56 protein-coding genes and 1 tRNA gene are annotated in these 57,406 nt (G+C 52.7%); 32 read left to right on the forward strand and 25 right to left on the reverse strand.

Going from position 1 to position 57,406, the window contains the following annotated elements; all coding sequences use genetic code 11:
• Nucleotides 1-104: 104 nt before the first annotated feature.
• The 9 genes from AQS70_RS06845 to thrS all read right to left on the reverse strand — a co-directional run bounded on the left by AQS70_RS06845 (nt 105) and on the right by thrS (nt 7,558).
• Nucleotides 105-181 (reverse strand) — tRNA-Pro (locus tag AQS70_RS06845).
• An 89-nt stretch (nt 182-270) separates the two neighbouring features.
• A complete protein-coding gene (locus AQS70_RS06850; RefSeq protein WP_019829202.1) occupies nt 271-627 on the reverse strand; it encodes a MerR family transcriptional regulator in 357 nt (118 codons plus the stop codon).
• Nucleotides 608-910 (reverse strand): integration host factor subunit alpha, encoded by a 303-nt coding sequence (gene ihfA / locus AQS70_RS06855; RefSeq protein WP_002553164.1) that lies wholly within the window; start codon nt 908-910, stop codon nt 608-610. Before ihfA ends, AQS70_RS06850 begins: the two co-directional genes overlap by 20 nt.
• A gap of 3 nt (nt 911-913) precedes the next feature.
• The gene (gene pheT, locus AQS70_RS06860) at nt 914-3,292 is read right to left on the reverse strand and encodes a phenylalanine--tRNA ligase subunit beta (protein WP_055102132.1); all 2,379 of its coding nucleotides are present in this window, start codon (nt 3,290-3,292) and stop codon (nt 914-916) included.
• Nucleotides 3,293-3,318: 26 nt separating this feature from the next.
• The gene (gene pheS / locus AQS70_RS06865; RefSeq protein WP_048369332.1) at nt 3,319-4,335 is read right to left on the reverse strand and encodes a phenylalanine--tRNA ligase subunit alpha; all 1,017 of its coding nucleotides are present in this window, start codon (nt 4,333-4,335) and stop codon (nt 3,319-3,321) included.
• A 108-nt stretch (nt 4,336-4,443) separates the two neighbouring features.
• The gene (gene rplT / locus AQS70_RS06870; protein ID WP_048369333.1) at nt 4,444-4,800 is read right to left on the reverse strand and encodes a 50S ribosomal protein L20; all 357 of its coding nucleotides are present in this window, start codon (nt 4,798-4,800) and stop codon (nt 4,444-4,446) included.
• Between the two features lie 29 nt (nt 4,801-4,829).
• Nucleotides 4,830-5,024, reverse strand: a complete 195-nt coding sequence (rpmI, locus tag AQS70_RS06875) for a 50S ribosomal protein L35 (protein ID WP_002553160.1) — start codon at nt 5,022-5,024, stop codon at nt 4,830-4,832.
• A 60-nt stretch (nt 5,025-5,084) separates the two neighbouring features.
• Nucleotides 5,085-5,636, reverse strand: a complete 552-nt coding sequence (infC, locus tag AQS70_RS06880; RefSeq protein WP_187331786.1) for a translation initiation factor IF-3 — start codon at nt 5,634-5,636, stop codon at nt 5,085-5,087.
• Nucleotides 5,636-7,558, reverse strand: coding sequence for a threonine--tRNA ligase (gene thrS, locus AQS70_RS06885; RefSeq protein ID WP_055102134.1), 1,923 nt, complete (start codon nt 7,556-7,558; stop codon nt 5,636-5,638). The genes infC and thrS overlap by 1 nt, the downstream gene beginning before the upstream one ends.
• Before the next feature lie 356 nt (nt 7,559-7,914).
• Here thrS and AQS70_RS06890 point away from each other — a divergent pair, with 356 nt between their 5' ends.
• On the forward strand, nt 7,915-8,226 hold the full coding sequence (locus AQS70_RS06890; RefSeq protein WP_055102135.1) for a hypothetical protein: 312 nt from the start codon (nt 7,915-7,917) through the stop codon (nt 8,224-8,226).
• A 280-nt stretch (nt 8,227-8,506) separates the two neighbouring features.
• Nucleotides 8,507-8,719 (forward strand): cold-shock protein, encoded by a 213-nt coding sequence (locus AQS70_RS06895; protein ID WP_003179963.1) that lies wholly within the window; start codon nt 8,507-8,509, stop codon nt 8,717-8,719.
• Between the two features lie 70 nt (nt 8,720-8,789).
• Here AQS70_RS06895 and AQS70_RS06900 read toward each other — a convergent pair whose 3' ends face one another.
• Together AQS70_RS06900 and AQS70_RS06905 are read right to left on the reverse strand one after the other, a co-directional pair.
• On the reverse strand, nt 8,790-9,101 hold the full coding sequence (locus AQS70_RS06900; protein ID WP_055102136.1) for an I78 family peptidase inhibitor: 312 nt from the start codon (nt 9,099-9,101) through the stop codon (nt 8,790-8,792).
• 164 nt (nt 9,102-9,265) lie between these two features.
• Nucleotides 9,266-9,571, reverse strand: a complete 306-nt coding sequence (locus AQS70_RS06905; RefSeq protein ID WP_055102137.1) for a hypothetical protein — start codon at nt 9,569-9,571, stop codon at nt 9,266-9,268.
• A 145-nt stretch (nt 9,572-9,716) separates the two neighbouring features.
• On the opposite strand from AQS70_RS06905, the gene AQS70_RS06910 reads away from it, so the two are divergent.
• The 10 genes from AQS70_RS06910 (at nt 9,717) to lpxO (ending at nt 18,667) form a co-directional block, all read left to right on the forward strand.
• On the forward strand, nt 9,717-9,911 hold the full coding sequence (locus tag AQS70_RS06910) for a hypothetical protein (RefSeq protein ID WP_055102138.1): 195 nt from the start codon (nt 9,717-9,719) through the stop codon (nt 9,909-9,911).
• A gap of 429 nt (nt 9,912-10,340) precedes the next feature.
• Entirely contained in the window at nt 10,341-11,438 is a 1,098-nt protein-coding gene (locus AQS70_RS06915; protein WP_055102139.1) for an asparaginase, read from the forward strand.
• Nucleotides 11,439-11,642: 204 nt separating this feature from the next.
• Nucleotides 11,643-11,894 (forward strand): DUF1654 domain-containing protein, encoded by a 252-nt coding sequence (locus AQS70_RS06920; protein ID WP_055102140.1) that lies wholly within the window; start codon nt 11,643-11,645, stop codon nt 11,892-11,894.
• Between the two features lie 4 nt (nt 11,895-11,898).
• The gene (locus AQS70_RS06925; RefSeq protein ID WP_055102141.1) at nt 11,899-12,591 is read left to right on the forward strand and encodes an endonuclease; all 693 of its coding nucleotides are present in this window, start codon (nt 11,899-11,901) and stop codon (nt 12,589-12,591) included.
• A gap of 187 nt (nt 12,592-12,778) precedes the next feature.
• Nucleotides 12,779-13,225, forward strand: coding sequence for an NUDIX hydrolase (locus AQS70_RS06930; RefSeq protein WP_055102142.1), 447 nt, complete (start codon nt 12,779-12,781; stop codon nt 13,223-13,225).
• A gap of 144 nt (nt 13,226-13,369) precedes the next feature.
• Complete coding sequence (locus tag AQS70_RS06935; RefSeq protein WP_055102143.1) at nt 13,370-14,092, forward strand: GntR family transcriptional regulator; 723 nt, start codon at nt 13,370-13,372, stop codon at nt 14,090-14,092.
• Entirely contained in the window at nt 14,079-15,083 is a 1,005-nt protein-coding gene (locus AQS70_RS06940; protein WP_055102144.1) for an ADP-ribosylglycohydrolase family protein, read from the forward strand. The genes AQS70_RS06935 and AQS70_RS06940 overlap by 14 nt, the downstream gene beginning before the upstream one ends.
• 93 nt (nt 15,084-15,176) lie before the next feature.
• Entirely contained in the window at nt 15,177-16,640 is a 1,464-nt protein-coding gene (locus AQS70_RS06945; protein WP_055102145.1) for a purine-cytosine permease family protein, read from the forward strand.
• Nucleotides 16,633-17,559: a PfkB family carbohydrate kinase gene (locus AQS70_RS06950; protein ID WP_055102146.1), complete on the forward strand. Its 927-nt coding sequence runs from the start codon at nt 16,633-16,635 to the stop codon at nt 17,557-17,559. Before AQS70_RS06945 ends, AQS70_RS06950 begins: the two co-directional genes overlap by 8 nt.
• Before the next feature lie 208 nt (nt 17,560-17,767).
• Nucleotides 17,768-18,667, forward strand: a complete 900-nt coding sequence (gene lpxO / locus AQS70_RS06955) for a lipid A hydroxylase LpxO (protein ID WP_055102147.1) — start codon at nt 17,768-17,770, stop codon at nt 18,665-18,667.
• 81 nt (nt 18,668-18,748) lie between these two features.
• Here lpxO and AQS70_RS06960 read toward each other — a convergent pair whose 3' ends face one another.
• From AQS70_RS06960 to AQS70_RS06975, 4 genes are all read right to left on the reverse strand, one after another.
• Entirely contained in the window at nt 18,749-20,119 is a 1,371-nt protein-coding gene (locus tag AQS70_RS06960; RefSeq protein WP_055102148.1) for a GntT/GntP/DsdX family permease, read from the reverse strand.
• A 93-nt stretch (nt 20,120-20,212) separates the two neighbouring features.
• Nucleotides 20,213-21,058 (reverse strand): copper homeostasis membrane protein CopD, encoded by an 846-nt coding sequence (gene copD, locus AQS70_RS06965; protein WP_055102149.1) that lies wholly within the window; start codon nt 21,056-21,058, stop codon nt 20,213-20,215.
• Between the two features lie 4 nt (nt 21,059-21,062).
• Entirely contained in the window at nt 21,063-21,437 is a 375-nt protein-coding gene (copC, locus tag AQS70_RS06970; RefSeq protein WP_055102150.1) for a copper homeostasis periplasmic binding protein CopC, read from the reverse strand.
• Between the two features lie 153 nt (nt 21,438-21,590).
• The gene (locus AQS70_RS06975) at nt 21,591-22,079 is read right to left on the reverse strand and encodes an Lrp/AsnC family transcriptional regulator (protein ID WP_055102151.1); all 489 of its coding nucleotides are present in this window, start codon (nt 22,077-22,079) and stop codon (nt 21,591-21,593) included.
• Nucleotides 22,080-22,282: 203 nt separating this feature from the next.
• Between AQS70_RS06975 and AQS70_RS06980 the strand changes: the two genes are divergently transcribed.
• The 4 genes from AQS70_RS06980 to lpdA are packed head-to-tail and all read left to right on the forward strand — an operon-like array spanning nt 22,283 to nt 27,253.
• The gene (locus AQS70_RS06980; RefSeq protein ID WP_055102152.1) at nt 22,283-23,515 is read left to right on the forward strand and encodes a 3-methyl-2-oxobutanoate dehydrogenase (2-methylpropanoyl-transferring) subunit alpha; all 1,233 of its coding nucleotides are present in this window, start codon (nt 22,283-22,285) and stop codon (nt 23,513-23,515) included.
• Nucleotides 23,516-23,519: 4 nt separating this feature from the next.
• On the forward strand, nt 23,520-24,575 hold the full coding sequence (locus tag AQS70_RS06985; RefSeq protein ID WP_055102153.1) for an alpha-ketoacid dehydrogenase subunit beta: 1,056 nt from the start codon (nt 23,520-23,522) through the stop codon (nt 24,573-24,575).
• Nucleotides 24,576-25,862 (forward strand): dihydrolipoamide acetyltransferase family protein, encoded by a 1,287-nt coding sequence (locus AQS70_RS06990; protein WP_055102154.1) that lies wholly within the window; start codon nt 24,576-24,578, stop codon nt 25,860-25,862.
• Nucleotides 25,863-25,864: 2 nt separating this feature from the next.
• Entirely contained in the window at nt 25,865-27,253 is a 1,389-nt protein-coding gene (lpdA, locus tag AQS70_RS06995; RefSeq protein ID WP_055102155.1) for a dihydrolipoyl dehydrogenase, read from the forward strand.
• A gap of 175 nt (nt 27,254-27,428) precedes the next feature.
• Here lpdA and AQS70_RS07000 read toward each other — a convergent pair whose 3' ends face one another.
• Nucleotides 27,429-29,072: an ABC1 kinase family protein gene (locus AQS70_RS07000; protein ID WP_055102156.1), complete on the reverse strand. Its 1,644-nt coding sequence runs from the start codon at nt 29,070-29,072 to the stop codon at nt 27,429-27,431.
• A gap of 185 nt (nt 29,073-29,257) precedes the next feature.
• Here AQS70_RS07000 and AQS70_RS07005 point away from each other — a divergent pair, with 185 nt between their 5' ends.
• The 4 genes from AQS70_RS07005 to AQS70_RS07020 all read left to right on the forward strand — a co-directional run bounded on the left by AQS70_RS07005 (nt 29,258) and on the right by AQS70_RS07020 (nt 32,041).
• Nucleotides 29,258-30,643 (forward strand): nucleobase:cation symporter-2 family protein, encoded by a 1,386-nt coding sequence (locus AQS70_RS07005; RefSeq protein WP_055102157.1) that lies wholly within the window; start codon nt 29,258-29,260, stop codon nt 30,641-30,643.
• Between the two features lie 153 nt (nt 30,644-30,796).
• On the forward strand, nt 30,797-31,057 hold the full coding sequence (locus AQS70_RS07010; protein WP_055102158.1) for a helix-turn-helix domain-containing protein: 261 nt from the start codon (nt 30,797-30,799) through the stop codon (nt 31,055-31,057).
• A gap of 57 nt (nt 31,058-31,114) precedes the next feature.
• Complete coding sequence (locus AQS70_RS07015; RefSeq protein ID WP_055102159.1) at nt 31,115-31,453, forward strand: DUF6388 family protein; 339 nt, start codon at nt 31,115-31,117, stop codon at nt 31,451-31,453.
• Nucleotides 31,454-31,549: 96 nt separating this feature from the next.
• A complete protein-coding gene (locus AQS70_RS07020; RefSeq protein WP_055102179.1) occupies nt 31,550-32,041 on the forward strand; it encodes a hypothetical protein in 492 nt (163 codons plus the stop codon).
• Here the strand turns inward: AQS70_RS07020 and AQS70_RS23185 are convergent.
• Both AQS70_RS23185 and AQS70_RS07030 read right to left on the reverse strand, forming a co-directional pair.
• On the reverse strand, nt 32,013-32,795 hold the full coding sequence (locus tag AQS70_RS23185) for an HNH endonuclease (protein ID WP_082428051.1): 783 nt from the start codon (nt 32,793-32,795) through the stop codon (nt 32,013-32,015). The two genes, AQS70_RS07020 and AQS70_RS23185, sit on opposite strands and share 29 nt — an antisense overlap.
• A 133-nt stretch (nt 32,796-32,928) precedes the next feature.
• Nucleotides 32,929-34,260, reverse strand: coding sequence for an aminotransferase-like domain-containing protein (locus AQS70_RS07030; RefSeq protein ID WP_055102160.1), 1,332 nt, complete (start codon nt 34,258-34,260; stop codon nt 32,929-32,931).
• A gap of 98 nt (nt 34,261-34,358) precedes the next feature.
• Between AQS70_RS07030 and AQS70_RS07035 the strand changes: the two genes are divergently transcribed.
• From AQS70_RS07035 to cyoD, 6 genes are all read left to right on the forward strand, one after another.
• Nucleotides 34,359-35,255, forward strand: a complete 897-nt coding sequence (locus tag AQS70_RS07035) for a DMT family transporter (RefSeq protein ID WP_055102161.1) — start codon at nt 34,359-34,361, stop codon at nt 35,253-35,255.
• A 250-nt stretch (nt 35,256-35,505) separates the two neighbouring features.
• Nucleotides 35,506-37,779, forward strand: a complete 2,274-nt coding sequence (locus AQS70_RS07040) for an FdhF/YdeP family oxidoreductase (protein WP_055102162.1) — start codon at nt 35,506-35,508, stop codon at nt 37,777-37,779.
• 121 nt (nt 37,780-37,900) lie between these two features.
• Complete coding sequence (locus AQS70_RS07045) at nt 37,901-38,842, forward strand: COX aromatic rich motif-containing protein (RefSeq protein ID WP_055102163.1); 942 nt, start codon at nt 37,901-37,903, stop codon at nt 38,840-38,842.
• Between the two features lie 11 nt (nt 38,843-38,853).
• Nucleotides 38,854-40,965, forward strand: a complete 2,112-nt coding sequence (locus AQS70_RS07050; protein WP_420912340.1) for a cbb3-type cytochrome c oxidase subunit I — start codon at nt 38,854-38,856, stop codon at nt 40,963-40,965.
• Entirely contained in the window at nt 40,962-41,594 is a 633-nt protein-coding gene (locus tag AQS70_RS07055) for a cytochrome c oxidase subunit 3 (RefSeq protein WP_055102164.1), read from the forward strand. Before AQS70_RS07050 ends, AQS70_RS07055 begins: the two co-directional genes overlap by 4 nt.
• Nucleotides 41,591-41,926 carry a cytochrome o ubiquinol oxidase subunit IV gene (cyoD, locus tag AQS70_RS07060; RefSeq protein WP_055102165.1) on the forward strand — a complete coding sequence of 112 codons (336 nt, stop codon included), beginning with the start codon at nt 41,591-41,593 and terminating at the stop codon, nt 41,924-41,926. Before AQS70_RS07055 ends, cyoD begins: the two co-directional genes overlap by 4 nt.
• Nucleotides 41,927-42,378: 452 nt before the next feature.
• Here the strand turns inward: cyoD and AQS70_RS07065 are convergent, their stop codons facing one another.
• A complete protein-coding gene (locus AQS70_RS07065; protein ID WP_055102166.1) occupies nt 42,379-43,455 on the reverse strand; it encodes a YkvI family membrane protein in 1,077 nt (358 codons plus the stop codon).
• 665 nt (nt 43,456-44,120) lie between these two features.
• Between AQS70_RS07065 and AQS70_RS07070 the strand changes: the two genes are divergently transcribed.
• Nucleotides 44,121-46,001 carry a DUF294 nucleotidyltransferase-like domain-containing protein gene (locus AQS70_RS07070; RefSeq protein WP_055102167.1) on the forward strand — a complete coding sequence of 627 codons (1,881 nt, stop codon included), beginning with the start codon at nt 44,121-44,123 and terminating at the stop codon, nt 45,999-46,001.
• A complete protein-coding gene (locus AQS70_RS07075) occupies nt 46,001-46,720 on the forward strand; it encodes a 3'-5' exonuclease (protein ID WP_055102168.1) in 720 nt (239 codons plus the stop codon). Before AQS70_RS07070 ends, AQS70_RS07075 begins: the two co-directional genes overlap by 1 nt.
• 80 nt (nt 46,721-46,800) lie before the next feature.
• On the opposite strand, the gene AQS70_RS07080 is transcribed toward AQS70_RS07075, so the two are convergent.
• Complete coding sequence (locus AQS70_RS07080) at nt 46,801-48,468, reverse strand: BCCT family transporter (protein WP_055102169.1); 1,668 nt, start codon at nt 48,466-48,468, stop codon at nt 46,801-46,803.
• 411 nt (nt 48,469-48,879) lie between these two features.
• Here AQS70_RS07080 and AQS70_RS07085 point away from each other — a divergent pair, with 411 nt between their 5' ends.
• Together AQS70_RS07085 and AQS70_RS07090 are read left to right on the forward strand one after the other, a co-directional pair.
• Nucleotides 48,880-49,323 (forward strand): hypothetical protein, encoded by a 444-nt coding sequence (locus AQS70_RS07085; RefSeq protein ID WP_055102170.1) that lies wholly within the window; start codon nt 48,880-48,882, stop codon nt 49,321-49,323.
• An 82-nt stretch (nt 49,324-49,405) separates the two neighbouring features.
• Nucleotides 49,406-49,888, forward strand: coding sequence for a DUF2867 domain-containing protein (locus AQS70_RS07090; protein ID WP_055102171.1), 483 nt, complete (start codon nt 49,406-49,408; stop codon nt 49,886-49,888).
• Nucleotides 49,889-50,004: 116 nt separating this feature from the next.
• Here AQS70_RS07090 and AQS70_RS07095 read toward each other — a convergent pair whose 3' ends face one another.
• The 5 genes from AQS70_RS07095 to AQS70_RS07115 form a co-directional block, all read right to left on the reverse strand.
• A complete protein-coding gene (locus tag AQS70_RS07095; protein ID WP_055102172.1) occupies nt 50,005-50,889 on the reverse strand; it encodes a homocysteine S-methyltransferase family protein in 885 nt (294 codons plus the stop codon).
• Between the two features lie 143 nt (nt 50,890-51,032).
• On the reverse strand, nt 51,033-51,878 hold the full coding sequence (locus tag AQS70_RS07100) for an amino acid ABC transporter permease (protein WP_055102173.1): 846 nt from the start codon (nt 51,876-51,878) through the stop codon (nt 51,033-51,035).
• Complete coding sequence (locus AQS70_RS07105) at nt 51,875-52,696, reverse strand: ABC transporter substrate-binding protein (protein WP_420912341.1); 822 nt, start codon at nt 52,694-52,696, stop codon at nt 51,875-51,877. The genes AQS70_RS07100 and AQS70_RS07105 overlap by 4 nt, the downstream gene beginning before the upstream one ends.
• Before the next feature lie 475 nt (nt 52,697-53,171).
• Nucleotides 53,172-53,534 (reverse strand): response regulator, encoded by a 363-nt coding sequence (locus tag AQS70_RS07110; protein WP_055102175.1) that lies wholly within the window; start codon nt 53,532-53,534, stop codon nt 53,172-53,174.
• 23 nt (nt 53,535-53,557) lie between these two features.
• Nucleotides 53,558-55,000 (reverse strand): ATPase domain-containing protein, encoded by a 1,443-nt coding sequence (locus AQS70_RS07115; protein ID WP_187331787.1) that lies wholly within the window; start codon nt 54,998-55,000, stop codon nt 53,558-53,560.
• Between the two features lie 314 nt (nt 55,001-55,314).
• On the opposite strand from AQS70_RS07115, the gene AQS70_RS07120 reads away from it, so the two are divergent.
• Together AQS70_RS07120 and AQS70_RS07125 are read left to right on the forward strand one after the other, a co-directional pair.
• The gene (locus AQS70_RS07120) at nt 55,315-56,643 is read left to right on the forward strand and encodes a PAS domain-containing sensor histidine kinase (protein WP_055102176.1); all 1,329 of its coding nucleotides are present in this window, start codon (nt 55,315-55,317) and stop codon (nt 56,641-56,643) included.
• 213 nt (nt 56,644-56,856) lie between these two features.
• Nucleotides 56,857-57,315 carry a GNAT family N-acetyltransferase gene (locus tag AQS70_RS07125; RefSeq protein ID WP_055102177.1) on the forward strand — a complete coding sequence of 153 codons (459 nt, stop codon included), beginning with the start codon at nt 56,857-56,859 and terminating at the stop codon, nt 57,313-57,315.
• The last annotated feature ends 91 nt before the right edge of the window (nt 57,316-57,406 follow it).

Here is a 57,406-nt window from a genome sequence, read left to right on the forward strand (position 1 = left end):
GGGAAAATACCGGTGAGTTTGGCGCGCATTTTGCGCCAGTTTTGCGCAAGGCAGAAACGGGAAAGGGAATCAAAGGTCTAAACCCTTGATTCCCTTACAGAATATGGTCGGGACGGAGTGATTCGAACACTCGACCCCTAGCACCCCATGCTAGTGCGCTACCGGACTGCGCTACGCCCCGACTAGGCGTTACATTTATGTTGCGTCTTGCTAGAACGACGAGAAATATACCTTAAGCTTTTGAAATACGGAAGTATTTTAAAAGCTGGTTTATTTGCGAAGCACAAGCAAAACATCCTCCAACTCGGAGATCGTTTGGCGGATCAGTTGTTTGTATTGCGTGGTGTCATCTTTGGCTTCATCACCCGAAAGTCTCAGGCGAGCACCACCGATAGTGAAACCTTGATCGTAAAGTAGAGCACGTATCTGCCGGATCATCAGCACATCTTGTCGCTGATAATACCGGCGGTTTCCGCGACGCTTCACGGGGTTGAGTTGAGGAAACTCTTGCTCCCAATAGCGCAGCACGTGCGGCTTTACCGCACAGAGCTCGCTAACTTCGCCAATGGCGAAGTAGCGTTTACCTGGGATCGGCGGGAGCTCGTCGTTATGACTTGGTTCCAGCATAGGCCTCTACTCGGGCTTTCAACTTCTGCCCTGGACGAAAGGTGACCACACGGCGAGCCGTGATCGGGATTTCCTCTCCCGTTTTCGGATTGCGGCCAGGCCGCTGTCGCTTGTCACGCAAATCAAAGTTGCCAAAACCTGACAACTTGACCTGTTCATTGTCTTCAAGAGCGTGCCTGATTTCTTCGAAAAACAGCTCAACCAATTCTTTGGCTTCACGTTTATTCAGGCCCAGCTCTTCATAAAGACGTTCCGCCATTTCAGCTTTCGTCAGAGCCCCCATACGTCACTTCCTTAACGTGGCGTTCAACCTGTTTTCGAGCGAGGTGAGGATATTTTGTGTCGTGGTGTTCACCTCATCGTCATTAAGAGTGCGCGATGGATGCTGCCAGGTCAAGCCAACGGCAAGGCTTTTTCTATGCGGATCAATACCTTTACCCTGGTAAACGTCAAATAGCTTGAGGTCTGTCAACCATTCACCTGCATTTTCACGAATCACATTCAGCACATCGCTGGCTGCAACGTCACGATCGGCCAACAATGCCAAGTCACGACGTACTTCGGGGAATCGGGAGAGCTCGTGGAATTTCGGCATTTTACCTGAAGCTACTTCCGCCAGCACTAGTTCGAAAAGGAACACGGAACGGTCAAGACCCAGCGTTTTTGCGAGCTCAGGATGAATCGCACCTACGTACCCGACTTCACGCCCATCACGCTCTATACGAGCAGTCTGGCCTGGGTGCAGAGCAGGATGGCTACCCGCTACAAAGGTGAACGCGTCCAACGCACCGGCAAAACCCAGCACTGCTTCAACGTCAGCCTTGACATCAAAGAAGTCGACCATATCACGACCTTGTGCCCAACCTTCCGACAAGCGAGTCCCGCAAACAACGCCTGCGAGCATTGGCTCTTGCTTCAGCCCTTCCAGTTGACCAACAAAACGCAGACCGCTCTCGAAAAGACGAACGCGATCTTGTTGACGGTTGAGGTTATGCTGCAAAGACTTGACCAAACCCGGCCACAGGGAGGCGCGCATAGCTGCCATGTCATTGGAGATCGGATTGGCTAACAGCAGCGGCTCAACACCTGGGCTGAACAATGCAAACTGTTTAGGATCAATGAAACTGTAAGTAATTGCTTCTTGATAACCGCGAGCAACCAACAGACGACGCAACTCAGGCAGTTCGCTGCGAGCTTCAGCTTTTGCTTGTGGTGCAAGACGCGCTTGTGGGTAACGAACCGGCAAACGGTTGTAGCCATAAAGACGAGCCAACTCCTCGATTAGATCAACCTCAAGGCTGATATCAAAACGATGACTTGGTACGTCCACTCGCCATTGCCCTGCCCCATCAGCAGAGATTGTCAGGCCCAAATCGCTGAGCAGACGCTCAACTTCAACCGGATCCATTTCCAGACCCAGCATCTGAGTGATACGTGCAGCGCGCAAAGTAATCGGTGCGATCGACGGCAGGTATTGCTCGTTAACGGTCTCTACGATTGGACCTGCTTCACCGCCAGTGATGTCAAGCAGTAAACCTGTGGCACGCTCCATGGCTTCGCGCGCCAGTTTCCAATCTACGCCACGTTCGTAACGATGCGACGCATCGGTATGCAAACCGTAAGAACGGGCTTTGCCTGCAACAGCAATCTGATCGAAGAATGCGCTTTCTAGGAAAACATCGCGAGTCGTAGCAGAAACGCCGCTATGTTCGCCGCCCATAACACCAGCGATTGCTAAAGCGCGCGCGTGGTCAGCAATCACCAACGTATCGCTTCGCAGAGAAACTTCCTGACCATCAAGCAATACCAGCTTCTCGCCTTCTTCAGCCAAACGCACGCGAATACCGCCATTGATCTCGGCGAGGTCAAATGCGTGCAACGGTTGACCCAACTCCAGCATCACGTAGTTCGTGATATCGACAGCAGCGTCGATGCTACGAACGTCTGCGCGGCGCAGGCGCTCAACCATCCATAACGGCGTAGGACGAGACAAATCGACGTTGCGGATGACACGACCCAGATAGCGCGGGCAAGCAGAGGGAGCCAGCACTTCAATCGAGCGAACTTCATCGTGTACCGCCGCAACAGCGGCCACCACAGGACGAGTCACTTCTACAGCGTACAGCGCGCCAACCTCACGGGCCAAGCCTGCCAAAGATAAGCAATCGCCACGGTTAGGCGTCAAATCGACTTCAATACTGGCGTCTTCTAGATTCAGATAAACGCGAAAGTCTTCACCAACCGGGGCATCAGCTGGCAATTCCATCAAGCCATCATTGCCTTCGCCAACCTGCAACTCGGCTTGCGAGCACAGCATGCCGTTGGACTCTACGCCACGCAGCTTGGCTTTCTTGATTTTGAAGTCACCCGGCAGTTCGGCACCGATCATGGCGAATGGAATTTTCAGGCCTGGGCGCACGTTTGGTGCACCGCAAACAACCTGAAACGTCTCAGCGCCATTGCTGACTTGGCACACGCGCAACTTATCGGCGTCGGGGTGCTGCTCAGTGCTGAGCACCTCACCCACGACAACACCTTTGAATACACCAGCGGCCGGCGTAACGCTATCGACCTCAAGGCCGGCCATCGACAAACGAGCAACCAACTCGTCGCGATCTACCTGCGGGCTAACCCAACCACGCAGCCATTGTTCACTGAATTTCATTCTGCTCTCCTAAGAATTCGTTACGACTAGCGAAATTGCGCGAGGAACCGCAAGTCGTTATCGAAGAACAGACGCAAGTCGTTCACGCCGTAACGCAGCATTGCCAGACGCTCAACGCCCATGCCGAATGCAAAACCCGAGAATTCTTCTGGGTCAATGCCAGACATGCGCAACACGTTTGGATGCACCATGCCGCAACCCATGACTTCAAGCCAGCCGGTCTGTTTGCAGACACGGCAACCCTTGCCGCTGCACATCACACATTCCATATCCACTTCAGCCGATGGCTCAGTGAACGGGAAGTACGACGGGCGGAAGCGCACGGCCAATTCTTTTTCGAAAAATACCCGCAGGAACTCTTCGATCGTCCCTTTCAGGTCGGCGAAGTTGATATCGCGATCAACCAGCAAGCCTTCAACCTGGTGGAACATCGGCGAGTGAGTAATATCGGAGTCGCTACGGTACACACGGCCTGGGCAGACGATGCGGATCGGCGGCTGCTGCGATTCCATGGTGCGCACCTGTACTGGGGAGGTGTGAGTGCGCAGCAGCATGTTCGCATTGAAATAGAAGGTGTCATGCATCGAACGGGCCGGGTGATGGCCTGGGATGTTGAGCGCCTCAAAGTTGTGATAGTCGTCTTCGACTTCTGGGCCTTCGGCAATGCCGTAGCCGATATGAGTGAAGAACTGTTCGATACGTTCCAGAGTCCGGGTCACCGGATGCAGACCGCCTGAGGTCTGACCACGTCCAGGCAGGGTCACATCAATAGACTCGGCAGACAGTTTGGCAGCCAATTCGGCCTCTTCAAACAGTGCCTTACGCGTATTGAGAACCTCTGTGACACGCTCCTTGGCAACGTTGATCAAAGCGCCCACCTGGGGACGCTCTTCTGCTGGCAAATTTCCCAGGGTCTTCATCACCTGAGTCAACTCGCCTTTCTTGCCAAGGTATTGAACCCGGATTTGCTCCAGGGCATTGATATCTTCAGCGCTTTGCACAGCCTCTAGTGCTTGAGAGACCAGCGCATCCAGGTTTTCCATGTACAGACTCCAGATACAAAATAGGGGAAGAGCTTGAAGGCTCTTCCCCTATTTAAGACGTTTAGCGCTTGGGCTCACAGCTGTGAGCCCAAGAACTGTCGGGGGTACTTAAGCCAAGGTGGCTTTAGCTTTCTCGACAATCGCAGCAAACGCCGCTTTTTCGTTCACTGCCAGATCAGACAGAACCTTACGGTCGATCTCGATGGAAGCTTTTTTCAGGCCAGCGATCAAACGGCTGTAAGACAGACCGTTGATACGAGCACCAGCGTTGATACGAGCGATCCACAGAGCGCGGAACTGACGTTTTTTCTGACGACGGTCACGGTAGGCGTATTGGCCTGCCTTGATTACCGCTTGCTTAGCAACACGGAATACGCGCGAACGTGCACCGTAGTAGCCTTTAGCAAGTTTCAGAATTTTTTTGTGACGTTTACGGGCAATGACGCCACGCTTTACACGAGCCATGAGTTACTTCCTCTATTCTTGATCCAAAATTAACGAAGGCGCAGCATGCGCTCGACTTTTGCCACGTCAGACGGATGCAGCAAGCTGCTACCGCGCAGTTGACGCTTACGCTTGGTCGACATTTTGGTCAGGATGTGGCTCTTGAAAGCGTGTTTGTGCTTGATACCGTTTGCAGTTTTCAGAAACCGCTTAGCAGCACCACTTTTAGTCTTCATCTTTGGCATGTTCGGATACTCCGCATTCAGTTGATAAACATAACCGCAAGGCCTGCCGTGCCCTGGTGGTTACTTCTTCTTTTTCGGGGCGATGACCATAATCAGTTGGCGTCCTTCCATCTTAGGATGCTGTTCGACGGTCCCGTATTCGACTAGGTCAGCTTCAACCCGCTTCAACAGTTCCATACCCAGCTCCTGGTGGGCCATCTCACGACCGCGGAATCTTAACGACACCTTGGCCCTGTCCCCATCACTCAGGAAACGTACCAGGTTGCGCAGTTTTACCTGGTAATCCCCTTCCTCCGTCCCTGGACGAAACTTGATTTCTTTTACTTGAATCTGCTTCTGGTTCTTCTTCGCTGCAGCAACCTGCTTCTTCTTCTCGAAGATCGACTTACCGTAGTCCATCACCCGGCAAACAGGCGGGACTGCGTCCGCTGAGATTTCTACCAGGTCCAATTTGGACTCTTCAGCGATACGAAGCGCTTCATCAATCGAGACGATGCCAATCTGCTCGCCGTCAGCGCCAATTAACCGAACCTCGCGTGCCGAGATATTCTCGTTGATCGGGGCTTTCGGTGCAGCTCGTTTATCTTGTCTCATTTCACGCTTAATAATAATTACTCCGAATCTGGGCGACCACGCCGGGAAACCGCTTGCGCGAGGAACTCAGCGAACTGGGCGACGGGCATCGAGCCCAGGTCAGCACCTTCACGAGTACGCACAGCGACAGTCTGCATCTCGACTTCCCGATCTCCGATAACCAAGAGATAAGGAACCTTGAGCAAAGTATGCTCGCGGATTTTAAAGCCGATCTTTTCATTTCTCAAGTCAGACTTGGCACGAAAACCGCTCTGATTGAGAGTTTTTTCAACTTCAGCGGCAAAATCTGCCTGTTTATCAGTGATATTCATGATCACTGCCTGAGTTGGCGCCAGCCACGCAGGGAACGCACCTTCGTAATGCTCGATTAAGATACCGACAAAACGTTCGAACGACCCTAGGATCGCACGGTGCAGCATAACCGGGTGCTTTCGGCTGTTGTCTTCGGAGACATATTCAGCGCCAAGGCGGATCGGCAGGTTAAAATCGAGCTGTAAGGTACCACACTGCCAGACACGACCGAGACAATCTTTTAGCGAGAACTCGATCTTCGGCCCGTAAAAGGCGCCCTCACCCGGCTGGAGGTCATAAGCCAGACCAGCACTATCGAGCGCAGCAGCTAGCGCACTTTCCGCACGGTCCCACAACTCGTCAGACCCTACGCGCTTCTCAGGGCGGGTCGACAACTTGAGCTCGATGTCTTTAAACCCGAAGTCTGCATACACATCCAAAGTCAGCTTGATGAAAGCCGCTGACTCGGCCTGCATCTGCTCTTCTGTGCAGAAAATATGAGCATCATCTTGAGTAAAAGCACGCACGCGCATAATGCCGTGCAAAGCACCCGACGGCTCGTTACGGTGGCAAGCACCGAACTCAGCCAGACGCATCGGCAGCTCACGATAGCTTTTAAGACCTTGATTGAACACTTGCACGTGGCAAGGGCAGTTCATCGGTTTAATGGCGTAGTCGCGATTTTCCGACTCGGTCGTGAACATGTTTTCTGCGTAGTTAGCCCAGTGACCAGACTTTTCCCACAGACTGCGATCCACAACCTGAGGTGTCTTGATCTCTAGATAACCATTATCACGCTGCACTTTGCGCATGTATTGCTCAAGTACTTGATACAGCGTCCAGCCATTTGGGTGCCAAAACACCATGCCCGGAGCTTCTTCTTGAGTATGAAAAAGCCCCAAGCGCTTACCGATTTTACGGTGATCGCGCTTTTCCGCCTCTTCAATACGCAGAACGTATGCTGCCAACTGCTTTTTATCGGCCCAAGCAGTGCCGTATATACGCTGCAACTGCTCATTTTTGGCGTCGCCGCGCCAATAAGCGCCTGACAGTTTGGTCAACTTGAATGATTTCAGAAAACGAGTATTCGGGACATGAGGCCCGCGACACATGTCTACGTACTCTTCATGAAAGTACAAGCCCATGGCCTGCTCATCAGGCATGTCTTCGATCAGTCGCAGCTTGTAATCTTCGCCGCGCTCAGCAAACAGCTCGATTACTTCAGCTCGCGGAGTCACTTTTTTGATGACGTCGTAATCTTTTTCGATCAGCTGTTGCATGCGCTGTTCGATAGCACCCATGTCATCCGGAGTAAACGGACGCTCATAAGCGATATCGTAGTAAAAACCTTCGTCAATAACAGGACCGATAACCATTTTGGCGGTCGGGTACAACTGCTTAACGGCGTGACCGACCAAGTGGGCACAAGAGTGACGAATAATCTCCAGCCCCTCTTCATCCTTGGGCGTAATGATTTGCAAGGTGGAGTCATGCTCGATCAGATCACAGGCATCAACCAGCATGCCGTTGACCTTGCCAGCAACAGTGGCCTTAGCCAAACCTGCGCCAATTGAAGCGGCCACATCGGCAACTGAGACCGAGTGATCGAATGAACGTTGACTGCCATCGGGAAGAGTAATAGTTGGCATGGCGCCTCCTCTCCTAGTGGTGACCCCTACCAAAGGTCACGTGGGTTGGGATGAGCCAGTACGCGATTCGGTGGTATGCCTGCCTCACAGTGGCAGGAGCCTAAAGGCCAACCGTAAACCGAACCAGAGTGACTGGAATTCAAATCAAAAGTGTATGGCGCTGCCAAGCAACTCCTAGAGCGCTATTACAGAAAACCGCCAAGCGGAGCATGCTAACACAGATGCTTGAACCTCGCCCCCCTCCTCGTTTTGCGCGCAATAAGCCCACGGATTTTGCTAATGGATGAACTTGAGCTTAATTAATGCCTCAGATAATGGGACATCATTTCGGATTCAACGATTACAAGGAGAATCACATGCGCATGACTCAACTATTAGCTCTCGCCGCACCACTGGCACTGTTGCTACCACTGAGTGCTCAGGCAGCTTGGCCTAAAGATCTGAAAGCTCAATACACAGCCCAGTGTGTGCCCGCAGCCGCAAAAACCATCGGTGAAGATGCAGCTAAGGCGCACTGCGAATGTGGCGCCGATAAAATTGAAAAGAACTTCACCACGGCTCAAATCAAAGAATTGATGAGCCCCGAAGGCGCGAAGAACCCTCAGCTCCAACAGGAAGCTCTGAATGCAATTGCGCAATGCAAAGCAAGTCCTCAACCCAAGAAATAGTGTTTAACGAAGAACCAAACAAGGCAAAAACGGCCAAAATGCATTCTTGAGCTAAAAAACATGGCTCATTAACGGCTTTTTTTTAAGACCGTTTTTGCCCTGAAAGCCCCATAAAACGGGGCCCAACGCCTTTTTAAACCTCAGACAAAAGCTAACAATGCTGCAAACTACGGCTCAGGGGGGGTTCCAAACCGCACATTTCGACTATGATAGCCAAGTGTGCCCAGTTGGCCTGAGCAACACAGTACTACTGAAAATATAAGTTTCTTGGAGATACACCATGTCTAATCGCCAAACCGGCACCGTAAAATGGTTCAACGATGAAAAAGGCTTCGGCTTCATCACTCCTCAAGGTGGCGGTGACGACCTGTTCGTACACTTCAAAGCTATCGAAAGCGACGGTTTCAAAAGCCTGAAAGAAGGCCAAACTGTTTCCTTCGTGGCTGAGAAAGGCCAAAAGGGTATGCAAGCTGCACAAGTTCGTCCGGAGTAAGTCTCCCGCGAACAAAAAAACCCCGTCCACGTGACGGGGTTTTTTATGCGTGCACATTTGCTAAAAGTTGTTAACCACAGTTAACACGCGTGATGACCGCATTATCATCGGCATTGAGATTTAGTCGATCAGAACGATACTCAAGGGTAATCATGTCGTGCGGAGACAAGATTCGCGCAGTCTGTGCGCCAGCCTTAACGCGGGCTTGCTCCAACAGACTGGAAGAGGCTTTCTGGCCAATCACAAAGTCGGCAGCTTTGGCATCACAACGAGTTGGCACAGCCTGAGCTGTTGGCTCGTTCACAATTTCTTGCGTATTGCTGCATCCTGACAGCGCTACAACCGCCAACAATGAACCCAATGACGCTAGCTTCCAAGACATGAAGCCTCCTTAAGATTAATAGTCGGAACCTTTGCGACAGCTTTTTCGCACAGAGGTTGCATGTGGCCTGAAAGCAATATCAGCTCAGACCTAAGGGCTTCAGATTCTGCCCGACCAGATTGAGGCTGCCCCATATCTAATCGTGACGAAATATGTACAAGCCATTAATAGACATCAATATAGTCATAAGGTGGATTAGGCCAGTTTTCTTTCAAAGCATTGAAAACCTGCATCACCCACACTTCATCGCTGGCCGCTATTTTTCCGACATACCCAGAACCTGCCGCCCACGTCTCAAGCCTGAAAAGCACCCCATCAATATCGACCCCACCGATTACACCTGACGAAATGTACGCGATACCCGCTTTCGTCACCCGCAATTGGGTGTGCACATCATCACTGGCCGAAGCCAATAATTGACGCACCGCAGCTAGAGTAAAACTATCGGGGCAGCCCAAATCAATTTGCATGCGACCTCCTTTGCGAAAAGTACAAGTGTGTCACGCAGCAGCAGTACACTGCGGCGCGTAATGACGTGAATAATTTCACTCTCTTGATCGCCTTAAGATGACATTTTGCTAAAATCGCGTTTTCGCCCCTCCTCACGAGATACCCATGACAACAGTTTCCATCGTTGCAGACATCAAAGCCAAATGGGTTCAAGGTCAATGCTCCTACAGCCCTGGCAGCCCAGAAGAACTGGCTATCATCGGCATTGATCTTTTAGTCAAAGAGCTCGGCACAGAGGCTGCAAAAGCCTTCGTTAGCCAGATTTTCGAAAAGTACAAACCTGCTGACCTGCTCAAATAAGCCTGAACATAGCCTCGCGTCACAGGTCATCCTCCAAGGTAAGCCTTAGCTCTGAGCGATTACCTTCTTGTGCGCACCCATCCGGCAATAATTGCCATTACACTTTTTGGTGGTGATAGACAATCACTGCGCAAAGTACCCTCACAGCAGCGCGTTTGGAGCTGCTTCAGATTGGGCACCGCCACAAAGTTTGGCAAACAACGAAATAGTCGAATCCCCGAACAAAAAACACTTCCAACGTTCGGAAACCCGTCCCCGCCTTAAAAAAATTCGAAAAAAAATAAAATTTCTCCTTACAAAACAATAATTTAAAACAAATACAAATTGTTACCCGCGCTGGCATGGAGTGTGCTGGTACACGATCAGCACAGGCTTCTTAAACGCCATGCGCTGCGCCATTCTGCGCGCTCACTAATAAGAGAAAAAACAATGAAAACAGCAGTATTGAAAACTATTATTCCTGGCGCTTTGGCTATTCTCCTGACCCTCCCCACGGTGCAAGCACAAGAAGCTGCTCCTAAGGCCGAAGCAGCTGCTAAACCTAATGTCGTTATTCTCGCTACAGGTGGCACCATCGCAGGCGCGGGCGCTAGCGCTGCCAACAGCGCCACTTACACCGCCGCTAAAGTAGGCATTGACCAACTGATCGCCGGCGTTCCAGAGCTGAGCCAGTTGGCAAATGTGCGTGGCGAACAGGTCATGCAAATTGCGTCTGAAAGCATTACTAATGACAACTTGCTGCAATTAGGGCGCCGCGTCGCCGAATTGGCTGACAGCAAGGATGTAGATGGGATTGTTATCACCCACGGCACCGACACCCTAGAAGAAACCGCTTACTTCCTCAACTTGGTCGAAAAAACCGATAAGCCCATCATCGTGGTCGGTTCTATGCGCCCAGGTACTGCAATGTCAGCTGATGGCATGCTCAACCTGTACAACGCTGTAGCCGTTGCCGGTAGCAAAGACGCTCGTGGCAAAGGGGTACTGGTGACCATGAACGATGAAATCCAATCGGGTCGTGATGTCAGCAAAATGATGAACATCAAAACCGAAGCTTTCAAAAGCCCTTGGGGCCCACTGGGCATGGTTGTTGAAGGCAACTCCTACTGGTTCCGCTTGCCAGCCAAGCGTCACACCATGGACTCTGAATTCGACATCAAAGACATCAAATCTCTACCAAACGTCGGCATCGCCTACTCCTATGGCAACGTTGACGACACCGCTTATAAAGCACTGGCAAAAGACGGCGCCAAAGCCATCATTCACGTTGGTACAGGCAACGGCTCGGTATCGTCTCGCGTTGTTCCAGCCCTGCAAGAACTGCGCAAAGATGGCGTGCAGATCATTCGTTCTTCCCACGTAAACAACGGCGGGTTCGTACTGCGCAACGCAGAGCAACCTGACGACAAAAACGATTGGATTGTCGCGCACGACCTCAACCCACAAAAAGCCCGCATCCTGGCCATGGTCGGCCTGACCAAAACCCAAGACAGCAAAGAGCTGCAACGGATGTTCTGGGAATACTAAAACTTGCGCGCCAAACGCCGCCCGGCGTTTGGCACTCCACCACTCATTTGCCCGAATGAGTGGTTTATTGACGTTATCCCCCCCTTGTTTTTGCACTTAATCGAAAAAAAGCAGTCCGATCCCCGCAGCGTGAGATATCCAATAGTTGCCAAATCTCTCGCAGTTAAATACTGTATGCGCATACAGCTAACCAAGGACTGCATCATGGCTAAAAAAGCAGCGAAAGAGCCTACCCCACCAACTCCGTACGAAGTTTTCGGTATGCGCATCCAAAAAATCATCAGCTCGCCTAAAGCCCAAAAAGACAGAATGGCGGTGCTTGAACGGCAAGCAGGTGACAACCCGGAGTTCTGGGAACGCTTGCTGGAAGAAATCTCCGAAAACGATAACGTCACCATCGCTCATCGCGATTGCGGCGGCGTCAATGTTTTCTGGACCGTACAAGAGGAAGACTGAGTCAATGAGGGTTCGTTTACTGGTTTCTGCCAGCCTCTTTTTTACTGCTATAAGCGTACAAGCCGCAGCCCCGCAAACATTTAACGAAGCTAAAAAAGTCGCTTGGAAACTTTATGCACCGCAATCCACAGAATTTTATTGTGGCTGCAAATACACGGGTAACCGCGTTGACCTCAAAGGCTGCGGCTACATTCCACGCAAAAATGCCAACCGTGCGGCGCGCATTGAATGGGAGCACATTGTCCCTGCCTGGCAAATTGGCCACCAACGCCAATGCTGGCAGAACGGCGGACGAAAAAACTGCACACGTCATGATCCCGTTTATAAAGTGGCAGAAGCGGATTTGCATAATCTGGTGCCTAGCATTGGCGAGGTGAACGGGGACCGGAACAATTTCAGTTTTGGTTGGTTGCCCGCTCAGCCCGGTCAATACGGGTCTTGCTTAACGCAAGTCGATTTCAAAGCCAAAAAGGTCATGCCCCGCCCATCCATACGCGGCATGATCGCGCGTACTTATTTCTACATGAGCAAACATTACAACTTGCGTCTTTCCAAGCAAGATCGTCAGTTGTACGAAGCTTGGAACAAGACTTATCCGGTCCAAACTTGGGAGCGCCAACGCAACCAGGCCGTCGCCTGTGTAATGGGCCGTGGTAACGAGTTCGTAGGCCAGGTCAACCTCAAGGCTTGCAGCTAGACAAACGCCACTGCATGCCCTTCACCTATTGCTGGGCATGCCGTGTTGTAGACAGAAGGCGTGGGGGTCACGTCATTAGACACCGTCATATCTGTCAACAGTCATACCACACGACGCCGTCTCCCTTGAGCCTGCTAGCATAATCTACACCCTCCTACTTCCCGTGAAGGCCCCAGTGAGAACAATGATGCGCCAACGCCCTTCGTCTCGATTACTCGTCATAAGCCCTGAACATCGCGTGCTCCTATTCCGTTTTACCCATAAGACTGGCGCACTTAAAGGTCAGGAATATTGGGCCACACCAGGCGGCGGGCTAGAGCCGGGGGAAACTTTCGAACAGGCCGCCATTCGTGAGCTTTATGAGGAGGTCGGGGTAGTAGTTGACGATGTAGGCTCAGAGCTAGCGCAACGATCGTTTGAGATGCAATTGCCAGACGGCGAATGGGTGGTGGCCGATGAGCGATTTTTTTTAGTCCGCGTCAAAAACGAACAAATTACCGACGCTGGCTGGACGGATCAAGAACGCCAAGTCATGAGCCAACACCGCTGGTGGTCGCGCGATGCGCTACAGCACACGAAGGCTATTATTTTTCCAGAGGACCTACTGTCGATACTGGGCTTAAATCTGCGCTAAACCCTTAATTAGGGCCGCGTCATGGCGTGACAGAAATCCGACTCTCAGGCTCAAGATACCTGCCCCCTAAAACTGCCAGCCATCCGAACAATAGATGGAACTAATTTATTGCCGAACTGTATTGCCTGAGCTATTACTCTCAGCATGATAAAACAAGCTCGATTCTCCAAAAAACAACAGGTTGTCAATGAGCTCGTCCGCCAGATCGAAAGCGGGCTCATGGAAGACGGTTATGTCTTGCCGGGTGAACAACAACTCGCCCTAGAACTGGGTGTCAGTCGCGGCACATTGCACAAAGCGTTGATGGAGCTGGAGCGGCGCAAATACATCGCCCGATGCACTGCTGGAGGCTCGGTTGTGACATTTGACGGCATACCTCTCGACCAGAAGCACGGCTGGGCCCAGGCCTTAGCCAGTACTGGTGCACGCATTCATACCGAGCAGCTTGCACTTCAAGCCATTGAACGGCCGGACTTAACCCTTCAGTTCGGCATGAGCCAGTTCATCATGCTTGCCCGGCGTCGCCGCCGCAGTGACGGCACGGCAATATCGCTGGAGCGCTCATTTATTCCCGCTATCGGTGGGCTTGAGGGGTTACCTGGGGTCGGCATGATTGATGACTCACTCACCATCACCTTGGCCGCCTACGGCTTCATTGGCGATCACGGCGACCAATGGTTAGGGGCAGAGCCATTAAATGAAGACGATGCCTACTTGCTCGGGCGTCCAGTAGGGACGGTTTTTCTCAAAACATTACGCACTACCTTTGACCGACACGGACGGTTGATGGAGCATGTCGAAAGCTGGCTAGACCCCACACACTTTCGCATGCACCACTCATTTGGGGCTCCTCATGAAGTCGAATGATCGTGCGCTTGGCGCATTCTATGGCCTGGCACTGGGTGATGCTTTGGGCATGCCAACCCAGTCATTTAGCCGAGCACAAATAATCATCCGCTTTGGTCAAATCACTGAGCTCTTAGACGCCCCCGCCGACCAACCGATCGCCCCCAATATGCCCAAGGGCTCAATTACTGACGACACCGAGCAAGCCATCCTTGTTGCCCAGTTGCTAATAGACAGCAATGGCAGCATCACGCCTACCGACCTTGCACAACGCCTTATCGCCTGGGAGGCGCAGATGCAGGCTAAGGGTTCGCAAGATCTTCTAGGGCCTTCCACGAAGCGAGCTGTCGACATGATTCTTGCAGGCCACAGCCCCGAAGAGTCTGGTCGCTATGGCACTACCAATGGCGCGGCGATGCGCATTACGCCAGTTGGTATAGCCGCCGATATCAACCAGCCCGATCAGTTCATCAAGGCCGTGGTGCAAGCTTGCCAAGTCACTCACAACACCAGTTTGGGTATCGCCAGCGCAGCAGCCGTAGCTGCAGTGATTTCAAGTGGTATTAACGGCAAGAAACTTGAACATGCGCTGAATGCAGGCACTGAAATGGCCTACATCGCCGAACATCATGGCCATTGGGTTGCAGGTGGCCGAATAGGCCCGCGTATTCGCTGGGCGAGACATGCCAGCCATGAGTGCAACCCAGACAACCTCGGTGATTTGTTGTACGACGTAATAGGCACTTCGGTTGCGTCACAGGAATCCGTTGTCGCCGCCTTTGCCCTTGCGCAACGGGTTGCCAGCGGTAACCTCAGTAGTTTCAACGCTTTGTGCATCGCAGCCAGCATTGGCGGTGACACCGACACCATTGCCGGTATTCTCGGCGCAATGCTGGGAGCGTGCACAGGGCTGGAGCAGTGGCCACAGGCATTGATTCAGCAAGTCAGAGGCGTGAATAACCTGCAACTAGAACCCATGGTTGAACAGTTACTGAAGCTGCGTAACGCATAAAAACCGCGAAGGATCGCCCTGCGACCAGTGCCCACAAAGTGCAGCGAGTGATTGTGTCCTAACGGTTGTACTTACAGCATCAGGAGCCCCCTAATGAGCACCCCCAATACCGGACATAGCGCCGGGCAACTGGAAACCCGTGGCATCGAACCCGTTCCCGAAAACGAATGCCGTGGTAATCCATTACAGCTGTTCTGGGTGTGGTTTGCAGCCAACATCAGCATTCTCGGCTTACCGCTCGGTGCCACATTAGTGGCGTTTCATCAACTGGCTATTTGGCAAGTCATTATTGTTGCCCTAATCGGTGCCGCAGGCTCATTCGCCGTGGTCGGCATCATCTCTATCGCTGGGCGTAGAGGCCGTGCCCCCAGCCTTACATTGTCCCGTGCCGTTTTCGGCGTGCGCGGCAATATTGGACCTACGCTGGTTTCTTTGATGTCTCGCTTAGGCTGGGAAACCGTCAACACTACAACCGCAGCTTTTGTGCTGTTGGCGTTGTCCGCCATTGTGTTCGGCTCACCCACCGAAGCGAAACACGCGCCGCTGCTCACTCTGCTTTTTATCGCTATTTTTACCCTCCTAACCTTATCGGTTTCGGGCCTAGGCCATGCCACATTACTGCTCATTCAAAAGTGGGCAACTTATGTGTTTGGAGCGCTTAATTTACTGGTAGCTGGTTTTCTCTGCGCCACCATCGACTGGCAGCTCGTGTTCAATGTTCAATCGGCGCCGCTCAGTGCGGTGATTATCGGTATCGGGATTATGGCTGCTGGCACCGGTATTGGTTGGGCCAATGCCGGTGCTGATATGTCGCGCTATCAGCACCGCAGCGTAAGCGCCAAGCAGTTGGTGGCATCTGCAGCGTGCGGCGCAGGCATTCCATTGGTGCTGCTAATAACCTTGGGCGGCTTACTGTCAGTGGGTAACCACGACCTTGCTTCGGCCACCGACCCCATCGCCGCCATACGCAACATGTTGCCCGCTTGGATGGCCGTGCCCTACCTGCTGAGCGCGTTTGGCGGCTTGCTGCTGTCCAATCACCTGTCCGTTTACTCGGCAGGGCTTACGACATTAACGCTTGGGATCAACATAAAGCGGGTACAGGCTGTCGTTGTCGACATTGTCGCGATATTTGCAGGCTCGACTTACTTCATGCTGTATGCCGATAGCTTTTACGCCCCGTTCATCACCTTCATTTCTCTGACGGCCATTCCGATAACCGCGTGGGTCGCCATCTTTGTCGTCGACTTGATACATCGCCACTATTACAGCCCCACCGATCTAATGAACATCAGCCGCAGCAGCTGCTACTGGTACACAGGCGGTATTGAGTGGCGGGCACTAGGTTGCTGGGCGCTGGCGCTGGTTCTGGGTTTTTGCTTTACCCAAGTCGGCAGTTCAGACACCACTTGGTTCGTTGGACCGCTGGCAGATTCTTGGTTGGGTCATAACGGTCTTGGCTGGGTTGTGACCTTCGTCGTAGCCGGTGGCTTATATGCCCTGCTGGGCGGTGCAAAAGACCGTCGGCCAGGCATCTCGGGGTCTACCCATGTCTAGATTGCTGCACACGGGCCAAGTCATCATCGACTTGGTCATGCGCATAGACGCCCTACCCGGCTCGGGCGCAGATGCGCTGGCCAAAAGCGCCTCCTTTCACGCCGGTGGCGGATTCAATGTCATGGCGGCCGCACAGCGTAACGGCCTACAGACCCTTTACGTGGGGCGACATGGGCAAGGCCAGTTCGGCGACATTGCACGCTTGGCCATGCAGGACGCTGGAATTGAGATCATCCAGCCGATTGACCCGTATAAGGACACCGGGCTCTGCGTCGCACTGACGGAGGCCAACGCCGAGCGCACGTTTATTTCTTACATCGGCGCCGAAGGGGTTCTGTCCACTGAAGACCTCGCAGCGGTTCAGGTCGAGCCCGACGACTACGTGTACCTCAGTGGTTACAGCCTGTTGCAACCGGGCAAGGCAGAGTCCTTACTCAATTGGCTGCAGGCCCTCCCGAAAAAGGCACACATTACATTCGATCCGGGGCCGCTTGGACACACCATTGATCCTGTCTTGATTAAGGCTCTACTGCCGCGCCTGCACCTGTGGACCTGCAATCGTAGCGAGGCGCAGAGTTTCACTTCCTGCACAACGATGTCAGATGCCCTACTCGGCCTAAGGTCGCGCTTGCCCACCGACTGCTTGGTGGTGGTACGTGACGGCCCACTAGGCTGTTGGATCAGCGATGCTCAGGGTGCTCGGTTAGTTGGCGGATTCAAGGTCAACGCCGTTGACAGTAATGGCGCAGGGGATGCTCATACCGGGGTCATGATTGCAGCGCTGAGTTTAGGCCAGAGCGCGTCTAATGCCGCGACACGCGCTAATGCGGCTGCGGCTATCGCCGTGACGCGCTGGGGGCCAGCGACCTCACCAAACGCCGAAGAGATCGAGCGTTTTATCCAAAACGCCAACGGTTAAGCGTAAAGCTCCCCCAAACGTGCAGCTCGACTAAAGACTGTAGGAAAACAGACACATATCTGTCGGCAAAAGCTGGAAAATGCGCAGGCAGCTGTTTTAACCTTACACTTTGGCTCCCCCTTGCTAGATCAGCACCCGGCTACTCCAACAGGATGTCGGGCAAATTGCGTGCAGATCGGGGAGTTTCTCTTACTGTGTGACGATACTTTTGAAACTCATCATTATTGCTGTTTATGTTTTTTCCATCGCCTACGTCCACCTGCGGGGCAAGATTCGCCATAGGTTAGGCCGCCAACTGAGCGACCACTCCAGTTTCTTGGCGCCGATCAATTGCTTTTTGTATCTTTTTTCAAAAGTACCTAGCCAGCCTTACATGAAACAAGCTGACTTCCCTCAGTTGCAGGTACTGCAAGATCACTGGCAAGAAATCCGCGAAGAAGCGCGAAACCTCATGCAAGCGGGTGAGATTAAACGCTCTGAACAACCGAACGACGTGGGTTTCAACTCTTTCTTTAAGAGTGGCTGGAAACGCTTTTATCTCAAGTGGTACGGCGACAACCACCCTTCCGCGGTGGAACTGTGCCCGCGCACCACGCAACTGCTTAATAGCATCGGTACCATCAAGGCGGCGATGTTTGCCGAGTTACCGCCCGGCTCAAAACTGGTTCGCCACCGCGATCCTTATGCAGGGTCGTTGCGTTATCACTTGGGCTTAGACACGCCGAATGATCCGGGCTGCTACATCAACGTTGATGGCCAGGACTACGCCTGGCATGACGGTGAGGCCGTGATATTCGATGAAACCTTTATCCACTACGCCGAAAACACCACCGACAAAAACCGCATCATCCTGTTCTGCGACGTTGAGCGCCCCATGCAATACCGCTGGGCGGCGGCCTTTAATCATTGGTTCAGCCGTAACGTTATGGCGGCAGCCAGTTCACCGAACGATGCCAACGATAAAACCGGCGGCCTAAATAAAGCCTTTACTCGACTATATAAGATTCGTTTGCGTGGAAAAGAGCTCAAAAAACGCAACCGTACGCGCTACTACTTAGAAAAATGGGCGATCTTTGGTGGCTTGCTGGCCGTGTTTCTGCTGATTTAAAGACACCCGGCCCTCTTGAATCGAACGTGCTCGCGATCTTTTAACCCTCAAAAGATTGCGAGCCAAGGCCAATGCCTCTCGCTAAACCAACAAATTCCATAGTAACAACGCGCCCAATAACCCGACCAACGAAACGATGGTCTGCAGCACAGACCACACCATCAACGTCTGTTTGAGTTGCAAGCCGAAGTACTCGCGCACCATCCAGAAGCCAGCGTCGTTGACGTGGCAAAAGAACACCGACCCAGCCCCAATGGCCAGCGCCACTAACGAACCTTGAACGCCCTCAAGGCCGATGATCAAAGGCGCCAAAATGCCCGCAGTGGTGGTAGTTGCCACTGTTGCCGAGCCTGTCGCCTGACGCAAAGCCACGGCAATCAGCCAAGCCAACATCACATAGGACACATGTGCCCCGGTGGCTACTTTACTGATGGTGTCGCTGATTCCGGCTTGCAATAACGTTTCTTTCAATCCACCGCCGGCGCCAATGGTTAGCAGCAACACGGCAATCGGCGCTAGGCTTTTGCGCAGCACCCCGCCTACTTGATCGCGGGCCATGCCAATCGACCAGCCTAAGCAAATCACCGCCGCAAGCACTGCCAGCCCCAGTGCGATCAACGGCTCACCCAAAAACTTTAAAGTAGTGGCCAATCCGCTGTCTGGGGCCATTGCCACTTTAGCCAGGGTGCTACCTAGCATCAGCAGCACGGGCAACAGAATTATCAACAGCGACACCCCAAACGTCGGTTTGCGGCGGGTAGGAACTTTGGCGGAAAAAAGCTCACCCAATTCAGTAGGCTCAGCTACGTGCATGCGTTTAGACAGCCAAATGCCGTACAGCGGCCCGGCCAGAATCACTGCCGGAATCGCCAAGCACAACCCCAGCAACATGGTCAGCCCCAAATCCGCGTGCAAAGCGCTAACCGCGATTAATGGGCCGGGGTGCGGCGGCATTAAAGCGTGTAATGCCGTCATGCCGGCCAGCGCGGGGATAGCGACTTTAAGCAGCGGCTGACCCGACTGGCGAGCAATCACAAAAATAATCGGCACCATCAGCACTAGCCCAACCTCGAAAAACAAGGGCAAGCCAATCACCATCGCCACCAGCGCCATCACCCACGGCAAGGCACGGCCACGCGCATGGCGCAGTAAGGTTGAGGCAATTTGATCGGCCGCCCCAGATTCAGCCATCAAGGCACCCAGCATCGCGCCCAGCGCAATGATGATACCGGCCTCCCCCAAAATGCTGCCTGCCCCTTTGCTGAAAGCCTTGGCGACGATTTCGGGGGACAATCCGGCACCGATCCCCGCGATAAATGTACCGATTAGAATCGACAGAAAGGGCGTGAGCTTACAGACACTGATTAAAACGATGATGGCGACGATTGCCAGCAGGCAGCACACGATCAGTTGGGTGTCGTGAGCCAGCCATAGCGCAGTTGAAAGATCCAACGAAGAACCCTCTCTATGTCTTATTTTGTTACGAGAGAGGTAAATATACCGGACGCCAAAACCGCTCTAGATGAAGATTTAGACAGATGCCTCTCAGTTGACTATGAGCGGTGGCAGGGTTCCGAGCAATGAAACAGCCGCTACAGCCGACAAACCCAACAACCACTCAAGGGCGATACTGCTGCGCAAAACAGTCAAACGGCCAGCTCGGCTCATGAGCAGATTGAACAACGCCAACAGCAGCATCAAGCAGACGATTGACACTTTGATCAACAAGATCAGCGCGAAGCCCTCAAACAACGGTGTCGGCCAGAATGCGCCTGTCAGCACTCGCGTGTTAATCAGCCCCGTCAGAATGATCCCAGCCACCAGCACAAAGCCAACGTTACTAAAGCGCCGCAGCATTAGGTCAGCGTCGTGCCTAACAGGGCGCGATAACAGCCACCACAACACCGGCAGTCCACCTACCCAAGCACCCACACACAGCAAGTGGATCATCTGATTGAGGATCAACAGCTGGCCCTGCCATCCATCAAGCATGGCGCCATGACCAACAGGCGCTAAGGTGGCCAATAGCAATAAGGTCAAAACGCAAATAACGCTATAACGAGTCGTTGCGTAGAGCGCGATCAACAGCAACACGTTTAACAGTAAATGCGCAGCCCAGACCTGACCAAAAAAAGTGCTACCCAGCACCAGTTTCAATGTTGCGGGGTCCAACGCGTCCGCCCAGCTGCCAGCCATTGAATAGGTGGTCAGTAGCAACCACACCCCGCCACTGACCAGCGCCACCCCTGCCAAGCCGCGATATGCGCTGTAGCGCCCAGCTCGTTTGCCTGACTGCGTGCCCAGCAACAAGGGCCTGAAAAGCCAGCCACCAAACAACAGCAGCACCGCACTGAAATGCACAAACCGGCAAACAACCATGGCGCTGAACATCAGATCAGTTGCTCACCGTAAAACGGTATTGGCCGCTACTTTTATGGGTATCCACTGAAACCGCATTCCATTTCACCTCGTACTGCCCTGCAGCCAATGGCTGTTTGGGCGTCACAATCAGTACTTTTTTGTTTTGCGCCTCAGTTTCCACACTACTCAACGCTACAGGGTGGCCGTCATGGCTGACCTTAACTTTAGTGAACGCTTGCTCAACACCTTCGCTGAACTGCAAACGCAACGCCTTAACGTCGCTGGCGCTGCCATCGGCGGCCGGAGTCGCTTGTTCGAGGTGCGCATGAGCGAACGCAGCGCTGGCACCGGTCATCAACGCTACCAAAGCGGTTGCATTAAGGATTTTTTTCAAGAAAACGGCAGACATCGCGAAGTACCTTGAGAGAGAAATACGCGGCAATAATACTCGTCTAATCTCATTTCGGGCGGCGGCCTTGCGTTAACCATGAGATCTCAGTGTTTCTCTCACGTCATTAATTAAGCATCAAAAGACTGCGAGACAGGCTCACTCCCACACGGATTACTCTTCAAGCACTAACCCGCCCGGCGGCAAGGGCAGCGCAGTTTTGTACCTCACTTGCTTGAGGGCAAAGCTGGAACGAATATTCGCCACACCGGGCACTTTGGTCAGAAAGTCCATCATAAAGCGCTCAAGCGCTTGAATACTCGGCACCAGCACCCGGATCAAGTAATCCGGGTCGCCAGCCATCAAGTAGCACTCCATAACTTCCTGACGATCAGAAATGGCCGCCTCAAAGTGCTGCAAGGCTTCTTCGACCTGTTTTTCCAGGCTGACATGAATAAACACATTAACGTGCAGGCCCAGCATATCGGCGTCGAGCAAGGTGACTTGCTCACGAATCAGCCCACGCTCCTCCATGGCTTTAACTCGGTTAAAACAAGGCGTCGGTGACAAATTCACCGAACGTGCAAGGTCCGCATTGGTGATGCGTGCATTCTGCTGGAGGCTGTTAAGAATCCCGATATCCGTTCTATCTAGCTTACGCATGAGACAAAAACACCTGTTTTTTATGTTTATGCAGAATTCTTATCTTTATTGCACCTAAAGCGCAACGAACTACAGATAAATATTCTTCACTGTCAGGAATATGATTGTTGTAGGACGAGATTTAACTTTTAACCGTTAGACCTCGACCTCAACACTAGCTCCCGCGCCTAATAAACACGACAAGATCGAGCGTAGAGAAAGCCATGACCAAATATGCACCACTGCGCCTGCACGTTCCCGAACCTTCCGGCCGCCCAGGCTGCAAGACCGACTTCAGCTACCTTCGCCTGACCGATGCAGGCAAGGTCCGAAAACCCGCTATCGACGTAGATCCCGCCGACACGGCTGATTTGGCCAAAAGCTTGATCCGCGTACTCGATGACCAAGGCCAAGCACTCGGCCCGTGGGCCGAAGGCGTTTCAACAGAGGTGATGCGCGCGGGTATGCGCGCCATGTTAAAGACGCGAATTTTTGACACCCGCATGGTGGTCGCTCAGCGTCAGAAAAAAATGTCGTTCTACATGCAGAGTCTGGGTGAAGAGGCCATTGGCAGCGCTCAAGCCTTGGCGCTCAATCTTGATGACATGTGCTTCCCGACTTACCGCCAGCAAAGCATTTTGATGGCCCGTGATGTACCACTGGTTGATCTGATCTGCCAGCTACTCTCCAACGAGCGCGATCCCCTGAAAGGTAGGCAGTTGCCCATCATGTATTCGGTGCGGGACTACGGCTTTTTTAGCATTTCTGGCAACCTCGCCACTCAATTCGTACAAGCAGTGGGTTGGGGCATGGCCTCGGCTATTAAGGGCGACACCAAAATCGCCTCGGCTTGGATTGGCGATGGCGCCACCGCCGAGTCTGACTTTCACACAGCCCTGACCTTTGCCCACGTGTACCGCGCCCCGGTCATTCTTAACGTGGTGAATAACCAATGGGCGATTTCGACTTTTCAGGCGATTGCCGGGGGTGAATCCACCACTTTCGCCGGGCGTGGCGTTGGCTGCGGGATCGCCTCACTCCGAGTTGATGGCAACGATTTCGTCGCCGTATACGCCGCCTCCGTCTGGGCTGCAGAACGCGCTCGACGTAACCTTGGGCCCACACTGATTGAGTGGGTGACTTACCGCGCAGGCCCGCACTCCACTTCAGACGACCCTTCCAAGTACCGTCCGGCCGACGACTGGAGCCACTTCCCCTTGGGCGACCCGATTGCCCGCCTCAAACAGCACCTGATTGCCACTGGCAACTGGTCGGAAGAAGAGCACGCGGCCGTCAGCGCCGAACTTGAAGCCGAAATCATTGGCGCACAAAAAGAGGCCGAGCGTTTTGGCACCTTGGCGGGCGGACATATGCCTAGCGCCGCAACGATTTTTGAGGATGTCTATAAAGACATCCCCGACCACCTACGTCGGCAACGTCAGGAATTGGGGTTATAACCAGATGAACGACAACAATAAAATTCAGATGGAGAACGCCGTGAGTATCAGCACCATGACGATGATCCAGGCCCTGCGCTCGGCCATGGATGTCATGCTTGAGCGCGATGACAACGTGGTGGTGTTCGGTCAGGACGTCGGCTATTTCGGCGGTGTGTTCCGCTGCACCGAGGGCCTGCAAGCCAAGTACGGTAGCTCGCGGGTGTTTGACGCGCCAATTTCAGAAAGCGGCATTGTTGGCGCAGCTGTCGGCATGGGCGCTTACGGTCTGCGTCCAGTAGCTGAAATCCAATTTGCTGACTACTTCTACCCCGCTTCCGACCAAATCGTTTCCGAAGCAGCACGCTTGCGCTATCGCTCGGCGGGCGAGTTTATTGCCCCCATGACCCTGCGTATGCCCTGCGGCGGCGGTATTTATGGCGGCCAGACCCACAGCCAAAGCCCAGAAGCTATGTTCACCCAAGTTTGCGGCCTACGCACCGTCATGCCATCTAACCCCTATGACGCTAAAGGCTTGCTGATTGCGGCCATCGAAAACGATGACCCAGTGATCTTCCTTGAGCCCAAACGTCTGTACAACGGCCCGTTCGATGGTCATCACGAACGCCCGGTCACCCCGTGGTCCAAACACCCCGCCAGTACTGTACCCGATGGTTACTACACCGTCCCGCTGGATTGCGCCGCCATCGTGCGCCCTGGCACTGAAGTCACCATCCTGACCTACGGCACCACTGTCTACGTGGCCCAAGCCGCTGCCGAAGAAACCGGCATCGACGCTGAAGTCATTGACCTGCGAAGCCTATGGCCGCTGGATCTGGATGCCATTGTTAGCTCCGTGAAAAAAACCCGTCGCTGCGTCGTCGTGCATGAAGCCACCCGTACCTGCGGTTTTGGCGCCGAGCTGATTGCGCTGGTTCAAGAGCACTGCTTCCACTACTTGGAAGCACCGATTGAACGCGTAACAGGTTGGGACACGCCCTACCCGCATGCGCAAGAGTGGGCCTACTTCCCCGGTCCAACGCGAGTGGGTGCGGCTTTGCAACGGGTTATGGAGGTTTGAATGGGTACGCACGTTATTAAGATGCCGGACATTGGCGAAGGCATTGCACAAGTTGAACTGGTGGAGTGGTTTGTCAAAGTCGGCGACATGGTCAGCGAAGATCAAGTAGTGGCCGATGTCATGACCGACAAGGCAACCGTAGACATTCCCTCGCCTGTGGCTGGCCGCGTGCTGGCGCTGGGCGGACAGCCCGGCGAAGTGATGGCGGTGGGCAGTGAGTTGATCCGTATTGAAGTCGAAGGCGCAGGCAATCTGCGCGAAGCTGCTGCGCCTGTTGCCGCCGAACCCGTGGCTGAACTCAAAGCGCCAACCCAAGCACGGGTTGAAGTCGCCACAGTATCGGTAGCTGCCATTAAGCCGGCTCCCAAACCGGCTCCAACCCAGCGCGCAGCACCTGTGGCACGTGAAGCCAATGAGCGACCTCTGGCCTCGCCTGCTGTACGAAAACGCGCGTGGGATGCCGGAATCGAACTCCGTTTTATCCAAGGCAGCGGCCCGGCTGGCCGTGTACTGCATGACGACCTCGACGCTTATCTGGCTCAAGACACCCCCGCCAGCGCAGCGCCCACTGGCGGATATGCCCAACGCAATGACGAACAACAGATCCCGGTGATCGGCCTGCGCCGTAAAATCGCTCAGCGCATGCAAGAGGCTAAACGCCGCGCTGCGCACTTCAGTTACGTTGAAGAAGTCGACGTAACTGCGCTTGAAGAACTGCGCGTTCAACTGAATCAAAAGTGGGGCGACAGTCGCGGCAAACTGACATTACTGCCTTTTTTGATGCGCGCAATGGTCGTGGCTTTGCGCGACTTCCCACAGATCAACGTGCGCTACGACGACGAAGCGCAAGTCATCACCCGCTTTGGTGCTGCCCACATCGGTGTGGCCGCGCAAAGTGATGGCGGCCTGATGGTACCCGTGGTTCGACACGCTGAAAGCTTAACCCTATGGGCCGCAGCCGATGAAATCGCCCGCTTGGCGAATGCCGTGCGTACCGGTAAGGCGACCCGCGAAGAATTGTCTGGTTCAACCATAACCCTCACTAGCCTCGGCGCGCTCGGCGGAATTGCCAGCACTCCGGTGGTCAATTTGCCGGAGGTGGCGATCATTGGTGTCAATCGCATCGTCGAGCGCCCGGTGGTGATTAAAGGTCAGATCGTGATCCGCAAAATGATGAACCTCTCCAGCTCTTTCGACCATCGCGTGGTCGACGGCATGGACGCGGCGCAATTTATTCAGGCCATGCGTGGCTTGCTCGAACAACCTGCCACCCTGTTTCTGGAGTGAACATGCAGCCAACTCAACACACTACGCTGCTCATTATTGGTGGTGGCCCTGGCGGCTATGTGGCAGCAATCCGCGCCGGTCAACTCGGCATCCCAACGGTTTTGATCGAAGGCCAATCGTTGGGCGGTACTTGCCTCAACGTGGGCTGCATTCCGTCCAAGGCGCTGATCCATGTGGCCGAGCAGTTTCACACCACCCAACGCTACAGTACTAGCCAATCGCCACTAGGGATCCAGACGCAAGCTCCCACCTTGGATATTGGCCAAAGCGTGCAATGGAAAAACAGCATTGTTGATCGCTTGACCACGGGCGTTGGTGCGCTGCTGAAAAAGCACGGGGTTAAGGTCATCCACGGCTGGGCAAAAATACTCGATGGCAAGGCGGTAGAGGTCGAAGGGCAGCGCATCGAGTGCGAACACCTGTTGCTCGCCACGGGTTCACACACTATTGACCTACCGATTCTGCCGATTGGCGGCGCTATTATTTCCTCCACTGAAGCACTCAATCCTAGTGCTATTCCGAAACGTCTGACGGTGGTCGGCGCAGGTTACATAGGTCTAGAGCTGGGTATTGCTTACCGCAAACTGGGCGCTGAAGTGACAGTGGTTGAAGCCCGCGAGCGAATTTTGCCGACTTACGATAAAGACCTGACCTTGCCGGTCGCCGAATCACTCAAGGCGCTGGGCATCACCTTGTACCTAGAGCATAGCGTTGAAGGTTTCCAGGCCAGCACTCAAACCCTGTCGATGCGTAATCGTCTAGGTGAAAGTCAAACGCTAGAAACCGACCAAGTATTAGTCGCAGTCGGGCGTCGACCGCGTACTCAAGGTTTTAACCTAGAGACGTTGGCGCTGGCCATGAACGGTTCGGCGATTGCTGTCGACACTCGCTGCCACACCAGCATGCGCAACGTCTGGGCGATTGGCGATCTCACCGGCGAACCGATGCTCGCGCACCGCGCCATGGCTCAAGGCGAAATGGTGGCCGAGATCATCGCTGGCAAACAACGCGAGTTCAGCCCTGCCGCGATTGCTGCCGTGTGCTTCACTGACCCGGAAATGGTGGTAGTGGGTAAAAGCCCAGCTGAGGCTGAAGCGGCTGGATTGGACTTTATCAGCGCCAGCTTTCCATTCAGTGCCAATGGCCGCGCCATGACCCTAGAATCCAAAACCGGGTTCGTGCGAGTGGTTGCGCGGCGGGACAATCACCTGATTGTTGGCTGGCAAGCCGTGGGGGCTGGGGTTTCTGAGCTGTCGACCGCCTTTGCCCAGTCTCTGGAAATGGGCGCTTGCCTTGAAGACATAGCCGGGACTATCCACGCCCATCCAACCCTGGGCGAAGCCGTACAAGAAGCCGCCTTGCGCGCCTTGGGGCATGCGTTGCACCTTTAACATCGCCCATGTTCTCAAGCCCAATGCGCTGGACTGTAGGAGCTGCCGCAGGCTGCGATCCTTTGATCCTTTGAAACAAAAAGATCGCAGCCTTCGACAGCTCCTACGCACAGCGAAGCAGCACCAAGTGAGGCCGCAACCGCAGCAAAAGATGTTTAGTTCGCAACGCAGGCCTTTACGAGCCTCTAAATAAGCTCCATAAAAAGGCCAATAAACCGCCTAGCGTGGCTATCGCAGCTAACCAGCCAACTGCCGACAACCCCAGCCACACCGGCCCCGCTGTAGCGATTTGCGGGCCGAAGGCAATCAACAGCGCGCTGATCAACAACGCCAGCGACAAGCGCGTTGATGCCAGTCGCAACGATCGCTCTAAACGCTCCAACCCCGGCATATCGACCTTGAGGTCGATAACTCCATGTTTCAATCGGTGCAGCATTAAACGGGTCAGCTTAGGTACGTCAGCCAACACCCCACGCCCCAATTGCAAACCCTCAATACCCAAGCGCTTGGCTGCCTTCCACTCAAATTGCTCGCGTAGCATTTTTTCAACTGCTGGCTTGGCCGTTGCCACCAAGTCAAGCTCCGGATCAAGCTGAGTCAACACTCCATCAGCGGTAATCAGTGCTTTAAACAGCACCAGCAAATCCGCGGGAAGCGACAAGCGATACTCGCGAATCAAGCCGAGAAAGTCAGTGATCAACGCGTTCATTTTCAAAGGGCCGCCTGTGTGGCGCGACATATACTCACGGGCCGCTTGTTCGATCAGCGAAAGATCTTGCACCCGCTCGCCACTCCAGTCGATCAAAACGCCGATCAATGTCTCAGTACTGCCCTCAGTCAACGCCCGCATAAAGGTCATGACTTCGATCCGACGTCGCTCATCAAGACGCCCCACCATACCGAAGTCGATAAAACCCACGCGATTTTCACTCATTGCCCGCAAGTTGCCAGGATGCGGGTCGCCATGAAACAGGCCATCTTCCAGCAGCATTTTGATAAACGCCTGCGCACCGCGCTTAGCCAGCAGGCTTGGATCAAGCCCCTGCTCAATCAATGCATCACGGGCCAACGGCGTATAACTTGGCAAAAATGTCTGTACCAATAAGCGCTGACTACTAAATGCCCAATAAATAGACGGAATAACGATGTGCGGAGTCTGCGCGAAGTTCTGGGCTACGCTGTCGCAGTTTTGCCCTTCTTGAGTAAAGTCCAACTCTTCGAGCATCGCCTTAGCCAACTGGCGAACCAACTGGCGCGGTTGGTATGCCGCCAGCGCATCGTTCTGTTCAACTAATTGAGCCAAGCTTTCAAGAAGCTGCAAATCGGCGGTCATTTGTCGGCGTAAGCCTGGCCGCTGCACCTTGACAACCACTGCTTCACCCGTCAGTAAGCGCGCACGGTACACCTGGGCCATCGACGCGGCCGCCATTGGCTGAGTGTCAAATTCGGCAAACACTTGGTCCAGCGCGCAGCCCAAGTCATCTAGCACTTGGTCTTCTAACTCTACCCACGGCAGTGTCGAGGCTTGGCTGTGCAAGGCTTGCAGCTCATCGACCCATTGCGCTGAGAGGATGTCGCTGCGACTGGCCAGTATCTGCCCGCATTTAATAAACGTCGGGCCAAGTGCTTCCAGCGCCATGCGTACCCGCCGCGCAGTACTGGCGGGCAGCGACTCGCCCGGCTTAGCCTCCACCCCGGCCAGCAAACGCCCCAATCCCAGCCGAACTAAAACGTCCTGCGCGCCAAAGCGCACTAGGGTCGCCACAATGTGCTGCAGTCGACGATGATGTTTCACAGCAGTCCAGGTCGGTTCAAGCATGAGGTTAGGTCCTTTTTAAGGTGCTCCCATTTGTCCTTCGAGCCTTTAACTGCGACCGCAGCAAGCCTTAATCATTCGATTGATTTAAGTCAGCGTGGCTCGCGGGTTAAAACCTGTGCAAGCAAACACTGTGCGTGCTGGCCTAACACCAGTAGAATCGCGCTCTTTTTTCTAGGGCGCTCGCCATGACCTCACCCAACCCCCCGCATGAAGCCGAGACCCAGACTAGCGAACTGGTCTTCGGCCTAGAAGACCGCCCCAAGCCGTGGATCGGCTTTCTGGCTGCCCTTCAGCATCTGTTAGCCATCATTGTGCCAATCGTTACCCCAGGCTTGCTGATCTGTCAGGCGCTCGGGGTTTCGAGCCGCGATACCAATCTAATTGTGTCTATGTCGCTGGTGATTTCCGGGATCGCGACCTTTGTTCAGTGCAAGCGCTTTGGTCCTTTTGGTGCTGGGCTATTGATTGTTCAAGGTACGAGTTTCAACTTTGTCGGCCCACTGATCGCAGGCGGTGCGTTGATGGTCAAACAAGGCACGCCGGTTGAAGGGGTGATGGCCGCTATCTTCGGTGTGGTGATCGCCGGATCGTTTGTCGAAATGGGCATCTCACGTGTCTTGCCGTTCGTAAAGCGCATGATCACTCCGTTGGTCACGGGCATCGTGGTGCTGATGATCGGCTTGACCCTGATTAAAGTCGGCCTAATCAGCATGGGCGGCGGCTTCAGCGCTATGGCCAACGGCACCTTTGCCAACGGTGAAAACCTGCTGATGTCAGGGGTGGTACTGGCGATTATTGTGATCCTCAACCGCATCCCGCTAGTGTGGATGCGCAGTTGCGCCATCGTCATTGCGTTGGCTGTAGGCTACGCGCTGGCGGGCTATTTAGGCCGTCTGGACTTCACGGGTATGCATCAGGCCGATGTGTTCCAAGTGCCGGTGCCACTGCATTTCGGTTTGGGCTTCTCGTGGGCTCTATTTATTCCAATGCTAGTGATTTACTTGGTGACTTCGCTCGAAGCGATTGGCGACGTGACCGCCACCAGCAAAGTATCGCGCCAGCCGGTTGAAGGCCCGGTGTGGATGCAGCGCATTAAGGGCGGCGTGCTGGTCAACGGCGCTAACTCGCTGCTAGCTGGGGTGTTCAATACCTTCCCGAGCTCAATCTTTGCTCAAAACAACGGCGTGATTCAGTTGACGGGTATTGCCAGCCGACATATCGGTGTCTGGATTGCTGGCATGTTGATTCTGCTAGGGTTATTCCCAAGCGTAGCCGGTGCGATTCAAGCGGTGCCTGAGCCGGTGCTGGGCGGCGCCGCCATGGTGATGTTCGGTGCGGTCGCGGCTTCTGGCATCAACATTTTGGCCAGTATTCATTTAGACCGCCGCGCACTGCTCATTATTGCCGTGTCGTTGGCCTTGGGCCTAGGTGTGTCTCAAGTACCTGAGTTTCTTGCGCACATGCCCGCAGCCATACGCAACGTTCTGGAATCCGGTGTGGCCACAGGCGGTATTTGTGCGCTGATCCTTAACTGGTTCTTGCCTGAAATCGAACCAAAGCAAAACGTATAACGCCAAAGGCATGTAGGCACGTCACAGCGTCGCCTGCATGCCTTTTAGTAAATGCCCTACACCTTTGTAGGCGTTTTCTTATCACCCCTTTCCCTATTTCACCACTTGAATTACTCTTTTTTGTGACCCCTCTGGTTATCTCGGGCTGCATCTATGAGTACTTACGGATCACGCTTAAAACAAGAACGCCTGCGTCTGAAGCTGACACAAGAAATGTTTGGGGCGGCAGGTGGTGTTGGCCGTTATGCGCAAGGCTGTTATGAACGGGACCTGAGCATTCCGCGCGCGGATTATCTGGCCGCCATTACCTTAATTGGCGTGGATGTGCTGTTCATCATCACCGGGCGTCGCACGGCCTATCAGTCCGAGTTGGCTACTCATCCTTTGAATCATAAGCAGCCCACCGCCCATTAACTGCGATGCAGATGCCTACACTTGGCGCTGATTTATCCATTGCACACGGAGGCTTGTGTGACCGAACCTGGACCTCAACATCAAAAAGCCCTGGATCGTTTTCTTGGCGAACGCCCAGATCTGGCCGCAGAGCTTGAGCAACTAAACCCGCTAGCCGCCCGTGCAGTGGGCCAATCCATGCAGGCGTATCGGCAAGAACGCTTAAATGAAGCCTTTGAAGCCGAGGCTGAGCGACTAGGTGTGTTTGCGTGGGAATTAACGCTGAAATTAACCACTGAAACGGCGCAAGAGTTCGAAGCTCAGCGCCTTGAAGTCCATCGTGAAGTCGCGCAAATGGCCCGCATGCAATGGGCTGAGTATTGTGAGCTGAATGGGCTAGACGCAAAAACGCGTTAAAACGCTCGCGGTTCAAACCTCCTTCTTGGGGCTGTGCTATACCCATAGAGACAAATGTTCGAACGCGGCAAACGGCCGCTACAGACAGAGGTAACCATGTTCAAAGGATTTGCAGGTTCCGCCAAAGAAAAAAACGCGTACGGCATTAACGATCTGCCGTCCAACAATATAGAACTGTTCGACAGCTATACCGGTTTGATCCTGGGCCGCCTTTACCGCAACTTCCCGCAGCCAATCACCCTGACCGCAGAAGAATTCATCGACTACAAAGAACTCGAAGACAGCAACCGCCAGTTATTGAGCCAAGAAGAAAACCTGTTCTTGGCCACGGTCAAGTGGTTGGCAGACGTTGGCTATATCCACTTCGATGGTATGTCCGGGGTTTCGTTTTTTGAATTAATCCTCACAAGTAACGGGCTACTGATCCTGCGTGCCTTTGCTGAAGGCGAAAAAGACCACTCCACCTTAGGAGAAAAACTTTCCCAGTTCACCCAAGGTGAAAGCACGCTCGAGTTGAGAGCGTTAGTGACTCAGGCGTTGAATCTGGGCAGCCAACTCCTTAAGCCGATGACACGGTCGGGGATTTGAACCACGGGCATTGATCGGCGTGCCACTGAAGGGTTTCAATGCTGGGCCTAGCGGTTGCAGGCGTTGGCAAATTCAGTGGCAAGCCTGCGTATTTGGCATAATCCGAACGACTCAATGCCGGAGAAAGACGAACCATCAGCGTCTCGGGTTCAATTGCAATCAGATACAAGTCAAACAACGTATGAAGATCGGCACGCAGAAGTAAGCCATTTGACATCACCTGCGTATGCTGCCCCTTATAGGGGTGAATGTGCGCCGCCTCAAGCACTTCAGCTTGAGTACAGCCAGTGATCGCGCACTTTGCGCCATAAGCGTCCAGCAATTTCTGACGAAAAGCAGACTGTCCACGTCGACGCACGATAGTTGCAACCACACGTTTACGTGCGTCTTCGACACCCTGAGGATCAAATGCGCGTTGTTGGTCTGCCTCTATCTCAGCCAGAACGATTTCAGCAGTAACCGTGTTTTCCAACAGCAGCCTATCAAGCATTTCTATAAGTTGCGGCTTAACGACTGAGCCTATATTTTTTTGCGGCTTTAAACCCACGATCCATTCCAGCCCTCTCTCCTCATATATCGCAGAAATATTTTGCATTCTGCGCTCAAAAGCACCTGCCTTACGTCCAAACCGCTCCGATAGTTCCCGGTAGATCGCTTTCTTAACAAACTTTTCCCCGGCTTGTTGAAGGTCCCACATTTCGCGGTATGCCTGCACGGACGCTTCAAGTTCTTCCTTACTCCAACCGCCTGACATGACCCCCATCCCTATGATCTGCGCCTTAACGCCAAATGTAGGGGAATTTACCTGAACATGTAGGCGATATGAAACAAGCGCCCGATAGTGTCAGATGTAGACTGCAACGTCAGTGAGACTTCAGCTATTAACTTTACGAATACGCCTCAACCACCCACTTCACTTTCGCTAATCCTTCACGCAATGAGGCCATGTCGACTGACCCTAAAGCCAGTCGAATCGCTCTAGGCACATGCACTGATGTTGCGAAGGGCTGCGCTGACGAAACCGAGACTTGCTCTCGCATGAGCGCCGTCACTACTTGATCTGCACGTGCGTCGTCTGACAGAGGCAGCCAAACAAAGTAGGAATACGGATGGCGTACTCGGTGCAGCCCCGCCAGAAGTTCGTCAGCAATGATTTGTCTTGCTTGTGCGTCTTGGCGTTTTTGCACTTCTAGACGGCTTACTGTTCCGTCATCCAACCATGCGCTGGCGAGGGCGGTCATGACGCCAGGGGTGTTCCATGCGGTTACCCGAATGACTCGTTCCAAGCTAGCAATCAGATACGCGGGGGCAGTTATAAAGCCTACGCGCAGGCCCGCAGCGACGCTTTTAGAAAACCCTGACACGTACACCGTCCGTTCAGGCGCGAGTGCTGCGAGCGGGGATGGCGGGGTTTCGACGAGAAAAGCGTAGGCCGCATCTTCGATGATTTTAAGATCATGTTTACGCGCAATGGCTACTAATTGCTGACGCTGAGCAATATCCATCACCCAACCCAAGGGGTTGTGGAGTGTTGGCATGCTGTACACGGCACGCACCGACCGACCGCAACAGAGTTTTTCGAGTGCATCGAGATCTGGACCGTGATCGGTTGCAGGAACAGACAAGACTTCTAGGTGCAGTGTTTGCGCAAGCGCCTTGAACCCCGGATAACTCAAAGCATCGACGGCCACGACATCGCCGGGCTTTAATAAGGCCATCAGCGCCACCGTCAGCCCATGTTGGGCACCATTGACGATCAGCACCTGTTCGGCAGGTATGTTTAAACCCCGTGTCGATAAGTGCCGCGCCACCGAAGCCCGCTCGTGTAGGCGCCCGCCATGTGGCTGGTAACGTAATAGCGACTCCAAATCGCCGGATAACGCGAGCTGGCGCAGCGCGGTGCGCAATAGATCAGCCTGCCCCGGCACTGAAGGATAGTTGTAGTTGAGGTCTAACATGCCTGCCGTGACATGCGGCTGATCAATGCCGTGGCCCGGCGGTAAAGACGTTTCCCTGACGAACGTCCCGCGTCCGGTTTCTCCGCTGACCAAGCCCATGGCCTCAAGCTCTGAATACACTCGACTGGCCGTGACTAGCGCCAAACCTTGGGTTGCCGCCAGTTGGCGGTGCGTAGGTAGCCGCGTACCCGGCAGTAATCGTCCTGAGCGGATATCAGCAGCAAAGGTGTCTACCAGCGACTTGTATCGGGATCGGGGCATCGGAGGATGTATCCATGACAATATTTTGATTGTCCTTAATCTTCACCTCTAGGATGACGGCAAATCAATCCTGCCATTAGCCTTGAGCGTGAAACGTGATGCAAAACACCTCTAATTTGCACCTTCCAGCAACCGAGAAGAACCTTTGGGGCTGGATCAACGGTTTTATCGGGGTCGTGATTTTCAGCGCCTCACTGCCCGCAACTCGCGTAGCAGTGCAGGCGTTTGATCCGGTTTTCCTGACCTTTGCACGGGCTTCCATCGCTGGGGTACTGGCCTTATGCATTCTGGCGCTGCTCAATGCTAAGCGCCCGGGTCGAAGTCAACTTCTATCGCTGTTGATCGTAGCGATTGGTGTTGTGGTGGGTTTTCCGCTGTTGACCGCACTGGCCTTACAACATGTGAGTTCCGCACATTCCATTATCTTTTTGGGCTTGCTGCCTCTTTGCACGGCGGCCTTTGGCGTCCTGCGAGCCGGTGAACATCCACGACCGACGTTCTGGCTTTTCTCTGTATTAGGCAGCGCACTGGTGATTGCCTTTGCGCTATCGCAAGGCCTAACCGCGAACCCAAAAGGCGACGTGTTAATGCTGTTGGCCGTTTTGATCTGTGGTTTGGGCTATGCAGAAGGCGCAAAACTGTCCAAAACCTTGGGCGGCTGGCAGGTTATTTCATGGGCTCTGGCACTGTCGCTGCCATTGATGGGAGCGTTGGCTTGGCTATCGGCGCCAGCCTCTTTCGCAGGTATCCGCCCGTCTGCGTGGTTCAGTCTGGCTTACATCTCACTGTTCAGCATGTTGATTGGATTTTTCTTCTGGTACCGCGGCTTGGCGCAAGGGGGCATTGCCGCCGTGAGTCAATTGCAATTATTACAGCCATTTTTTGGACTGGCCCTCGCCGCTACTTTTCTGCATGAAACAGTCACGCTCGGCATGTTTGGCATTACTGGCGCGGTAGTAGTCTGTGTTGTCGCAGCCAAAAAGTTTGCCATGTGATGACGTTGTCTACCCTGAAGATTTGATTAAGTTTTTTATAATTGGGGACGTTTACAAGAGCTGGTTTTATGGGATCAAAGCCCATTCTTGACAGATCTATATCGCTTACCTATGGTCAATCGAAGCGTTAATAACCTTATAAAAAACAGACCAATAACCGTGAACACGTCTATGGGTTTGCGCTTTGCCGTAGGCGAAAGCCAGCAGTTAGCCTTCCCAAGTCGGATGTTTAGATGGCCGAGGAGTGAACATGTCTAAGCAAGGGAAAGTCGAGGGTATTCGCGACTACAAAGCCCCCGCCGGAGGATGGGGAGCTTTAAAGGCAACCGCTAATGCCATTCGAACGCAAATGGAGAATGTGCAAGCGGTTACAACGCTGCTCAATACCAATCAGCCCGATGGATTCGATTGCCCAGGCTGCGCATGGCCAGACAAAAAGCATCGCTCAACCTTCGAGTTTTGCGAGAACGGCGCTAAGGCCGTCACCTGGGAAGCAACCAGCAAACGCGTCACACCAGAGTTTTTTGCGGCTAATACAGTCACGGCGCTGCTAAACCGAAGTGATCACGAACTGGAAAACAATGGGCGGCTTACCAACCCGATGGTGTATGACCGTGCTTCAGACACCTTCAAACCTGTGGCCTGGGACACTGCGTTCGAACGTATCGGTGAGGTGCTGCGAGGGCTAGATCCCACTCAGGTCGAGTTTTACACCTCTGGGCGCGCTTCAAATGAGGCCGCTTACTTGTTCCAATTATTTGCTCGCGGGCTGGGCTCCAACAACTTTCCCGATTGCTCAAACTTGTGCCATGAGCCCACCAGTGTTGGGCTGCCTCAATCCATTGGCATAGGGAAAGGTACGGTGTCGCTGGAAGACTTTGATGTATGTGAGTTAGTCATTTCTATCGGCCACAACCCCGGCACTAACCACCCGCGGATGATGGGCACACTGCATGAAGTCTCACGTCGCAAAGTGCCAATTTTGGTGTTTAACCCTATCCGTGAGCGCGCACTGGAAACCTTCGCTGACCCGCAGAACATGGTGGAGATGGCAACTTATGGTTCAACACCGATTGCATCGACCTATCTGAACGTAAAAGCCGGCGGCGATGTGGCCGCCATCAAAGGCGTAATGAAAGCGGTGTTGGAGCTTGAAGAGCGTGTCGGTGAAGTACTCGATCACGCGTTCATTGCGACCCACACCAATGGCTTTGAAGCCCTAAAAGCAGACTTGCTCGCCACCGACTGGTCACTGATCGAGCGCCACAGCGGGCTTAAACGTGAAGCCCTAGAGCAAGTGGCAGCTGCTTACGCTAAGTCCAATGCCACCATCATCACCTATGGCATGGGCATCACTCAGCACAATGCCGGCACCGAAAACGTGCGCACGTTGTGCAATCTGCTCATGCTGCGCGGCAACCTAGGCAAGCCGGGCGCAGGTATATGCCCGCTGCGTGGGCACTCTAATGTGCAGGGCAATCGCACTGTCGGTATTACCGAAAAACCCTCCGCTAGTTTTTTACAAAAAATAGAACAAACATTGGGTTTCAAGCCGCCTTATGCCCATGGGCACGGCGCAGTGCAAACCATGCAGGCCATGGTTGCCGGAACCTCAAAAGCTCTGATTTGCTTGGGCGGTAACTTTGCCGTTGCCCTGCCCGACCCCGAACAATGCTTTGCTGCCATGAAGCAATTGGACCTGAGCGTGCACATTGGGACCAAGCTCAACCGCTCGCATTTATTGGTCGCCAAAGAGACGTACCTGTTCCCTTGCTTGGGGCGCACTGAAATAGATCTGCAAAATGGCGTCGCGCAGTCGATTACGGTAGAAGACTCGATGTCCATGGTTCACGCGTCTGCCGGACGCTTGCAGCCCGCATCCGAACACCTGCGCTCGGAGCCGGCAATTGTCGCGGGTATGGCGAGCGCTGCGCTGCCGCATTTGTCTATTGCTTGGCAGGATCTGGTTGCTAATTACGACCTGATCCGCGACCTGATCGAAAAAACCATCCCCGGCTTTGAGAACTATAACCAACGAATCCGAGTCCCCGGCGGCTTCAGATTGCCATTGCCGCCTACCGAACGCATTTGGCCAACACCCTCCGGGAAGGCCGAGTTTTATGTGTACCCCGGCGTCGATGAGGACTGGGTGGTCGAAGGCAGCGATGTGCTGCGGCTCATGACATTGCGCAGCCATGATCAATACAACACCACCATCTACTCGATGGATGATCGTTATCGGGGCGTTTTTGGTCGGCGCGATGTGTTGTTTATTAGCGCTCAAGACCTGCAAGAACGCGGCTTAGCCCATGGTGACTTGGTGGATCTTGAAACCGTAACCTCCGGCAGAAAGATGCGCTACGAAAAGTTAACCGCGGTGGAGCACCAAATCGCACCCGGCTCCGTAGGCGCTTATTACCCCGAAGCCAACTGTTTAATTGCTCTGGACAATATAGATCCACAAAGCGGAATTCCGGCTTACAAGTCCGTGCCTGTGCGCGTGACACGCTCGAGTCTGAACTGATTTTTTATCACACAGCAGCCGCCTCACAGTCCGCGCACTGGAGATCATCTGAAATTATGCTTTAACTAACGCTACATCAAACAAGCGCTGATCAAGTTGTACGACTCATGGAGATGACTGCGTGAAAGGAATCACTACCTGCGCTCTGATAGTGTCGGGGCTTTTGCTACCCGCACTGACGCAAGCGGCGTCATCGGCAGACACTGCGATAACCAACGCTGGTTTCATCGACGCGGCAGGCCCCGTTGCTGCCGCGCAATTTGAGCATTTCAAGACGATTATTTCGCTGATGCTCATTGTGGTCGTACCCATTTTTATTCTGGTCCCATGGGTATTGTGGCGTTATCGCCGGGGTGGACGCGGGGCCTACCGGCCAGACTGGGACTTCAACTGGGGCAACGAAGCCGTTTTGTGGGGCATCCCGATCATTCTGATCATTGTCCTCAGCTCGGCACTTTGGGCGCACACCCACCAATACGACCCTTACCGCCCTCTTGGCAGTGAGCCACTGGAAATTGAAGTGGTATCGCTGGATTGGAAGTTCCTGTTTATCTACCCCCAGCAAGGCATCGCTACTCTGGACTACTTGGCCCTAGAGCAGAACCGACCTGTGCGATTGAAGCTCACCAGCGGCACGGTCATGCAGTCGTTCATGATCCCGCAATTGGCCGGGCAGATTTACACCATGGCTGGCATGAGCACTCAATTGAACCTAGTGGCGGATCGCACAGGCGAGTTTCTGGGACGCAATACCCAGTACAACGGTGAAGGGTTTCACACCCAGTCGTTTCGCACGGTAGTGATGCCCTCTTCGCAGTTCGACACGTGGGTTCAAGACACCCAGCACAATAAACAAACACTGAATTTCACAACCTACGAACACCTGCTCAAGCCCAGTATTGAGCATGAGCCGCGTTATTTCGGAACGGTTGAAACAGGTTTGTTCGAGCGTGTTCTCGCCAGCTTTACCTCAGGCCATGGCCAACAGCACAGCCCCACCGCTAAGGCTTCACTAGAACGTGAGCATCACCCACACACCCGCACAGAAGGGGCAGAACAGTGAGCTGGGAGACTATTTTCGGACAACTAAGCTGGGACTCACTGGTGTTTACTGGCGCCATCAAGCACCCCTCATCCAGTGAATTCGTTGCATTTGGCGCAGGCAGTATTGTGATCCTTGGCGCAGTCGCGGTTGTGCTGCTGCTGACCGCTATGCGCTGGTGGGGCCCGTTGTGGCGCGACTGGCTGACCAGCGTCGACCACAAACGCATCGGCATCATGTACATCGTCATCGCCTTGGTCATGTTTTTAAGAGCGTTGATTGAAGCCGGGGTGATGCGATCTCAACAGTTGGCGGCCTATGACAGTGCGGGCTACCTGTCGGCCGATCACTTTGGCCAGCTATTCACGACCCATGGCACGATCATGATTTTTTTCGTGGCGATGCCGTTTATTACCGGGCTCATGAATTACATCATGCCTCTGCAAATCGGGGCACGGGATGTCAGCTTCCCGCTTCTGAACGCGATTTCTTTGATGCTAACGGCAGCAGGCGCGGGGCTGATTATGGTGTCACTGGTGGTCGGCGAGTTCTCGACCGGCGGGTGGAGCGCCTACCCTCCGTTCACCGGGATTGAGTTCAGCCCCGGCGAAGGCGTTGACTATTGGATTTGGTCAGTCACCCTAGCGTCGATAGGCTCGACCCTGACTGGGCTCAACTTTGCCGTCACCTTGTACAAAAAGCGTTGCCCCGGCATGTCAATGTTCCGCATGCCGCTGTTTTGCTGGACGACACTCTGCACCTCGATTTTGATGATCTTCGCTATGGCACCGCTGACCGTCGCCACGATCATGCTGGCTCTGGATCGCTACGTAGGTTTCCACTTTTTCACCAACGGTGACGGTGGGAACATGATGAACTTTGCCAACCTGTTCTGGCTGTTCGGGCACCCGGAGGTGTATATCCTCTTGCTACCGGCACTGGGGGTGTGGTCTGAGGTGGTGTCGACGTTTGTCAGCAAAAGAATCTACGGGTATACCTCCCTCGTCTACGCCACCATGTGCATAGCGGTGTTCTCGTTCGGAGTATGGCTGCACCACTTTTTCACCATGGGCCAAAGTGCCAATGTGAACGCCATTTTTGGTATTGCCACAATGATCATTGGCATACCGACCGGGGTTAAGGTGTACGACTGGATTCTGACCATGTACCGCGGCCGAATCCGACTGACGACGCCAATGCTGTTCCACATAAACTTCTTACTGACCTTTGTACTTGGCGGCATGACCGGCATTCTGTTGGCCAACCCAACCGTGGACTTTCAGGTTCATAACTCACTGTTTCTGATCGCACACTTTCACAACATGATCATTCCGGGCGTTCTGTTCGGGATGTTCGCCGCCGTCCAGTATTGGTTCCCCAAAGCCTTTGGATTCCGCTTACATGAAGGCTGGGGTAAAGCGTCTTTCTGGCTAATGGCGCCGGGCTTTTTGCTGGCGTTCTTCCCGCTCTACTGGCTCGGCATGCTGGGGGCGCCGCGACGTACCGTGATGTGGTCCGACCCTTCGTTTTATCCATGGTTAGCGTTGGCCATGCTCGGCGCGGTGCTGCTTCTGCTCGGCACGGTGTGCATGCTGGTTCAGATTGGTGTTTCTATTCGTCAGCGCCGCCAACTCAACGTTTTGTTGGGCGACCCTTGGGACGGTCGCTCTCTGGAATGGTCGATCCCCTCCCCACCGCCGCTCTGGAATTTTGCAGTCGTGCCTCAAGTCGACAGCCGCGACGCGTTTACCGAGGCCAAAAAAAACGGGGTGGCTTATCGCTCGCCTACGGCCTACAGCGATATTGAAGTGCCATGCAACTCGATGGCCGCGCCATTGATCGGCGTCTTCAGCTTCACCTTGGCGTTTGGTTTGGTGTGGCATATCTGGTGGTTGGTCGTACTCTCATTTATCGCCGCTTGGGCCGTGGTGATTGCACGTTCCTTCGTCTCGCAGACCACCGAAATCATTCCGGCCAGCCGTGTCGAAGCTGAACACGAAGCCTTTCTGGCCGCCGTACGCACCACTCCTGGCGTCACGCGGGATCTAGAAATGAGCCCGAAAAATCGGGGCAAGGCCGCCCCGGACAGAATTGGACAGCCGAGCCAAGCGCTGCCTGATGACATTTTGGAGTCAGCCTTATGAATGCGCCCCACTCTCTGCATCCGGGGGTAAACCTGGATGTGACTGATCGCAAGAGCCACGCAAAGGCTTCAGAAGTCATCTTCGGGTTCTGGATTTTCCTGATGAGCGACTTGGTGTTGTTTGCCGCGCTCTTTGCCACCTATGCCGCCATGAGTACACAGGGTATTGCCCATGGCCCATCACCTGCGCAGGTCTTTGATCTCGGTTCTGCCTTCGTTGAAACGCTGTTGCTGCTGCTCTCCAGCTTCACGTTTGGCTTTGCCGTCTTAGCGATGAAATACAGCACCAGCCGCAAACGGCTTCTCGCTTGGCTAGGTCTTACGGCATTGCTGGGGGCTGCCTTTGTGGCGCTGGAGCTGCACGATTATTACGAGATGATCGTCAACCACAATGCATGGCCGCAAACGAGTGGTTTTCTGTCTGCCTACTACTTACTGACTGGCACCCACGCTGTCCACGTATCGGCGGGCATTGTTTGGATGATCGTGCTGGCTATCCAAGTAATGACCATCGGGGTCAATACACCCGTCAAACTGCGCCTTCTGCGTTTAGCCCTGTTCTGGCACATGCTGGACATCGTATGGGTCGGGATCTTTACCTTTGTTTATCTGTTCGGAGTTGCGACATGAATCCAGAATCTTCATCGAACAGTAACTTGCAGGGCCAGTCGAGCAACGAACATCGTAGTTACTTCATCGGCCTGTTGTTGGCGCTAGTACTGACCTTAATCGCTTTCGGGCTGGTCTGGTTAAAACTCGTCACAGGCACCCAAGCTCTTGCCGTGCTAGGGGCACTGGCCTTGGTACAAGTAGTGGTACATCTGCGCTTCTTCTTGCACATCGACTTAGGCAAATCACACCGCGACGACCTAATGCTGATTCTTTTTACATCCTTAATACTGCTATTGATCGTTGCCGGCACGATCTGGATTTTATGGGACCAACATGCACGCATGATGTGAGTGGACGGCGGTGGGCTCAGACAGGTTTCGTCAGAGGCTGAATGCAAGAAGGGTGACTGAATACAGTCACCCTTCTTTGTAGAGCACGCCAGCCGGTGTTAGGTAATCCCCACCTCAACTGCGCCTTAGATGCTTACAAGGATTGATCCCAGTTAGTCATCAAAAAGCTGAACACCGCGAATGCGATAAAAATAATCAAAAACACATGGCCTTTTTTAACTTTGCTCTTCATACCAGCTCCTTTGGGTTTATCGCCCTCTCTTATACCCGACTCACGCCAAACATATCAAAGGTGATTGCGCGCAACGCCATAACGACAATCACCTTTAACGGCCTCAATGCCCAAAATCCGCAAAACTTGCATGGGTAGGAGCGAGCTTGCTCGCGATCTTTTAAAGGATCGCAAGCAATCAAGGGTCGATAGCGTTTAACGACATCTCACAGACTCAAGCTCAGGAAGCAGCCTCCTGCGCTTTTACCTTAGAGCGGCTGCGTAGCCAGTTGAAGCAAATAGCGAGAATCAGCGCGAAACCCACATAACCCAGTAGCGGGTAAACAGTGCCCACCAGCTTACTAAACCCCCCTAGACTCAGGCCCAAGCCAATGCACACCGTGACTGCGCTAATCAACTTGAAGCGGCTTGTTTCTGGCTTGGCAAAACGGGCGCTGAACGCAAAGAACATGCCCACGGCCGTGCTGTAAATCATACAAACCAGCGCCACCGACATAACAATCGAAAGCATGGGTGAGATGCGTCCAGCAAGAGCAAGTGAAGGCATTTCGATGCCCTGTAACTGGTTGATATTGGCAAACAGACCGATGTTCAACAGCAGGATCAGCGCGCCTAAACCAAGGCCCCCGAGTATGCCGCCAAGTGCCGCAGCCTTGGGTTGCTTGGTCATGCCACCAATAACAGCCAACATCGGAAAGCCAACGGCGATGTTGAAAGAGGCGTACAACAAAGCACCCACAAACCAGTTACCTGTAACCGTCGGGTTGTTTTCACGCGCAACCGCGTCAAGCGTCTCGATCGGAGCGTTGTAGCTGAAGATCGAGTAAGTGGTGATGATCAGCACCATCGCCAACAGGAAAGGCATTACGGCGCTGATCAAGTCAATGATGCGCTTAACGTTCATGCACAACGTGGCAATCACCAACACCATCATCAATACGCCACCGAACAACGGAGGCATATCGTATTGCTGGGCAAAGATCGAACCGCTGCCGGCCAACATCACCACGCCAACACCGTACAGGAAGAAAGACAGCACAATGTCGACGACCAAGCCGATGCGCGCACCAAACAGAATGTAGAGAACGTCCTTGTGCGAGCTCGCTTGCATCGTTGAACTCATGCGTGCGATCTGCATGCCGAGGAAGGCGAACATCAAACCACTCACCAGAGTTCCAACAATACCTATAAGCCCATAGCCGGTGAAAAACTGAAGTACCTCCTGACCGGAGGCAAATCCCCCACCAATAACGACGGACATATAAGCAAGGGCAATCTGGATTGATTGTTTATTCATTAAACTATTTCTCATTCTTAGACTTATTAGAAACATGGCACCAGAGAGACGTGCCGACCTCTCATTTGCATAGCGCGAAACTCGCCTAAACAGGGGCCTGAACGCAGAAGCAGTATAAGAATTACGCAACAGTTTTTTTCACCGTATAAAGACGTGCGGCCAGTGATTAATAGCTATAAACAGACCCATGACATGACAAATCGCTAAAGCAAGACCCATCCGACGTCATAATATCTTGAAATATGATGAAACAAACAAATCCTTGCGAATCAGTCCCTTAGCATCAGTGCAGAATTATCCGACCTTGCACACCATCATGTCCTTACACGCTAGAGGTCTATTTCACACAGATTAGTGAGCATCTACTGACAAACCCGGCTAATAAATCCAGTGGAACCCTCAGATGCTCCAAGCGTGAAGCTCAAGAGTCAAATGAGATGGGAAATTTCGAATCTTCAACCGCCATGAAGGTCTATGTTTAAGCATTCCAAAGCGCACAAACGAACAATCAACACCTCAAAATACAAACGCCTCAAGTTTTTATTGCATAGGTTACTTGAGGGTCTGCAAAGAATATGTTCAGGTCGTGTTGGCAGATAGACTCAACCGATCAACCGCATTTATTAATCGTCACCTCTAGAATTTCTAACTGACTGTGAGGCTGCATGCACATCGAGCTACAGGAAATCAGCGATCACCTTTCCCGCTTCGCCCCCTTCGACTCACTGCCTAAAGAGTCGGTTGATAATATTGCCCGACAGGTTGACGTAAGCTACTTCAAAGCGGGAGTTGACATCCTAGAAGCCGGCGCGCCTATTCAAGACCTGCATTATGTGCGCAGTGGGGCAGTCGAGATTTATCGACGCAATGGAGAACTCCATGACCGGCTGGTTGAGGGCGATATTTTTGGTCAGGCCGGCCTGCTGCGCAGTAATAAAGTCCGATTCCCTGCAAGAGCGCTTGAAGACAGCCTGATCTATTTCATTCCTGCTCCTGTATTCGCTGAGTTATGTGCCGACCACGATTCATTTGCCGATTTTGTAGAAGCAGAAGGACACTCACGACTAAAGTCTGCGGTCGAAGCACAAGGCAGGGCTAGCGAGTTGATTCAACTCAAGTGCCGGGCACTGATTTCAAGATCTTTAGTTTGGGTAAACTCCACTGTCAGCATTGGAGACGCTGCACGGAAGATGACAGAACAAAGCGTTTCTTGCGTCTTGATAATGTCCGCCCCTGAACTGCAAACAGCGCAGATTGAAGGCATCGTCACTGATCGCGATCTGCGAACCCGCGTGGTCGCTGGAGGCATAAACGCAGAAGAAACGTTGATCCATGAAATCATGACGGTCGACCCGCTGACCATCAGTGCAGATGACTCCGTGTTCGAAGCCATGCTGGTAATGTTGCGTCGCAATATTCATCACCTGCCAGTAGTACATCACGGTCGCCCAATTGGTTTGATCAACCTTTCGGATATCATCCGGTACGAGTCACAAAGTAGTTTGTACTTGGTCAATCGAATATCAAACCAAACATCCGTTGAAGGTTTAAGGTCGCTGTTACGAGACTTGCGGGGCACGTACATCCGCATGGTTCGCGACGGCGCCACAGCCCATATGATTGGCAGTGCAATATCGGGCATCGGCCGGGCATTTACCCAGCGTCTTTTGGAACTCGCCGAGAAAAAATTCGGGCCTCCACCTATACCCTATTGCTTCATGGTACTGGGCTCTATGGCGCGAGATGAACAGTTACTGGTCACCGATCAAGATAATGCCTTGGTATTGGATGACAGCTTCAACCCAGAACTTCATGATGCCTACTTTCGAAGTTTGGCAACTTTTGTCAGTGATGGCCTTGCCGCCTGCGGCTACAGCTACTGCAAAGGTGCAATCATGGCGACCAATGATCAGTGGCGTCAGCCGATAAGCGTGTGGCGAAATTATTTTAAAACGTGGATCGAAAAACCGAACCCTACGACACTGCTTAACAGCTGTATTTTCTTCGACCTTGACGGCGTTTACGGGCAACTCGAGTTTGTGCAAGAACTGCAAGTGCTATGCGCTGCAAAATCCAAAGCGCACCCTGGATTTCTAAATGCCATGGCCAGAATTGCGCTCAACCGCACACCGCCTTTAGGGTTCTTTCGAACGTTTGTTGTCGAGACCGATGGGCAACAGAAAAGAATCATCAATCTCAAAGGCCGAGGCACCGCACCACTGACCGATCTCATTCGAATCCATGCACTGGCCTGCGGCAGTACCGCGCAAAATTCCTTTGACCGACTGGATGCCATCACTGCAAGCAATGTCATGCCTCCAGAAGCAGTAAAACACCTTCGGTACGCATTGGAGTTTCTGTCGATGGTGCGTATCCGACATCAGGCAGACGCCCTGGAGCAGGGAGCATCGCCTAATAACTATATTGAGCCTGCAAACTTCTCTAATAACGAACGGCATAACCTGAAAGAAGCTTTTCAGATATTAAGCAACGCGCAAAATTATCTGCGATTCCGTTATCCAGCCAAAGGACGACTCTCACAGTGATGCGCCTAAAAAAAACAGTCACTGCGCCTATCTTGGATTGGTCAGCTCGGTTCGAAGTGTTGTCTGGCCAAGCCAAAAACGCCCAATTACGTCGCTTTTATCAAGGGGGTGTTGTCTCAGCAATGACGCCCGTTGAGCGTGTTCAATTACTGGCTATGGATATTGAAACAACCGGGTTGGATGCACAGGCCCACAGTATTGTGAGTATTGGCTTGATACCACTCACGTTAGAGCGCATCCATTGCAACCAATCAATGTATTGGGTGTTGAAACCAAGCTCCGAGCTGGTTGAAAAATCCGTCACTTTTCATCACATCACCCATGCAGAAATATCGAATGCGCCGCGGTTTTCTGAGGTACGCGATGCTCTTTTGGAAGCGATGACAGGCAAAGTGATGGTGGTTCACTATCGAAATATTGAACGCGGCTTTCTGGATCAAGCTTTGCGCGAGTCTCTGGGTGAAGGCATAGAGTTTCCGGTCATCGACACCATGCAGCTAGAGGCACGGGTGTATCGCAAAAAGCTGAGCTGGCTTGATCGCCTATTAAGGCGTAAACAAGCGTCCATCCGATTGGCCGACAGTCGCGAACGGCTTAATCTTCCGGCCTACCATGCTCATCACGCTTTGATTGACGCCTTGGGAACCGCAGAATTACTCCAAGCACAGATTGCTAATCGCTACAGCCGAGCGACCCCAATAGGCGAGTTATGGAGCTGAGTGAGGCAATGAGGCTGGAGGCCATCGAGTTACGATGGCCTCCAGTGTCATCAAGTCTATTTAATGCCCACTAACTAGAGTTAGCGAGGCTCAGACATCAGACCCTTTACAAGGGATATACAGCCGAGCATAAGCACGATTGCGAAAGGCAAACCAGTCGAGACGGCCATAGCCTGAAGCGCTACCAGCCCTCCCCCTAACAACAGCGCAATTGCAATAACACCCTCAATCACCGCCCAAAACACACGCTGCGGCACAGGCGCATCAACTTTGCCGCCGGCAGTGATGGTGTCAATCACCAGTGAGCCTGAGTCTGATGAGGTGATGAAAAAAACAATCACAAGAATCACACCTAAAAATGACGTGATTTGCATCAGTGGAAGCTCACCGAGCATGGCGAACAACTTCAACTCCAGCACAGCATCCTTAACACTTGTAAGCCCTTGCACTGTCGCTTGATCAATGGCTGTTCCGCCAAACGTCGTCATCCACAAGACTGAAACAATCGTGGGTATGAGCAATACACAGACTAGGAACTCTCTGACCGTCCGGCCTCGGCTGACACGCGCAATAAACATCCCCACAAATGGCGACCAACTAATCCACCAAGCCCAATAGAAGGCTGTCCAACCTTGGGTAAATTGGACATCGCTGCGACCAAAAGGATTCGAAAGCGCTGGAAGATACTCGACATACGTCAGCATATTTTTGAAGAAGCCGGTAAATATCGCCAGTGTTGGGCCCACGACAATAATAAAGACCAAGAGCAACAGCGCCAGTCCCATATTAATCTGGGACAACACTTTTACACCTTTGTCCAAGCCTGACAGAACCGACCAAAGAGCAATTATGGTAATACCAATGATCAGTAAGACTTTGCTTAGGTTGTTAGACTCTATACCGAATAGATATTCAATCCCTGCCGCTGCCTGTTCAGCACCAATACCGAGCGATGTTGCCAAACCAAACAACGTGGCAAATACAGCCAGAATATCAATCAGGTGACCCGGCCATCCCCATACCCGCTCGCCCAATAACGGATAGAAAATCGAACGAATCGAAAGGGGCAAACCTTTGTTGTATGAGAACAGCGCTAAAGACAATGCCACAATTGCGTAAATGGCCCACGGGTGCAAACCCCAGTGAAAGATAGTGGAAGCCATCGCCAAATCAGCCGACACTTTCATATCCCCGGCAGCACCGCCCAACGGCGCAGAGTCCGTTCGTACGCCATTGGCGTCGAGCGTAATACCGTTCATGGATGCAGCGTAATGTGACATCGGCTCTGCCACGCCGTAGAACATTAAGCCAATGCCCATCCCCGCAGCGAAGAGCATCGAAAACCAACCCACATACGTATAGCTTGGCTTGGCATCCTTACCCCCCAACCGAACCTTACCCAGCGGGGATAAAATCAAGACAAAACACAGCACTACAAATATATTAGCGATGCTCATGAACAACCAGGCAAGGTGCCCGGTTATCCAGTTTCGAATAGCATTAAATAAAGGTTCCACCTCGTTTTGCAGTGCGAGCGTCAGAATAACGAACAACAAAACAGTGGCGGCAGAAATGATAAAAACTTTGCCGTGTATATCCAGTGAAAATGAAAACTCCCCTTTAATATTATCTTGGCCAATCACATAGTCAGTATCGATTAGGTTGGCGGCTCCGCTTGGGGCTGGAATCCCATCCCCACTGGGTGTTTGAGGGCTTGCGGGCTGTTCATTCTCTGGTTTTTGACCCATGAGAAGCTCCTTGTTGATAGCACGCTAAAGCGCACAATGAGTGTAATCCCTGCTGATCCGATGGCAAAAGCGAGAGGTAAGCACGGTCGAGTATATCAAGCTTTGAAATTCAGGCTTCGCAACCTCCCTGTTCATTATTCAAACGCCTAACTCCAAACTGAAAGACTCACCCTCAGTCAACCGCGGCGGTCTAAAAGTTCCCCTGTCGTATACCGGAAGTTGTATCGCCCAAGGTGGCTCGCCTTGCCCTTACCATGCGCAGCAACGCTGCTTGGATTCCACAAGCGCTCAGCACGCGCTACAGCCTTCTGTTTAAAGGGCTGATAGAGTGAGCTCGGCTGTGCTGAAACAACTACACTTTAGCCTCCACCTTGTTCAACACCTCAGTCTGTGTGATCGGAGTTCTGCAACATGTCAGTGACCAATATCGACAAATTCAATGATCTGGCTGGCAAAATTTTCGCTGAGTTGTATGAGCGCTTTCCAATTCCCTGCACTCTTATTGCGAGAGAACTTGCCACACCTACCTGTACATCTGAAGGCAATGGCCTTTGCCTGCTTGAGCTATCAAACAGTGATGCTGAGTTTTTTAATGCAACCGCTCGCTGGCTAATCGGCTCCGGCTACCTGAATGGGGAGATACTCCCCGACACCCACGTGTCAGGAGCCATATTGACGATAAAAGGATTAGAAGCGTTGAAAGCGATGCCGCACTGTCTGACCCATGGCCTTTCGATTCGTCAGCGACTAGCAGAAACCATGAAAGAAGGCAGCAAGGAAACGCTAAAAAGCGTGTTAGCCGAAGAGATCGCCCTCGGTGCCAAGCTCATAACGCCCGTGATCGAGATTCTCTAGAGACGAAACAATCCGCCCTGAACGGTTTTCTCCGAGAAACAGTGAGAGCCGTCACGTCGTTGTCCACTAAAAGGAATTTAGTTTGGCTATCCCTTCACCTGCGCCCACCTTACGCGCGCTGTCCGATCTTGATTACTACGACTGCCGGTCGGTTTTATTGCCTGTTCAAATCACCCCTCTTGAAGCGTGGAACATCATGACGAGTGGATCAGGGTTGCCCATGCGTCTCGCTTTCCGTATCAGGGATGGGATTTCGTCTTTATTCGGCGTGAAGCGCATTGGCGGGTTTTCCGGCGTTGATCGCAAAGAAGTCCACCCTGGCGATTATCTGGATTTCTTTTTGGTGGAACACAGTGCGTCAGATATGTTGGTTCTGACCGAGCGTGACAGGCATTTGGATGTGATGATCTGCCTGTCGATCACAGATCGCATGTTTACCATCACATCATCGGTGGTGACGCATAACCTCTTTGGGCGTAGTTATATGGTGCCGGTGGGGCCAGCCCATAAAGTAATCATCAATCGTTATTTCAAGCGGCTACAACAAAAGCTTGGCAGGAGGTAGATGCTGGTTGTTGCGACTTGATCCCAGCTAAGCCGCTCACGTTGCCTGCTGTTAAGGCAGAACAATCGACAAGAGCGGCCGTGTTGCTGCTCACTCATCACAAGCGTGATTCGGGATCATGCGAGGCTTTGTTTAAGTGCTGCAATATGCTCCGGGCCTATTCCACAGCATCCACCGATCAGGCTGGCGCCTCTTTGCTGCCAGTCCTTAGCCCACTCAAGGTAACCAAAAGGGTCGAGGTCTTCGCGCAGCTCATCCAGGCCGTCATTTGCAGTCGCTTCCTTCGGTTGCGGCGGGAAGGCATTGGCGTAGACACCAATCGCGATATCAGCACCTAAACGGTTGATAACTGATTTCGCCACATCAACCGCAGCACCGATTACCTCAGGCTGACTGCAGTTGAACAACAAAGCAGCGATGTTCATTTTTGCGACTGCTTGCACAGCGTCAGCCACTGTCTCGCCTGAACGCAAGCGAGGAACACCGTCTACATCTTCATCTTCGAGGGTGAAAGACACCCAAAATGGTTTGCCGTCTGACGGTAAATGCGCGTGGATCGCTTGGACTTCGGCAAGCGAACTTTGAGTTTCTGCCAGCCATAGATCCACATGCGCGCCCAAGCCTTTGAGCAGAGGCGTGAGTACCTCTGTAACTCGCTCAGGCTGGAAAAGGTCAGGTCTGTAGGAACCGAACAACGGTGGAAGGGAACCCGCAACCTTAACGGGGTGGGAACTTGCGTCAGCCGCTTTGCGAGCCAGTTGACCCGCTGCGCAGGCAAGCTCTAATCCCTCTTGAGCAAAACGCTCCTCCCCAATGTGAAAGGGCACCACTGCATAACTGTTGCTAGTGATGACTTGAGCACCGGCCGCTATAAACGCGCTGTGAACAGCAACCACCACCTCGGGTGCCTCGCTTAATGCAAGCGCTGACCACTCAGGCTGTCTGAAAGGTGCACCACTGCGCTGTAACTCACGCCCCATACCACCATCAAGAATGACCATTGAATGTTACTTCCTATAATTTTCTAAATACAAAATGCGTGTCTAAAGAGTAACTACATACGCCAGAGGTCTATCCAACATCAAAACGTGATGTCTTTTCAAAAGACCCTCAGCAACGATGAATGAGTCACCTATAACCGGGCTTAGCGCTGATTAACGAATCCTTTGCCATAGTGGCGCTCAAGGCGGTGCTGTATCAGCTCAAGACCTACCGACATCAACCAGTAGATAACGGCTGCGGTGGTCAGCATTTCAATATAGCGATAAGACGAACGCCCATAAGACTGCGCAAGAAACATCACCTCCCACACGCCCATGACCGAAATCAAAGATGAGTCTTTGAGCATCGAAATAAACTGGCTGGTTGTCGGCGGAATAATGGTGCGCATGGCTTGTGGCAGGATGACATGCACAAAGGTTGCTGTCGGCGAAAGCCCCAACGCCATCGCTGCTTGGCGTTGTCCGGGGGCGACAGCCAAGATGCCCGCTCGGAAAATCTCGCTGAGGTAGGCACCGTAGTTAAGCGACAAGGCAATGATGCCTGCGCTGATTGCACCCGGAACAACGCCAATCTGGGGCAAGCCCAAATAGATCAGCAGTATCTGGATCAGCAACGGTGTTCCACGAAAAAACGAGGCGTAAAAAGTCGCGATTCCAAAGGCCACTGCGCTGCGAGAAAGGCGTGCGAGGGCCGTTACAAAGCCCAGTAGCAATGAGAACCAGATCGAGCAAAAGCACAAAAACAACGTCAGCGCTGCGCCTTGCAAGAAACCACTGGGCCCCAGATGCACGCCAACTAAGTTGGGCAATTTATCCAAGATGATCGAGAGCTTCAGGTCGAAGCTCAAGAAGAACATCACGCACAAACCGAGCAGAACCGCCCACGTAAGATAGAGCCGTGTGCGAAAGCCGAACAACTGGCTCAAGCGACGCGGCTCACCGTCAGCGACTAAACTCGTTTTATCGGAGTGTGAGTTGTGCGTTGTCATTGGCTGATATCGGTACCGATCCACTTCTCTGAAATTTTGCTGAGTGTGCCGTCAGCCTTAAGTTGAGTAATGGCCTCAGTGACCTTGGCACTCCACTCTGGATCACCTTTTTCAATCGCTACCACGTTGGGTTCTGCATACAACTGGGCGCCGGTAATTTTGAAGCGCGGGTCTTGGGCAATCCGTTCACGGGCCGTGATCAAATTAGTTACCATCGCATCCAGACGCACCCCACTCCCTAATGCCAGATCTTGGAACGCTACAGTTTCATTGTCATAGGGAGCAATCTGGACATTCTCAAATGGATAATTCAACGGCTTATCTTCTGCGCCTTCGATCACCAAGTCTTTATTCAAATAAGCTTCGTAGGTTGACGCGCTGATCACCCCCACCTTCTTACCTGATAAATCCTTGCCTTCAACGATGTCTTTATCTTTGGCGTTAACCACGATGACTGCCGGAGATTGGTAGTACTCGACTGGAAAATCGAACACTTCAGCTCGCGCCTTACTTGGAGTCATTGAGCAGACGCAGATGTCATAACGCCCACTCCAGCGACCAGCAGCGATCACATCCCAAGACGGTGTTTCCAGCTTGAGCTTAACCCCTAACCGCTCGGCAACGGCCTTAGCAACATCAACGTCAAACCCGTCTAGTTGGTTTTGATCGTTAAGGAAGGAGAATGGCGGATAGCTTTCCATTAGGACCCCGGTCATTTCCCCTTTTTTAGTCACCCGGTCTAAGGTCGAACCTGCAAAAGCCGTTGTGCAGGTCACAAACAGAGCGAGGCTGAGAGGTAAGAGCGCCATTCTTTTCAAAGACAAATACTCCATGCATTTCGAAATTATATGAATAGATTAAATCGTACTATAAATCCAATTTGTACTCATTTAATGGAATAACAACCTGCCATTGAGCTATATCGGAACGACGCGCGTGATCCGGCGGCTAAACGTTGGCAATCAAGCACCTGAAAGCACTCGGATTCGCCCCGTCCGGTTGGCGCGGGCAGGTCAAATGACACGAGACTTCTAGTCAGCTAGCGAGAATTTACCATCGACTGTCGATTCCGGCATAAATGCCTAAGGCGCAGCTAGGAGTCGATGCCCCACAAAATAGACGAACGCTTAATCCTTTATTTTATGTAGGGCGGAGTGAAATTTACGAAGATGTTTTCGCCCGACAAGGCAAGATTTTTACTACACAGCCATCAGCATTTTTATGAAAATTAAACATGCATGCCGCGCAACCTTACTCTTTTTATTCTATGTCCTTAATTTTATTATTTGAAAGTCAATCGTGATCTAACAGTTTTTTAACTTCGGCAATTAATAAATCAACGTCGAAAGGCTTTGGGAAAACCGAATTGAATAAATCCGGTCTCTGTATACCGATGTGTGCTTGGGCGCCACTCATCAGGATGATTGGCAATTGACTCCCGGAAGGTTGAGCTCGGACGGCTGATGCGAACTCTTGACCATTCATCACAGGCATCATGTAATCGGTAATTATCAGCTCCGGCCGCTCTCTTTCCAGAACATCCAGCCCTTTTTGACCATTACTGGCCTTTACGACCATGAACCCCTCATCCTCCAGCGCGAAGCTGAGAATCTCAGCAATCAAATACTCGTCGTCGACTACCAGGATGGTGGGCATATCAATTCATCCCGCGCAAAGGTTTAAGACAATGAACCGGGTGATGACTCAATGGGAGCTGACGGTTCATGTCTTAAAGCCTTTATCAGGAAAACATTTTGGTCACGAATGACAACCTCAAATCGAGAGGGGTCGTAGGAGCTGTCTCTCACTTTCAGAATAGAGATCGTCCTGCTTAGTTCATTTTGATTCTCATAAAAACGCATCAGTATTAGATTATCGACAACACTGGACAGGTCGGAGCTCGGCGAATTGACCTCAGAGCCAAACAGGCCGCGCATCTCCCAGGACGCGAAGACAGTAACGCCTCTAGCCCTTAGCTCGTTCATAAGAGCACTTAAAAAATCAGTAATGCGAGCTGGATTTGTCGAGACTCGAGTCATGCCGTTGAGGCTATCAATGAACAAGCGCTTGATGCCCTTTTCCTCAACAATCGCCAACAGTCGTGCACCCAAGCCATCCAACAAACCTTCAGTTGTTGGTTGCCAAGCAAGGGTCAACGCGCCGCTCTGCTCCATGTCTTTGATGTCGATACCTAGGGACTGCCCCTTCAAGCGCAGCCTTTGCGGGCTTTCATAAAAGCCGAAATGTAAGCCTGGCGCATCCACCGTAGACTCAGATAGAAACTTGAGACCTAGTGTGGTTTTGCCAATGCCAGACGGCCCCATGACCAGTGAGACACTCGAGCTGTAAAGTCCTCCACCGAGTAAGTCGTCTAGCGATCTAACGCCACTGGCAATACGTGTCATGTCAGCACTATCAGGGGCTGACGGGTGACTATAAAGACTCTCAAGCCGAGGGTGAATAACCATTCCGTCGTCAGTGATTTCACACTCATGCAGCCCTGTCATGGCTCCGCTGCCGCGAGTTTTACGCAACTGAATACGGCGTACCGAACGGGTGCCGAACAGCTCCTCGCCCATTTCAATAACGCCATCTACCATAGTGTGTTCAGGGCTGCCGTCGTCGAGTTGCGAGCTCGTGAGAAACAAAACTGTACACCCCGCGAATGCCGCATGCCCTTGTAGCTCTGCGATAAATTTCTTGGTGTCGATGGGCGAATCAGCCTTTGAACGCGCGTTAAGCAGGCCATCTACCACCATCAGCGTCGCTTTTTGACGACTAATTTCGCGCCTAAGCAGCTTCACAACTTCGTCTAGGCCTTCGTTTTCTAGGGTATCGAATGCGCTGACAAACTGAATTTCTGCGCCGACTTTAGATGAGTCGAAAAAACTCAGCGTAGAAAGGAATTGAAACAGACGATCATGGGATTCGGCTAACAGCGTGGCGACTAAAACCCGACCGCCATTGCGTGCATGAAAGAATCCAAGTTGATTAGCGAGAATCGTCTTTCCAGAGCCAGGGCGTCCTTGGATGATGTATGAAGCACCCGCGACCAGACCTCCTTTGAGCAGAGCGTCTAGCCCCTCTATTCCGCTTTGAAGGCGTTTTAGCTTTTCCACGATGCGACCCTGACTTAAAAACAGGCTGTTTAAGCCCAATGATGGGAATGCTAACGTCATTTTCTTTTTGCGGCTATCGACTCGTGAGATGGCAGCCTTTAAGCGTTGCGTGCTCGGTGGTTGCAATGTCTCTTTTCAATGCCACTGGCTGCGGACCACATGAATAGATGCCACTTATTATGCGTAACGCGCAAAATTATTGAGGGCAATAGAACTATGCACTTTGTTTGACAATTGTTCATTCCACGCCCACGCACTAATTTACACATCCTTCTTTGTGCTATGTTTGCGGCTATTTCCATTCTTGACCCTCATTTATGATCGCGCCTGACAATACCGCTTTGAATGGCTTCTGCGTCCTCGCTTCTTCCCCCGACTGCGTTAAGGTTTTAAACGAGGACGGCGAGATCTTGTGCTTCAACGAAGATGGGCTGCGGGTCATGGAGATTGATCATTTTGATCATATTCGTAATGTTTACTGGCCCGAGCTTTGGCCCGCAAATGTTCGGGAGCTGGCTAAAGAGGGACTCGCCGTTGCCAAGTTGAAGGGGGTAGCATCCATCAAAGCGCCCTGCCCTACCGCAAAGGGCAACCTCAAATGGTGGGACGTTACGATAGCGGCCATCCCCGGCCCAACAACTACTTATGCAGTGATATCCAGAGACATCACTGAACAGCACGCACAAGAGGTTGCCGAGCGGGCTCGCCTAGAAAGGCTCCAAGACATTTATAACTCCAATACAGACGCTCTTTGGGACATTGATTTGACAACAGATCAAGTGTGGTGGAGTGAAGGCCTGCAACATTTGTTCGGCTTCGAGCAGGGCCACATCGGTAACAACCTACTATGGCGCCAAGAACATATTCACCCAGAAGATCGTTCGCGGGTAATCTCAAGCATGGCGGATGCAATCGAAAACGGTTCGACCTTCTGGGAAGCTGAATTCCGCTTTATGGCTGCTGATGGCTCCTATATTGCTGTACTAGACCGCGGGTCCATCATGCGTAACTTAACTGGCGTGGGTGTCCGCGTTATTGGAATGATGCAAGATGTCAGCTCACGGCACTACAAAACTGAGAAAAATGAATTAATCGCTAAAGAGCTTTCACATCGTGTGAATAACATCCTTGCTATTGTGTATGCTCTTTTCCACCAGTCGTTGAAGAGAAGCCAAACCCTAGAAGCACTCAGTGCATCATTTGGTGATCGACTTTCAGCAATGGCTAAGGCCAACAAAGCAATTATGAGAAGTTCAAGCGACTCCGTTGACACGTTGGCACTCATAGTTGAACAGCTAGGTCCTTTTATTGGCGAAGACCGAATACGTGTGAGCGGCCCTCCTGCAAGTGTTGACGCCGCAACTGCGCTCCCCCTTGCGCTGGTCATTAATGAATTAGCCACTAACGCTTTGAAATATGGAGCGTTATCAAACGATGCCGGTGGTGTGACCATAAATTGGAGCCTGCACAACGACAAACCCATAATTATTCTTGATTGGATAGAAAAAGGAGGGCCTGCCGTCCATGAGCCCACCCGTAGAGGCTTGGGATCAGTGCTAATTCAACAGTCCATTCCTGGATCGACCGTTAACAGTCGTTTCGACCCAGCGGGTTTTAGTTGCAGCATTGAAATGCCGTGCGAATGAGCGCCCACTTAAAATTGCGCATGAGCTCATCCTCGCATGACTTGATTGGGGCTAATCCTAAAACGCTAATTACCGAGCCGACCGATCAAAGGCAGTCCGCTGCCCAAAGAAAATAACCGTCAAACACTTACCAGCGGCCCTTCAGCGATAGCGTCAGATTCTACTCCGCTCTGAATCATGCTCGCTCATAAGAATTAAACAAGGAAGAACCCCATGCTTCAGTTGGTTTGGCTCCGTGACCATATGCAATACAGCAACACTATGGCTGAGTGGTTGCATCGACAGTTCGCTTACGAGTTCATTGGACAATCACTGACTGACTGGCAACTTGAGTTCGCGAAGGGACAGACTAACGGCGACTGGCCAAGCCTGATTGCTTTAGAGGATGATCATATTCTCGGCGGTGCGGCACTCGCTACAAACGACCTGGCAGCGCGACCGGAACTCGGTCCATGGCTCGCATGCGTTTACGTAGCTACGCATGCAAGAAACCGAGGCCTAGCGGAGCAACTGATTGAGGGTATCTTCAACGCAGCTAAGACCAGCGGCAGCTCACAACTGTACCTACACACCCATGATCGCCAAGACTACTACGCCAAGCGCGGGTGGCAGGTGTTGGAGTGCTTTCAGGCATGGGGTAAAGAGCATTGGCTAATGGTTCGGGTTTTCTAATTCCCGCTAAAGAAAGTGAAGCTTTGGAAATATCTAACTCTCGGTACGAAATGTATCTGCGCTCGGTTATGCCGTGTTGAAAACAGGCTCG

Source organism: Pseudomonas endophytica (genome assembly GCF_001411475.1).
GTDB classification, from domain to species: Bacteria; Pseudomonadota; Gammaproteobacteria; order Pseudomonadales; family Pseudomonadaceae; genus Aquipseudomonas; species Aquipseudomonas endophytica.

Excerpts from the sequence above, each read along its gene's own strand:
- AQS70_RS06900 (WP_055102136.1), bottom strand. The coding sequence starts at position 9,101 with ATGTCTTGGAAGCTAGCGTCATTGGGTTCATTGTTGGCGGTTGTAGCG.
- AQS70_RS06935 (WP_055102143.1), top strand. The coding sequence starts at position 13,370 with ATGATAAAACAAGCTCGATTCTCCAAAAAACAACAGGTTGTCAATGAG.
- copC (WP_055102150.1), bottom strand. The coding sequence starts at position 21,437 with ATGTCTGCCGTTTTCTTGAAAAAAATCCTTAATGCAACCGCTTTGGTA.
- AQS70_RS07125 (WP_055102177.1), top strand. The coding sequence starts at position 56,857 with ATGCTTCAGTTGGTTTGGCTCCGTGACCATATGCAATACAGCAACACT.
- AQS70_RS06925 (WP_055102141.1), top strand. The coding sequence starts at position 11,899 with ATGAGGGTTCGTTTACTGGTTTCTGCCAGCCTCTTTTTTACTGCTATA.
- AQS70_RS07095 (WP_055102172.1), bottom strand. The coding sequence starts at position 50,889 with ATGGTCATTCTTGATGGTGGTATGGGGCGTGAGTTACAGCGCAGTGGT.
- AQS70_RS07110 (WP_055102175.1), bottom strand. The coding sequence starts at position 53,534 with ATGCCCACCATCCTGGTAGTCGACGACGAGTATTTGATTGCTGAGATT.
- AQS70_RS06890 (WP_055102135.1), top strand. The coding sequence starts at position 7,915 with ATGCGCATGACTCAACTATTAGCTCTCGCCGCACCACTGGCACTGTTG.
- AQS70_RS06930 (WP_055102142.1), top strand. The coding sequence starts at position 12,779 with ATGCGCCAACGCCCTTCGTCTCGATTACTCGTCATAAGCCCTGAACAT.
- rpmI (WP_002553160.1), bottom strand. The coding sequence starts at position 5,024 with ATGCCAAAGATGAAGACTAAAAGTGGTGCTGCTAAGCGGTTTCTGAAA.
- AQS70_RS07085 (WP_055102170.1), top strand. The coding sequence starts at position 48,880 with ATGTCAGTGACCAATATCGACAAATTCAATGATCTGGCTGGCAAAATT.
- AQS70_RS07035 (WP_055102161.1), top strand. The coding sequence starts at position 34,359 with ATGCAAAACACCTCTAATTTGCACCTTCCAGCAACCGAGAAGAACCTT.
- AQS70_RS06910 (WP_055102138.1), top strand. The coding sequence starts at position 9,717 with ATGACAACAGTTTCCATCGTTGCAGACATCAAAGCCAAATGGGTTCAA.
- pheS (WP_048369332.1), bottom strand. The coding sequence starts at position 4,335 with ATGGAAAACCTGGATGCGCTGGTCTCTCAAGCACTAGAGGCTGTGCAA.
- AQS70_RS06975 (WP_055102151.1), bottom strand. The coding sequence starts at position 22,079 with ATGCGTAAGCTAGATAGAACGGATATCGGGATTCTTAACAGCCTCCAG.
- AQS70_RS07075 (WP_055102168.1), top strand. The coding sequence starts at position 46,001 with ATGCGCCTAAAAAAAACAGTCACTGCGCCTATCTTGGATTGGTCAGCT.
- AQS70_RS06980 (WP_055102152.1), top strand. The coding sequence starts at position 22,283 with ATGACCAAATATGCACCACTGCGCCTGCACGTTCCCGAACCTTCCGGC.
- AQS70_RS07055 (WP_055102164.1), top strand. The coding sequence starts at position 40,962 with ATGAATGCGCCCCACTCTCTGCATCCGGGGGTAAACCTGGATGTGACT.
- pheT (WP_055102132.1), bottom strand. The coding sequence starts at position 3,292 with ATGAAATTCAGTGAACAATGGCTGCGTGGTTGGGTTAGCCCGCAGGTA.
- rplT (WP_048369333.1), bottom strand. The coding sequence starts at position 4,800 with ATGGCTCGTGTAAAGCGTGGCGTCATTGCCCGTAAACGTCACAAAAAA.
- AQS70_RS07070 (WP_055102167.1), top strand. The coding sequence starts at position 44,121 with ATGCACATCGAGCTACAGGAAATCAGCGATCACCTTTCCCGCTTCGCC.
- AQS70_RS06950 (WP_055102146.1), top strand. The coding sequence starts at position 16,633 with ATGTCTAGATTGCTGCACACGGGCCAAGTCATCATCGACTTGGTCATG.
- AQS70_RS06895 (WP_003179963.1), top strand. The coding sequence starts at position 8,507 with ATGTCTAATCGCCAAACCGGCACCGTAAAATGGTTCAACGATGAAAAA.
- AQS70_RS06850 (WP_019829202.1), bottom strand. The coding sequence starts at position 627 with ATGCTGGAACCAAGTCATAACGACGAGCTCCCGCCGATCCCAGGTAAA.
- lpdA (WP_055102155.1), top strand. The coding sequence starts at position 25,865 with ATGCAGCCAACTCAACACACTACGCTGCTCATTATTGGTGGTGGCCCT.
- AQS70_RS07010 (WP_055102158.1), top strand. The coding sequence starts at position 30,797 with ATGAGTACTTACGGATCACGCTTAAAACAAGAACGCCTGCGTCTGAAG.
- AQS70_RS07100 (WP_055102173.1), bottom strand. The coding sequence starts at position 51,878 with ATGACAACGCACAACTCACACTCCGATAAAACGAGTTTAGTCGCTGAC.
- cyoD (WP_055102165.1), top strand. The coding sequence starts at position 41,591 with ATGAATCCAGAATCTTCATCGAACAGTAACTTGCAGGGCCAGTCGAGC.
- AQS70_RS06940 (WP_055102144.1), top strand. The coding sequence starts at position 14,079 with ATGAAGTCGAATGATCGTGCGCTTGGCGCATTCTATGGCCTGGCACTG.
- AQS70_RS06985 (WP_055102153.1), top strand. The coding sequence starts at position 23,520 with ATGAACGACAACAATAAAATTCAGATGGAGAACGCCGTGAGTATCAGC.
- AQS70_RS06945 (WP_055102145.1), top strand. The coding sequence starts at position 15,177 with ATGAGCACCCCCAATACCGGACATAGCGCCGGGCAACTGGAAACCCGT.
- AQS70_RS23185 (WP_082428051.1), bottom strand. The coding sequence starts at position 32,795 with ATGTCAGGCGGTTGGAGTAAGGAAGAACTTGAAGCGTCCGTGCAGGCA.
- AQS70_RS07030 (WP_055102160.1), bottom strand. The coding sequence starts at position 34,260 with ATGCCCCGATCCCGATACAAGTCGCTGGTAGACACCTTTGCTGCTGAT.
- AQS70_RS06905 (WP_055102137.1), bottom strand. The coding sequence starts at position 9,571 with ATGCAAATTGATTTGGGCTGCCCCGATAGTTTTACTCTAGCTGCGGTG.
- AQS70_RS06920 (WP_055102140.1), top strand. The coding sequence starts at position 11,643 with ATGGCTAAAAAAGCAGCGAAAGAGCCTACCCCACCAACTCCGTACGAA.
- AQS70_RS06990 (WP_055102154.1), top strand. The coding sequence starts at position 24,576 with ATGGGTACGCACGTTATTAAGATGCCGGACATTGGCGAAGGCATTGCA.
- AQS70_RS07080 (WP_055102169.1), bottom strand. The coding sequence starts at position 48,468 with ATGGGTCAAAAACCAGAGAATGAACAGCCCGCAAGCCCTCAAACACCC.
- thrS (WP_055102134.1), bottom strand. The coding sequence starts at position 7,558 with ATGCCAACTATTACTCTTCCCGATGGCAGTCAACGTTCATTCGATCAC.
- ihfA (WP_002553164.1), bottom strand. The coding sequence starts at position 910 with ATGGGGGCTCTGACGAAAGCTGAAATGGCGGAACGTCTTTATGAAGAG.
- AQS70_RS07040 (WP_055102162.1), top strand. The coding sequence starts at position 35,506 with ATGTCTAAGCAAGGGAAAGTCGAGGGTATTCGCGACTACAAAGCCCCC.
- AQS70_RS07000 (WP_055102156.1), bottom strand. The coding sequence starts at position 29,072 with ATGCTTGAACCGACCTGGACTGCTGTGAAACATCATCGTCGACTGCAG.
- AQS70_RS07065 (WP_055102166.1), bottom strand. The coding sequence starts at position 43,455 with ATGAATAAACAATCAATCCAGATTGCCCTTGCTTATATGTCCGTCGTT.
- copD (WP_055102149.1), bottom strand. The coding sequence starts at position 21,058 with ATGTTCAGCGCCATGGTTGTTTGCCGGTTTGTGCATTTCAGTGCGGTG.
- AQS70_RS07020 (WP_055102179.1), top strand. The coding sequence starts at position 31,550 with ATGTTCAAAGGATTTGCAGGTTCCGCCAAAGAAAAAAACGCGTACGGC.
- AQS70_RS07005 (WP_055102157.1), top strand. The coding sequence starts at position 29,258 with ATGACCTCACCCAACCCCCCGCATGAAGCCGAGACCCAGACTAGCGAA.
- AQS70_RS07120 (WP_055102176.1), top strand. The coding sequence starts at position 55,315 with ATGATCGCGCCTGACAATACCGCTTTGAATGGCTTCTGCGTCCTCGCT.
- AQS70_RS06915 (WP_055102139.1), top strand. The coding sequence starts at position 10,341 with ATGAAAACAGCAGTATTGAAAACTATTATTCCTGGCGCTTTGGCTATT.